This is a genomic window from Alkalibacterium iburiense (assembly GCF_039521845.1).
Lineage (GTDB): Bacteria > Bacillota > Bacilli > Lactobacillales > Carnobacteriaceae_A > Alkalibacterium > Alkalibacterium iburiense.
In genome coordinates, this window is sequence record NZ_BAAACW010000094.1 from 1 (window position 1) to 55557 (window position 55557).

The 55557-nt window shown below is 39.2% G+C and carries 65 protein-coding genes, 1 rRNA gene, 1 pseudogene and 1 riboswitch (1 of these 68 only partly in view); of the genes and pseudogenes, 21 read left to right on the top strand and 46 right to left on the bottom strand.

Annotation, left to right across the window (positions count from 1 at the left end; all coding sequences use genetic code 11):
- Together ABDZ53_RS07605 and ABDZ53_RS07610 are read right to left on the bottom strand one after the other, a co-directional pair.
- A 16S ribosomal RNA gene (locus ABDZ53_RS07605) occupies positions 1 to 68 on the bottom strand; the annotation flags it as partial.
- A 391-nt stretch (positions 69 to 459) separates the two neighbouring features.
- Positions 460 to 1158: an O-methyltransferase gene (locus tag ABDZ53_RS07610; RefSeq protein WP_425541688.1), complete on the bottom strand. Its 699-nt coding sequence runs from the start codon at positions 1156 to 1158 to the stop codon at positions 460 to 462.
- 139 nt (positions 1159 to 1297) lie between these two features.
- On the opposite strand from ABDZ53_RS07610, the gene cbpA reads away from it, so the two are divergent.
- Entirely contained in the window at positions 1298 to 1936 is a 639-nt protein-coding gene (gene cbpA / locus ABDZ53_RS07615; RefSeq protein ID WP_343755188.1) for a cyclic di-AMP binding protein CbpA, read from the top strand.
- A 59-nt stretch (positions 1937 to 1995) separates the two neighbouring features.
- Here the strand turns inward: cbpA and ABDZ53_RS07620 are convergent, their stop codons facing one another.
- From ABDZ53_RS07620 to ABDZ53_RS07685, 14 genes are all read right to left on the bottom strand, one after another.
- Positions 1996 to 2490 (bottom strand): QueT transporter family protein, encoded by a 495-nt coding sequence (locus ABDZ53_RS07620; protein WP_343755190.1) that lies wholly within the window; start codon positions 2488 to 2490, stop codon positions 1996 to 1998.
- A gap of 155 nt (positions 2491 to 2645) precedes the next feature.
- A complete protein-coding gene (locus ABDZ53_RS07625; RefSeq protein WP_343755192.1) occupies positions 2646 to 3002 on the bottom strand; it encodes a type II toxin-antitoxin system PemK/MazF family toxin in 357 nt (118 codons plus the stop codon).
- Positions 3003 to 3080: 78 nt separating this feature from the next.
- A complete protein-coding gene (locus tag ABDZ53_RS07630; protein WP_343755194.1) occupies positions 3081 to 3332 on the bottom strand; it encodes a hypothetical protein in 252 nt (83 codons plus the stop codon).
- 214 nt (positions 3333 to 3546) lie between these two features.
- On the bottom strand, positions 3547 to 3900 hold the full coding sequence (acpS, locus tag ABDZ53_RS07635) for a holo-ACP synthase (RefSeq protein ID WP_343755196.1): 354 nt from the start codon (positions 3898 to 3900) through the stop codon (positions 3547 to 3549).
- Between the two features lie 180 nt (positions 3901 to 4080).
- Entirely contained in the window at positions 4081 to 5553 is a 1473-nt protein-coding gene (gene cshA / locus ABDZ53_RS07640) for a degradosome RNA helicase CshA (protein ID WP_343755198.1), read from the bottom strand.
- Positions 5554 to 5861: 308 nt separating this feature from the next.
- Positions 5862 to 7256, bottom strand: coding sequence for a UDP-N-acetylmuramoyl-tripeptide--D-alanyl-D-alanine ligase (locus tag ABDZ53_RS07645; protein WP_343755200.1), 1395 nt, complete (start codon positions 7254 to 7256; stop codon positions 5862 to 5864).
- A gap of 1 nt (position 7257) precedes the next feature.
- Entirely contained in the window at positions 7258 to 8349 is a 1092-nt protein-coding gene (locus ABDZ53_RS07650) for a D-alanine--D-alanine ligase family protein (protein ID WP_343755202.1), read from the bottom strand.
- Positions 8350 to 8496: 147 nt separating this feature from the next.
- Positions 8497 to 8751 (bottom strand): type B 50S ribosomal protein L31, encoded by a 255-nt coding sequence (locus tag ABDZ53_RS07655; protein WP_343755204.1) that lies wholly within the window; start codon positions 8749 to 8751, stop codon positions 8497 to 8499.
- A 189-nt stretch (positions 8752 to 8940) separates the two neighbouring features.
- Positions 8941 to 10197 (bottom strand): transcription termination factor Rho, encoded by a 1257-nt coding sequence (rho, locus tag ABDZ53_RS07660; RefSeq protein WP_343755206.1) that lies wholly within the window; start codon positions 10195 to 10197, stop codon positions 8941 to 8943.
- A gap of 20 nt (positions 10198 to 10217) precedes the next feature.
- Positions 10218 to 11483 (bottom strand): UDP-N-acetylglucosamine 1-carboxyvinyltransferase, encoded by a 1266-nt coding sequence (locus ABDZ53_RS07665; protein ID WP_343755209.1) that lies wholly within the window; start codon positions 11481 to 11483, stop codon positions 10218 to 10220.
- 431 nt (positions 11484 to 11914) lie between these two features.
- Entirely contained in the window at positions 11915 to 12481 is a 567-nt protein-coding gene (locus ABDZ53_RS07670; protein ID WP_343755211.1) for an NADPH-dependent FMN reductase, read from the bottom strand.
- Positions 12478 to 13557: an LLM class flavin-dependent oxidoreductase gene (locus tag ABDZ53_RS07675; RefSeq protein WP_343755213.1), complete on the bottom strand. Its 1080-nt coding sequence runs from the start codon at positions 13555 to 13557 to the stop codon at positions 12478 to 12480. The genes ABDZ53_RS07670 and ABDZ53_RS07675 overlap by 4 nt, the downstream gene beginning before the upstream one ends.
- A gap of 278 nt (positions 13558 to 13835) precedes the next feature.
- A complete protein-coding gene (locus tag ABDZ53_RS07680) occupies positions 13836 to 14750 on the bottom strand; it encodes a nuclease-related domain-containing protein (RefSeq protein WP_343755215.1) in 915 nt (304 codons plus the stop codon).
- 102 nt (positions 14751 to 14852) lie between these two features.
- Entirely contained in the window at positions 14853 to 15272 is a 420-nt protein-coding gene (locus tag ABDZ53_RS07685) for a pyridoxamine 5'-phosphate oxidase family protein (RefSeq protein WP_343755217.1), read from the bottom strand.
- A gap of 87 nt (positions 15273 to 15359) precedes the next feature.
- Here ABDZ53_RS07685 and ABDZ53_RS07690 point away from each other — a divergent pair.
- Positions 15360 to 15580: pseudogene (locus ABDZ53_RS07690) on the top strand (DUF378 domain-containing protein).
- A 105-nt stretch (positions 15581 to 15685) separates the two neighbouring features.
- Here the strand turns inward: ABDZ53_RS07690 and fba are convergent.
- Complete coding sequence (gene fba / locus ABDZ53_RS07695) at positions 15686 to 16543, bottom strand: class II fructose-1,6-bisphosphate aldolase (RefSeq protein ID WP_343755219.1); 858 nt, start codon at positions 16541 to 16543, stop codon at positions 15686 to 15688.
- 416 nt (positions 16544 to 16959) lie between these two features.
- Here fba and ABDZ53_RS07700 point away from each other — a divergent pair, with 416 nt between their 5' ends.
- Both ABDZ53_RS07700 and ABDZ53_RS07705 read left to right on the top strand, forming a co-directional pair.
- The gene (locus ABDZ53_RS07700; RefSeq protein WP_343755221.1) at positions 16960 to 17199 is read left to right on the top strand and encodes a DUF1275 family protein; all 240 of its coding nucleotides are present in this window, start codon (positions 16960 to 16962) and stop codon (positions 17197 to 17199) included.
- Positions 17200 to 17203: 4 nt separating this feature from the next.
- The gene (locus ABDZ53_RS07705) at positions 17204 to 17602 is read left to right on the top strand and encodes a DUF1275 family protein (protein ID WP_343755223.1); all 399 of its coding nucleotides are present in this window, start codon (positions 17204 to 17206) and stop codon (positions 17600 to 17602) included.
- A gap of 354 nt (positions 17603 to 17956) precedes the next feature.
- Here the strand turns inward: ABDZ53_RS07705 and ABDZ53_RS07710 are convergent, their stop codons facing one another.
- The 4 genes from ABDZ53_RS07710 to ABDZ53_RS07725 all read right to left on the bottom strand — a co-directional run bounded on the left by ABDZ53_RS07710 (position 17957) and on the right by ABDZ53_RS07725 (position 19886).
- Positions 17957 to 18166: a hypothetical protein gene (locus tag ABDZ53_RS07710; protein WP_343755227.1), complete on the bottom strand. Its 210-nt coding sequence runs from the start codon at positions 18164 to 18166 to the stop codon at positions 17957 to 17959.
- 105 nt (positions 18167 to 18271) lie between these two features.
- Entirely contained in the window at positions 18272 to 18736 is a 465-nt protein-coding gene (locus ABDZ53_RS07715) for a hypothetical protein (protein ID WP_343755230.1), read from the bottom strand.
- Between the two features lie 18 nt (positions 18737 to 18754).
- Positions 18755 to 19360, bottom strand: a complete 606-nt coding sequence (locus ABDZ53_RS07720) for a hypothetical protein (protein WP_343755232.1) — start codon at positions 19358 to 19360, stop codon at positions 18755 to 18757.
- Between the two features lie 16 nt (positions 19361 to 19376).
- Complete coding sequence (locus tag ABDZ53_RS07725) at positions 19377 to 19886, bottom strand: matrixin family metalloprotease (protein WP_343755234.1); 510 nt, start codon at positions 19884 to 19886, stop codon at positions 19377 to 19379.
- Between the two features lie 69 nt (positions 19887 to 19955).
- Here ABDZ53_RS07725 and ABDZ53_RS07730 point away from each other — a divergent pair, with 69 nt between their 5' ends.
- Positions 19956 to 20534 (top strand): helix-turn-helix domain-containing protein, encoded by a 579-nt coding sequence (locus ABDZ53_RS07730; protein WP_343755236.1) that lies wholly within the window; start codon positions 19956 to 19958, stop codon positions 20532 to 20534.
- Positions 20535 to 20554: 20 nt separating this feature from the next.
- On the top strand, positions 20555 to 20830 hold the full coding sequence (locus ABDZ53_RS07735; protein ID WP_343755238.1) for a hypothetical protein: 276 nt from the start codon (positions 20555 to 20557) through the stop codon (positions 20828 to 20830).
- An 83-nt stretch (positions 20831 to 20913) separates the two neighbouring features.
- Here ABDZ53_RS07735 and ABDZ53_RS07740 read toward each other — a convergent pair whose 3' ends face one another.
- From ABDZ53_RS07740 to ABDZ53_RS07760, 5 genes are all read right to left on the bottom strand, one after another.
- The gene (locus tag ABDZ53_RS07740) at positions 20914 to 21576 is read right to left on the bottom strand and encodes a hypothetical protein (RefSeq protein ID WP_343755240.1); all 663 of its coding nucleotides are present in this window, start codon (positions 21574 to 21576) and stop codon (positions 20914 to 20916) included.
- Positions 21577 to 21642: 66 nt separating this feature from the next.
- Entirely contained in the window at positions 21643 to 21954 is a 312-nt protein-coding gene (locus ABDZ53_RS07745) for a zinc metalloprotease (RefSeq protein ID WP_343755242.1), read from the bottom strand.
- Positions 21955 to 22689: 735 nt separating this feature from the next.
- Positions 22690 to 22974: a hypothetical protein gene (locus tag ABDZ53_RS07750; protein ID WP_343755244.1), complete on the bottom strand. Its 285-nt coding sequence runs from the start codon at positions 22972 to 22974 to the stop codon at positions 22690 to 22692.
- A 521-nt stretch (positions 22975 to 23495) separates the two neighbouring features.
- Positions 23496 to 24101, bottom strand: a complete 606-nt coding sequence (gene rpoE, locus ABDZ53_RS07755; RefSeq protein WP_343755246.1) for a DNA-directed RNA polymerase subunit delta — start codon at positions 24099 to 24101, stop codon at positions 23496 to 23498.
- A 51-nt stretch (positions 24102 to 24152) separates the two neighbouring features.
- Positions 24153 to 24620, bottom strand: a complete 468-nt coding sequence (locus ABDZ53_RS07760) for a YwiB family protein (protein WP_343755248.1) — start codon at positions 24618 to 24620, stop codon at positions 24153 to 24155.
- A 122-nt stretch (positions 24621 to 24742) separates the two neighbouring features.
- Here ABDZ53_RS07760 and ABDZ53_RS07765 point away from each other — a divergent pair, with 122 nt between their 5' ends.
- The 6 genes from ABDZ53_RS07765 to ABDZ53_RS07790 all read left to right on the top strand — a co-directional run bounded on the left by ABDZ53_RS07765 (position 24743) and on the right by ABDZ53_RS07790 (position 30259).
- Positions 24743 to 25597, top strand: a complete 855-nt coding sequence (locus tag ABDZ53_RS07765) for a lipoate--protein ligase family protein (protein ID WP_343755250.1) — start codon at positions 24743 to 24745, stop codon at positions 25595 to 25597.
- 70 nt (positions 25598 to 25667) lie between these two features.
- Entirely contained in the window at positions 25668 to 27026 is a 1359-nt protein-coding gene (locus ABDZ53_RS07770) for an HD domain-containing protein (protein ID WP_425541689.1), read from the top strand.
- Entirely contained in the window at positions 27016 to 27831 is an 816-nt protein-coding gene (yidA, locus tag ABDZ53_RS07775) for a sugar-phosphatase (RefSeq protein WP_343755255.1), read from the top strand. Before ABDZ53_RS07770 ends, yidA begins: the two co-directional genes overlap by 11 nt.
- A gap of 69 nt (positions 27832 to 27900) precedes the next feature.
- Entirely contained in the window at positions 27901 to 28338 is a 438-nt protein-coding gene (locus ABDZ53_RS07780) for an organic hydroperoxide resistance protein (RefSeq protein WP_343755257.1), read from the top strand.
- A 145-nt stretch (positions 28339 to 28483) separates the two neighbouring features.
- The gene (locus tag ABDZ53_RS07785) at positions 28484 to 29782 is read left to right on the top strand and encodes a Y-family DNA polymerase (RefSeq protein ID WP_343755259.1); all 1299 of its coding nucleotides are present in this window, start codon (positions 28484 to 28486) and stop codon (positions 29780 to 29782) included.
- Between the two features lie 51 nt (positions 29783 to 29833).
- On the top strand, positions 29834 to 30259 hold the full coding sequence (locus tag ABDZ53_RS07790; RefSeq protein WP_343755261.1) for a YolD-like family protein: 426 nt from the start codon (positions 29834 to 29836) through the stop codon (positions 30257 to 30259).
- 40 nt (positions 30260 to 30299) lie between these two features.
- On the opposite strand, the gene ABDZ53_RS07795 is transcribed toward ABDZ53_RS07790, so the two are convergent.
- From ABDZ53_RS07795 to ABDZ53_RS07820, 6 genes are all read right to left on the bottom strand, one after another.
- Positions 30300 to 31220, bottom strand: coding sequence for a nuclease-related domain-containing protein (locus tag ABDZ53_RS07795; protein ID WP_343755263.1), 921 nt, complete (start codon positions 31218 to 31220; stop codon positions 30300 to 30302).
- 313 nt (positions 31221 to 31533) lie between these two features.
- The gene (locus ABDZ53_RS07800) at positions 31534 to 32481 is read right to left on the bottom strand and encodes a folate family ECF transporter S component (protein WP_343755265.1); all 948 of its coding nucleotides are present in this window, start codon (positions 32479 to 32481) and stop codon (positions 31534 to 31536) included.
- Between the two features lie 117 nt (positions 32482 to 32598).
- A riboswitch (THF riboswitch) is annotated at positions 32599 to 32697 on the bottom strand.
- A gap of 49 nt (positions 32698 to 32746) precedes the next feature.
- On the bottom strand, positions 32747 to 33319 hold the full coding sequence (locus ABDZ53_RS07805) for a 5-formyltetrahydrofolate cyclo-ligase (RefSeq protein ID WP_343755267.1): 573 nt from the start codon (positions 33317 to 33319) through the stop codon (positions 32747 to 32749).
- 16 nt (positions 33320 to 33335) lie between these two features.
- The gene (locus ABDZ53_RS07810) at positions 33336 to 34184 is read right to left on the bottom strand and encodes a bifunctional 5,10-methylenetetrahydrofolate dehydrogenase/5,10-methenyltetrahydrofolate cyclohydrolase (protein WP_343755269.1); all 849 of its coding nucleotides are present in this window, start codon (positions 34182 to 34184) and stop codon (positions 33336 to 33338) included.
- A gap of 1 nt (position 34185) precedes the next feature.
- Complete coding sequence (locus tag ABDZ53_RS07815) at positions 34186 to 34851, bottom strand: cyclodeaminase/cyclohydrolase family protein (RefSeq protein ID WP_343755271.1); 666 nt, start codon at positions 34849 to 34851, stop codon at positions 34186 to 34188.
- Positions 34852 to 34863: 12 nt separating this feature from the next.
- On the bottom strand, positions 34864 to 36531 hold the full coding sequence (locus tag ABDZ53_RS07820) for a formate--tetrahydrofolate ligase (RefSeq protein WP_343755273.1): 1668 nt from the start codon (positions 36529 to 36531) through the stop codon (positions 34864 to 34866).
- Between the two features lie 190 nt (positions 36532 to 36721).
- On the opposite strand from ABDZ53_RS07820, the gene ABDZ53_RS07825 reads away from it, so the two are divergent.
- Complete coding sequence (locus ABDZ53_RS07825; protein WP_343755275.1) at positions 36722 to 36943, top strand: DUF378 domain-containing protein; 222 nt, start codon at positions 36722 to 36724, stop codon at positions 36941 to 36943.
- A gap of 58 nt (positions 36944 to 37001) precedes the next feature.
- On the opposite strand, the gene ald is transcribed toward ABDZ53_RS07825, so the two are convergent.
- The 3 genes from ald to mgsA are packed head-to-tail and all read right to left on the bottom strand — an operon-like array spanning position 37002 to position 38774.
- Positions 37002 to 38117 carry an alanine dehydrogenase gene (gene ald / locus ABDZ53_RS07830; protein ID WP_343755277.1) on the bottom strand — a complete coding sequence of 372 codons (1116 nt, stop codon included), beginning with the start codon at positions 38115 to 38117 and terminating at the stop codon, positions 37002 to 37004.
- Positions 38118 to 38138: 21 nt separating this feature from the next.
- Positions 38139 to 38327, bottom strand: a complete 189-nt coding sequence (locus ABDZ53_RS07835; protein WP_343755279.1) for a hypothetical protein — start codon at positions 38325 to 38327, stop codon at positions 38139 to 38141.
- Positions 38328 to 38351: 24 nt separating this feature from the next.
- Positions 38352 to 38774 carry a methylglyoxal synthase gene (gene mgsA / locus ABDZ53_RS07840; RefSeq protein ID WP_343755281.1) on the bottom strand — a complete coding sequence of 141 codons (423 nt, stop codon included), beginning with the start codon at positions 38772 to 38774 and terminating at the stop codon, positions 38352 to 38354.
- Between the two features lie 165 nt (positions 38775 to 38939).
- Between mgsA and ABDZ53_RS07845 the strand changes: the two genes are divergently transcribed.
- A complete protein-coding gene (locus ABDZ53_RS07845; protein ID WP_343755283.1) occupies positions 38940 to 39458 on the top strand; it encodes a type 1 glutamine amidotransferase domain-containing protein in 519 nt (172 codons plus the stop codon).
- A 758-nt stretch (positions 39459 to 40216) separates the two neighbouring features.
- Here the strand turns inward: ABDZ53_RS07845 and ABDZ53_RS07850 are convergent.
- Positions 40217 to 41446, bottom strand: a complete 1230-nt coding sequence (locus tag ABDZ53_RS07850; protein ID WP_343755285.1) for a DUF438 domain-containing protein — start codon at positions 41444 to 41446, stop codon at positions 40217 to 40219.
- Between the two features lie 7 nt (positions 41447 to 41453).
- Positions 41454 to 41678, bottom strand: a complete 225-nt coding sequence (locus ABDZ53_RS07855) for a DUF1858 domain-containing protein (protein WP_343755287.1) — start codon at positions 41676 to 41678, stop codon at positions 41454 to 41456.
- A 421-nt stretch (positions 41679 to 42099) separates the two neighbouring features.
- Here ABDZ53_RS07855 and ABDZ53_RS07860 point away from each other — a divergent pair, with 421 nt between their 5' ends.
- From ABDZ53_RS07860 to ABDZ53_RS07870, 3 genes are read left to right on the top strand one after another with little or no spacing between them, the layout of a single operon-like run.
- The gene (locus ABDZ53_RS07860; RefSeq protein WP_343755289.1) at positions 42100 to 42834 is read left to right on the top strand and encodes a methionine ABC transporter ATP-binding protein; all 735 of its coding nucleotides are present in this window, start codon (positions 42100 to 42102) and stop codon (positions 42832 to 42834) included.
- Positions 42831 to 43529, top strand: a complete 699-nt coding sequence (locus ABDZ53_RS07865) for a methionine ABC transporter permease (RefSeq protein WP_343755291.1) — start codon at positions 42831 to 42833, stop codon at positions 43527 to 43529. Before ABDZ53_RS07860 ends, ABDZ53_RS07865 begins: the two co-directional genes overlap by 4 nt.
- A gap of 18 nt (positions 43530 to 43547) precedes the next feature.
- Positions 43548 to 44444 carry a MetQ/NlpA family ABC transporter substrate-binding protein gene (locus tag ABDZ53_RS07870; RefSeq protein WP_343755293.1) on the top strand — a complete coding sequence of 299 codons (897 nt, stop codon included), beginning with the start codon at positions 43548 to 43550 and terminating at the stop codon, positions 44442 to 44444.
- Between the two features lie 79 nt (positions 44445 to 44523).
- Here the strand turns inward: ABDZ53_RS07870 and ABDZ53_RS07875 are convergent, their stop codons facing one another.
- From ABDZ53_RS07875 to trpX, 4 genes are all read right to left on the bottom strand, one after another.
- On the bottom strand, positions 44524 to 45609 hold the full coding sequence (locus ABDZ53_RS07875; RefSeq protein WP_343755295.1) for a M42 family metallopeptidase: 1086 nt from the start codon (positions 45607 to 45609) through the stop codon (positions 44524 to 44526).
- 79 nt (positions 45610 to 45688) lie between these two features.
- Complete coding sequence (locus ABDZ53_RS07880) at positions 45689 to 46468, bottom strand: ABC transporter ATP-binding protein (protein ID WP_343755297.1); 780 nt, start codon at positions 46466 to 46468, stop codon at positions 45689 to 45691.
- Entirely contained in the window at positions 46465 to 47346 is an 882-nt protein-coding gene (locus ABDZ53_RS07885) for an ABC transporter permease (RefSeq protein ID WP_343755298.1), read from the bottom strand. Before ABDZ53_RS07885 ends, ABDZ53_RS07880 begins: the two co-directional genes overlap by 4 nt.
- A gap of 15 nt (positions 47347 to 47361) precedes the next feature.
- On the bottom strand, positions 47362 to 48375 hold the full coding sequence (gene trpX / locus ABDZ53_RS07890) for a tryptophan ABC transporter substrate-binding protein (protein WP_343755299.1): 1014 nt from the start codon (positions 48373 to 48375) through the stop codon (positions 47362 to 47364).
- Between the two features lie 507 nt (positions 48376 to 48882).
- Here trpX and ABDZ53_RS07895 point away from each other — a divergent pair.
- Positions 48883 to 50013, top strand: coding sequence for an NAD(P)/FAD-dependent oxidoreductase (locus ABDZ53_RS07895; RefSeq protein ID WP_343755300.1), 1131 nt, complete (start codon positions 48883 to 48885; stop codon positions 50011 to 50013).
- 72 nt (positions 50014 to 50085) lie between these two features.
- Positions 50086 to 50286 carry a C4-dicarboxylate ABC transporter gene (locus ABDZ53_RS07900; protein ID WP_343755301.1) on the top strand — a complete coding sequence of 67 codons (201 nt, stop codon included), beginning with the start codon at positions 50086 to 50088 and terminating at the stop codon, positions 50284 to 50286.
- 176 nt (positions 50287 to 50462) lie between these two features.
- Here the strand turns inward: ABDZ53_RS07900 and ABDZ53_RS07905 are convergent, their stop codons facing one another.
- Positions 50463 to 51158, bottom strand: coding sequence for a phosphatase PAP2 family protein (locus tag ABDZ53_RS07905; protein ID WP_343755302.1), 696 nt, complete (start codon positions 51156 to 51158; stop codon positions 50463 to 50465).
- A 219-nt stretch (positions 51159 to 51377) separates the two neighbouring features.
- Between ABDZ53_RS07905 and guaC the strand changes: the two genes are divergently transcribed.
- The gene (gene guaC, locus ABDZ53_RS07910; protein WP_343755304.1) at positions 51378 to 52409 is read left to right on the top strand and encodes a GMP reductase; all 1032 of its coding nucleotides are present in this window, start codon (positions 51378 to 51380) and stop codon (positions 52407 to 52409) included.
- Between the two features lie 35 nt (positions 52410 to 52444).
- Here guaC and ABDZ53_RS07915 read toward each other — a convergent pair whose 3' ends face one another.
- The 3 genes from ABDZ53_RS07915 to ABDZ53_RS07925 form a co-directional block, all read right to left on the bottom strand.
- The gene (locus tag ABDZ53_RS07915; protein ID WP_343755306.1) at positions 52445 to 52609 is read right to left on the bottom strand and encodes a hypothetical protein; all 165 of its coding nucleotides are present in this window, start codon (positions 52607 to 52609) and stop codon (positions 52445 to 52447) included.
- 10 nt (positions 52610 to 52619) lie between these two features.
- Positions 52620 to 53177, bottom strand: a complete 558-nt coding sequence (locus tag ABDZ53_RS07920) for a guanylate kinase (RefSeq protein WP_343755308.1) — start codon at positions 53175 to 53177, stop codon at positions 52620 to 52622.
- Positions 53178 to 53331: 154 nt separating this feature from the next.
- A complete protein-coding gene (locus ABDZ53_RS07925) occupies positions 53332 to 54228 on the bottom strand; it encodes a helix-turn-helix domain-containing protein (RefSeq protein ID WP_343755310.1) in 897 nt (298 codons plus the stop codon).
- Positions 54229 to 54368: 140 nt separating this feature from the next.
- Here ABDZ53_RS07925 and ABDZ53_RS07930 point away from each other — a divergent pair, with 140 nt between their 5' ends.
- Entirely contained in the window at positions 54369 to 54644 is a 276-nt protein-coding gene (locus ABDZ53_RS07930) for a hypothetical protein (RefSeq protein WP_343755312.1), read from the top strand.
- Between the two features lie 84 nt (positions 54645 to 54728).
- Here the strand turns inward: ABDZ53_RS07930 and dsdA are convergent, their stop codons facing one another.
- Positions 54729 to 55557: the 3' portion of a D-serine ammonia-lyase gene (dsdA, locus tag ABDZ53_RS07935; protein ID WP_343755314.1), read on the bottom strand. 506 nt of this gene lie beyond the right edge of the window; 829 of the gene's 1335 nt are visible here — the last part of the coding sequence; the start codon falls outside the window, past its right edge; its stop codon occupies positions 54729 to 54731.

Sequence of the window (55557 nt, forward strand, 5' to 3'; positions counted from 1 at the left end):
CGTTCGACTTGCATGTATTAGGCATGCCGCCAGCGTTCGTCCTGAGCCAGGATCAAACTCTCAATTTAATGTTTAAGTTTGAATAGCTCATTTAAAAATTGCGAGTTAACCTTGTTAACTCTATAGTTGTCTCGATCCAATAATTGAACCGAAGACCCCTGCACATTTGGTTGTTTTACTTTGTTCAGTTTTCAAAGATCTATCTCTTAAATCAACTCAACTCTTCTTGAAGAAGAAATGTTGCTGACTTATAATATATTACATTGTTTTCAATTCTGTGTCAACACTTTTTCAAAAAAAGTTTTGAAAACATTTTTGACTCGAAAGAAAAGCTTTGGTTGCTGTTAATCAACAACGAGTATTACTTTACCAAGCTTTTCTATTTTCGTCAACAGTTATTTTACATTTTTAAAAAAGAATTTTACAAAAGCTATAACATCAATGTTTTTGCATCGCTTTTTATTCTGATTTTTCCGGTCTCATAAAATCAAAGTCCGCTTCTTCTTTTTTAGTGATCATCAACAGACCATCTCCCAGAGGTAATATTGTAGAATCCAAAGCAGGATGATCTAATACAACTTCTAAAAAATCATTCAATTTGCGATGTATTTTTCTGCGTCTTCTTGGAATATCTTTGTCATCCTCTAAAATTGTGCCACCCTGTAAAACATCATCAACTGCTAACACACCACCCTTTTTCAAAATTCGAATGCAGTCTGGAAAAAAGTCATAATATTTCGCTTTAGCACTATCCATAAAAATAAAATCAATGGACTCATCATCAAAAGTTTTTAACTTATCCTCTGCTTGACCTTCAAGTAAAGTGATTTTATCTTCTAATCCTAAGTCTTTGAAGTTCTTTTTAGCTTTCTCAATCATATCTGGATTTCTCTCTATAGTAGATACATGACCCTCTGGATGTATTTTTTCTGATAATAATGCTGCTGAAAACCCAATAGCAGTTCCTACCTCAACGACGTTTTTAGGTTGAAGCAATGGCAGTAGCCAATTAAAAAACGCAACGGTTTCGTGAGGGATAACAGGGACCCTCTTTTCATTTGCTTCTTTTTGAATGGTACCTAAGCGTCCACTTAGTTGTTTTTGTTCTGTTCTTAAATAATCTCTTACATCTGAGTTTATAACGGGTCTATCCATCATTTCGTTTAACTTCCTCATTTTTATATCCTTTCTTAGTTAATTTTTCTTTATTTTACTTGGAATACTCTACTTTACCAAGTGTAAATCTGGTATAATAAATTATGATATAATGAAATTTTGATGAGAAGGAGTATCAATTATGTTAATAAAACAACTATCTTTGCCTAAAAGCACCGTAACAACTATTTCAGAAGTAGCTACTTTACAAGAAGCCATTACTTTATTAGAAGAAACAGGGTACCGTTGTGTGCCAGTTCTGGACAAAAGCGGGAAAATTTTCCGTGGTAACATTTACAAAATGCACATCTATCGCCATAAAGCCGGTGGTGGTGACATGGATCTTCCTGTTACTCACCTATTAAAGAATGCCACTAAGTATGTGCACATTACCTCTTCATTCTTTAAAATCTTTTTCATGATTAAAGACTTACCTTACATTACAGTCCTTGATGAGAACAATAATTTCTATGGTATTTTAACACATAGTTCTTTAATTGATCTATTGCAACAATCTTGGAGTATTGATCAAGGGAGTTACGTGTTGACTATTGCATCGCCTGGACAAAAAGGAGATTTAGCAAATATCTCTCGAGGAATCAACCGTTATTGTTCTATAATGAGTTGTATTACATTAGATATTCAACGTGAAAATAATGTTCGACGAACAATCATGACTTTAGAACCTGGTGTTTCTGCCAAAACTGTAGATGAAATATCCAAATACTTAGATCGTAGAGGATTTAAAGTTGTCCAAGTCGAAGACTTACAAAACGGATAAAATCTAAGAAAAGCACTGCTCCAGTAAAAATGAGCAGTGCTTTTTTGCGCCGTGTTTTATTATTTTTCCATTTGCTTGTTGAAATTTAATTTTTTATCTAAATAAAGCATGAGGGGTATTCCCAGCCCCATTGTAATAAATTGACCTAAAAAGACGGTCAGGTAAGTAATCCAGAACACTTCTTCCGCACCGATGAGTATTAACATGATGGCTATCATGAAGCTCAGAACAGAGAAGACTATAGTATTGATAATCATTTTCTTAACTGGCGACTTAACGTATTTAGTTAAGATGAAAAAGACAAGGAAAGACAGCAACGTGTGGCCTACTCCTAGTACCCAGTCATATATACCAAAGGGTGACAAAATCAGATTAGTCAATACAACTCCAACGCTCACACCAATAGCATATTTTTTATTAAAAACAGCCAGATGGTTTAAAACTTCTGATAAGCGAAATTGTACAGCTCCAAATCCCATTGGAGCAATAAGTAGAGTGATCCCTGTATAAAGGGCTCCTATTATGGCATTAAGTATCCATTGTTTGGTTTTCATTTTTTCCTCCTAGTTTTTATATCGTGGGTTGGCGCTTTCGAACCACGGTCATTTTCAACAACTTGTCTAGTTTATCATGTTTATCCTTTAACTTCAAACCACAAAAAAAGAGCAGTCTTCGGCATAAGCCAAAGCTACTCTGTTTATTTAAAAAATTATATATGTCTATACTTACTGGACAGACCCACACTAATGGCGAGTGCTTCATCCACTAACTCCATTGTCCCGTTGTCAAGACGTGTGACTTGATCTTTTAATCGCTGCTTATCAATAGTGCGTATTTGTTCGAGTAAAATGACAGAATTCTTTTCTAATCCTTTTTCTGAACCCACCTCAACATGCGTAGGCATTTTACCTTTTTCAATTTTAGTCGTAATAGCTGCCACAATAACGGTCGGACTGTATTTATTTCCTACATTATTCTGGATAATCAGGACCGGGCGCATCCCGCCTTGTTCTGACCCTACTACCGGTGATAAATCAGCGTAAAATATATCTCCACGTTTAACCATAGGCTTTCCTCCTCGAAGGCGCCTTTTGGATCAGTTCAGTTTGATTTGACTTATCACGTTCAAACCAAATAAACCTTTTTAGACATGAGAATGTACTTCACTTTCGCAGCCATCAAATTCAGAACAAATTTCCAAATTAATATGACCCATTTCTTCATATCCTTTCCTCATGGCATCCATTTTATTCATCATATCTTTCATAAAGCACTGAACAACCTCAGACATAAATTCTGACTGCTCAATATCTACATCTGTACAGTACTCTTTAAATTCTTCGTAAACTGATTGATCTAATTCAATAATCATTTTCTTACCGTGCTGCTGTTTCATGATTATGCCCTCCAAAAAATATTGCTTCTTTTAAGCTACAGGTATCATAGCTTTATTGACCAATTAATTCAGAAGCGTTGCTAATGAATAAACTACACCATAAGAAAAGGTGTACTACCTGTCCTTATCTGTCAGTTTATCATGAAAGGCATATGTTTTAAACTCGACTTTGTGACAAATCTTTGACTGAACAAACTTTCCGCTCTCTATTACGCTAGTTTCTTTCTAAAATAACCTGCGTAATCGCCAGTGAATCGGTGTGAGAAATAGATACCCAAACGTTTCCTTCAAAAGGTGACTTCGTACAAATGGGTTTCCCCAAGTTATCAGGCAATACTTCGATATCCAAAAAGGTCACTTTCCCAATACCCGTTCCTAGCGCTTTAGAAAAAGCTTCTTTAACCGAAAAACGTCCAGCCAGAAATTCTATTTGTCTCTTCCCTGTTAAGCTGGTAAATAGCTCTAGTTCATTTTCAGTTAAAACACGTTCAGCAAACGTATTCCGTCTTATGTACGCTTTTTCTATTCTCCCTATTTCTACAACATCTAACCCTATACCTACTATCATCGTTATTCCTCAATTCTCAACACGGAAAGTACAGATCAATAATCAGCTACTTGTTTAATATTAACAGATTCAAAAAATAATGTCATTTAATTACTATATAAAAAAACAAACGGTATCCAACCATCTTGTATGAAATTCTCATATAAGACAGATGAATACCGATTTTTGATTTAAAACGAGTTAGCTTTTGTTTGAACGTCGATTCGAGCGGCGTCCGCCTTTATCACCGGAACGTTTTTTTCCGCTGTAGTTTCTGTTACCACCGCGATTTGAATTTCTCTTGTTAGAGTAGTTCCCTTTTCCTTTACCTCGGCCTTTGCGTCCTCTATCTTTGTTAGGAAGTGGACGTTGCGGTGAGATTTGTACAGGTACTTCTGTCGGATCTTTTACCATGGATTTAACCAAGGCTGCGGCTAAATCTTCAGCTGAGTAAGAGCTCAACAATTTTTCTGCTGCGTTTTGATATTTAGCCAGGCCATTTTCTTCAATGGACTTTTCAATATCAGTCATAGCTGTTTGCAATTGACTTTCTAGAGCTTCGTCATTGGTTGGTGGACGAAGAGGAGTCATTGGTTGCTTGGTTAAGTTCTCGATGGTACGCAAATAACCCATTTCGCTTGGTGTTACAAAGGTCACGGATACTCCTTCTTCTCCAGCACGGCCCGTTCTTCCGATACGGTGAACATAGCTTTCTGGATCTTGAGGAATGTCATAGTTATACACGTGCGTTAATCCACTTACGTCTAACCCTCTGGCTGCCACGTCTGTTGCGACTAGGATATCAATCGCACCTTTTTTAAAGTCACGTAAGACACTCATTCTCTTACCTTGGGTCAAATCGCCGTGAATGCCTTCCGCAACGTATCCTCTCATCTCTAATCCTTTAGACAGTTCATCTACACGTTTTTTCGTACGAGCAAACATGATAGCTGAAGTAGGATTTTGAACATCAATTAAGCGCGTCATGATATCGAATTTTTCATTATCTCTGGCTTTTGTAAAGTACTGGTCAATGGTTGCAGCTGATAATGTTTTAGTTTTAATGCGAACCGTTTCTGGTTGTTTCATGAATCGTTCAGCAATGCGTTTGATTGGGTCAGGCATGGTTGCTGAGAATAGTAATGTTTGACGTTGTTCTGGCACTTCACTGATAATCGATTCAATATCTTCAATGAATCCCATGTTAAGCATTTCATCTGCTTCGTCTAATACAAGTGTTTCAACTTGGTTTAGTTTCAATGCTTTACGTCTAATTAAATCAAGCATACGTCCTGGTGTTCCAACAACAATTTGAGCACCATTTTTAATTTGTTTAATTTGTCTGCCAATATCAGCTCCACCATATACACAGGTGACACGCGCTCTTTTTTCTCTACTTAAGCGGAATATCTCTTCTTGTGTTTGGATGGCTAACTCACGTGTAGGCGCAATAACTAACCCTTGCACGACACGGTTTGACAAGTCAATTTTTTGAAGCATAGGTAAACCGAATGCGGCTGTTTTACCTGTACCTGTCTGTGCTTGTCCGATAACGTCTTTTCCTTCTAAAGCTAACGGGATTGTCTGTGCCTGGATAGGCGTTGTTTCTTCAAACCCCATGTTCTTAACTGCTGTTAGTAATTCTGGTATTAAATCTAGTTCATTAAATTTCAAAAAATGTTTCCTCCTATTATTTTCCTTAGCTAATATTCGTTTATGAGCCAAGGGTGATTTCACTCTAATAATAGAGAGAACATTTTTCTTAACGAACAGTGCCCAACTTATCTTTAAAGAAAGACCCTCGCGTACAACGTATCTGAAGCTTTCGATGCGGTACACCAGGGTGGGACAGTTAACTTGACTCAGTATTTAATTTTAAGTTTTATCATATACAAACGAATATTTCGTATTCCAAGTGATAGCATAACACGGGCGTGTCACGTTTTCAACTTATTTTCATTACAGCGAAAAATGAATACGTTTTATTCTTTTTCGCCCTGACTTAACTTCGACACAACTTCTAATAAGCCTGTACTAAAGCTGGATTTAAGCAAAACAGTATCTTTTGGCTGTAAGAAGTCTTTAAGAAAAGCAATCAATGGCTCTTTCTCACCCTTAAAATGACGTAAGCTTTTTTCAGTCATAGCTGGTTTTAACTCATCATATAATACAGTCATTTCTTCTCCATATAACACCAGCTGATCTAGCTTTTCTGGATCGATGGCTTCCCGAATGCTTCGATGCATGTCTTTAGATTGGTCTCCCAGTTCTAAAACATCTCCCAATACAACTACTTTACGTTTAGGGACAGTAATGTCTTGGAAATAACGCAAAACAGCTTTCATCGACGAGGGGCTGGCGTTATACGCATCGTTTAATAGAGTCGAACCATTCCAACCCGGTTTCCATTCCAATCTATTTTTAGTCAGTTCAAAATGAGAGAGTTGCTCATAAGCTTCTGGCACTTCAATGCCTAGTTCTTCACCTACTAATAAGGCAGCTAATGCATTTTGAACATTGTAAATGCCGGGAATCGGCAATATACAAGTGAGTTCTGGTGTGCGATTGGTTGTAAAATGGGTTTCTTTTAGTTTCGCTTCTACTTTAATCGGGTAAAGTTCTGATTCGGCACTTCTTCCAAAGGTTCGTTTTTTTGACAGAAAGCGGTTTGTTTCCGGCTTTTCAACTCTTTCTTTTAGTAGAGGCTCTTCGCCGGAATAGACTAAAGTCCCTTCCTGCATGCCTTCAATGATTTCGAGTTTAGCTTCTGCAATGGCTTCTCGTGACCCTAGGAATTCTATGTGCGATTCGCCAATCATAGTAATAACGGCTATATCCGGTTGGGCGATGTGAGACAACTCTTGGATTTCTCCTTTTCCACTCATTCCCATTTCAAGGACGATGGCTTCAGTTGCTTCATCCATTTCTAAAATGGTGAGCGGCAAGCCGATTTCGTTGTTAAAGTTACCGACTGTTTTATGTGTCTTATATTTGGCGGAAACGATCGCTGCGACCATATCTTTGGTTGTCGTTTTTCCGTTACTGCCCGTTACTCCAATGACTTTCGGGTTTATTTTATTCAAATAATAGTTTGCAAAGGCTTGAAAGGCAATGAGGGTGTCTTTTACTTGTATAATTGCTATATTTTTAGGCGCCTCTTCTAACGGTTCGCTCCAGAAGGCTGCAACGGCTCCTTTTTCAATGGCCGATTGTATAAATTCATGGCCATTTCTTTCGGCTATAAGGGGGACAAATAGATTCCCCCCTTTAATTTTTCTTGTGTCAAAAGAGACTCCGCCGACCGTTTCTTGTCCTTTAGCATGGTGTACTGTTCCTGATGTCGCTTTAGCTATTTCTTCTACTGTCCACTTCGGCATTTTATTGCTCCTTTTCTTCTTCTAAATCAATATCGTCTATATCTTTTCTTTGTGTCGTCATTTGTTTTTTATCTTTGTAGCGTCTAATCCCTAATTGTATCACTTCTTCAATCAAGTCAGCATAAGGCAGGCCCGTTTTAGCCCATACTCTTGGGTACATACTGTTTTGAGTAAAGCCGGGGAAAGTATTGATTTCATTAATATAGACACGGTTATCTTCGGTTAAGAAAAAGTCGACGCGGGAGACGCCACTTCCATTGATTGCATGAAAGGCTTTGACGGCTAGCTGTCTGAGCTCCTTGGTTAATTCGTCAGATATATCAGCTGGCACTTGACGAATGACTTTATCGTTCAGGTATTTATCTTCGTAATCATAAAAGGATTTGTGTTTCACTAATTCTCCAGGAACAGATGTATGAATGTCTTCGTTACCTAAGAGTGCCACTTCAATCTCTCTCACTTCTTCTCCTTTTTCTATCATGATTCGAGAATCATACTCAAATGCCAGAGTAATAGCCAATTCGAGTTCTTCTCTGTTGTCAGCTTTAGTTACTCCTACACTTGAACCCATATTAACGGGTTTCACATAGAGTGGGTAGTTCATGTCTGCCTCCACTCGAGTCATAACTTCTTGAGGATCGAGTGTCCATTCTTTTAGTCTGACTTCTTCAAACGGTAACACAGGTAAACCGGCATCTTTAAAGATTCGTTTGCTCATTATTTTATCCATCCCCACAGCGCTTGTTAGCAATTCTGCGCCTACATAAGAAATGTCCAACACTTCAAATAAGCCTTGAACCGTCCCGTCTTCACCATTTGGTCCGTGTAAGACTGGGAATGCCACACTTTCTTCTTCCATCATTTCATTGAAAATAAAGGTTTCTTTTTGATCTATTTGATGTAACTCTTCTTTTGTTGGAACTTGCTCTTTTGTTTCAATCGTTTTTCCTTTTAGCCACTGCCCGTCTCTGGTTATGTAAACGGGGATGACACTGTAATAATCATAATAAATAATTTGTAAAATAGAATAGGCTGATTTGAGAGAAACGTCGTGCTCAGCACTTTTCCCTCCGTATATTAAGTATAAGTTCATGTCTGCCTCCTACGGTTCTATAGTTTAAATGCAAAATGATAAAAAGATACTCTTATTTTAGCATACTTTCTACATCTCACAACTAAAACCATTTTAATTATAGGCAAATAAAAAAACTCTGGAATAAATCCAGAGTTTTTAATCGTCTTATTCTTCGTCTGCCAAACCGTATTTTTTGTTGAAACGGTCGATACGTCCGTCTGCTTGAGCAAACTTTTGACGTCCAGTGTAAAACGGGTGAGAATCTGATGAAATCTCAACACGAATTAATGGGTACTCGTTTCCGTCTTCCCATTCTACTGTTTCGCTTGATGTTTTAGTTGAACCTGAAATAAATTTATATCCTGTCGTTGTATCCATAAATACAACTTGACGATATTCTGGATGAATTCCTTGTTTCATTCTCTTTTCACTCCTTAATTGCCATGAAATCTCTGCGATTCCATAGTTATCTTTACGCTTCTTTAAAGATAGAATGAACGAGTGGAATACTACTATCCGAGTCGTCTTTTCTATCTTGTTTCTTATATGTGCAACATTCTATATATTAGCATGATTTTTTTATCTATGCAATCATTTATCCGATATTTTTTATTGTTTTAAAACTTTTTTTACAAAAGCTTCGTTTTTACCATAGCGTTTCAGTGTTTTGATAAACTGATCGGTATACTCTAATGAATCGTTTCGCATGCCTCTTCGCAGTTTAAAGACGGCTTCGTACTCTTCTTTCGTGAGTAACATTTCTTCTTTACGAGTACTTGAGCGTTTAATATCAATAGCAGGGAAGATACGACGTTCAGCTAATTCACGGGACAAGTGCACTTCCATGTTTCCTGTTCCTTTGAACTCCTCGTAAATGACATCGTCCATTCGACTTCCTGTATCCACTAATGCTGTCGCAACAATCGTTAAGCTTCCGCCTTCTTCAACGTTACGCGCTGAACCGAAAAATCGTTTCGGTCTATATAACGCAGCCGGATCAATTCCTCCACTTAATGTACGGCCACTTGGTTGCTCTACTAAGTTATAAGCCCGAGCTAATCGTGTGATACTGTCCATTAAAATAACGACATCTCGTTTGTCTTCGACTAATCGACGCGCTCTTTCAAGAACCAGTTCACTGATTTTCACATGATTTTGAGGTTGTTGGTCAAATGTTGAATGAACCACTTCTCCATCAATGCTTCTTTCCAAATCCGTTACTTCTTCTGGACGTTCGTCTATTAATAGTACAATCAATTCGACATCTGGATGATTTGTTTTAATTCCATTTGCAATTTCTTTAAGCAAAGTCGTCTTTCCTACTTTAGGAGGAGACACAATCAGTCCACGCTGGCCAAAACCAATCGGAGAGATCAAGTCAAGAATGCGCGCGGATAGCTCTTCCTTAGATGACTCCAAATTAATCCGTTTGTCCGGATAAAGAGGGGTTAAAGCTGGGAAGTGAGGGCGCTCTCTCGCTTCTTCCGGGTCTTTTCCATTAACTAACCTTACACTCATGAGTCCGTAATATCTTTCACCTGACTTAGGTGGTCTGGCCGTTCCGGTAATTTTATCTCCGTTTCTCAAACCAAATCGGGTCATTTGCGAAGCAGATATATATATATCTTCATTACTGTGAGAATAGTTAATTGGGCGCAAGAATCCAAAGTCTTGGGTACCCAGCTTATCCAGCACACCACTCACTTGAAAATATCCTTGCTTTTCTTCTTGCGCACGAATAACAGCCAATGACAACTCTTTTTTGTTCATTTGGCTGTAATAAGGTATGCTCAATCGTTTAGCGTGTTCATAAATTTCTTTTAACGTTTTTTCTTGTAACTCTTCATAGGTTAATATGTTAGCCACTGCAATCTAATCCCCTATCCTTATCTGTCCTCCATATAAATATCGGCACCCAGATCTGTTAATTTGTCGATAATGTTATCGTAGCCTCTTAATATGTTATCTACCCCACCAATCACTGTTTCGCCTTCAGCGATTAATCCAGCTATGACAAGGCAGGCACCGGCTCGTAAATCACTGGCTTCTACTTCTGCCCCTTCTAGTTTATGACGGCCTTCAATCAAAATAACATCGCTTTCCACCTGGGCTTTTGCGCCCATACGTATAAGCTCTGGAATGTGTTTCACGCGCTTAGGATAAATCGTATCCACTATCATCGATTCTCCCTGTGCACTTATGAGTAAAGGCGTAAAGGGCTGCTGCAAATCAGTTGCAAATCCAGGATATGGCAGGGTTTTAATAGAAACGCCTTTTAATGGACGGCTTGGCTTAGTCACACGAACGTAATCTTCACCAATTTCCATTGGCACACCCATTTCTTCCATCTTCGCTACTAATCCTTCCAGGTGTTCAACAATGACGTTGTTCACGACGACATCTTTCCCTTTTGCCGCAGCTATAATTAGATAAGTCCCAGCTTCAATACGGTCCGGAATCACTGTATGACGGCAGCCGTGCATTTCATCCACTCCATCGATACGAATCACATCTGTACCGGCTCCCCGGACTTTCGCTCCCATATTATTGAGGAGTGTAGCCACATCAATAATTTCAGGTTCACGGGCAGCATTTTCAATAATTGTTCGGCCTTTAGCTTTAACAGCTGCGAGCATAACATTAATCGTGGCTCCGACAGAGACGACGTCAAAGTAGATGCGAGCGGCCTGTAAGCCGTCTTCATCAGTTTTTAAATACATCGCTCCCATTTCGTTTTCAACTGTTGCTCCAAGTGCTCTAAAGCCTTTTAGATGCTGGTCAATCGGGCGCGGCCCTAGGAAACATCCACCAGGTAAACCAACAACGCCTTGTCCAAATTTCGTCAATAAAGCACCCATGAAATAATAAGACGCACGCAGGCTTTTAATTTTTCCACTTGGCATCGGTACGGAAACCATTTCAGTTGGATCAATCGTTAACGTGGTTCCTTCGAAAGTTGTTTTTACATTCATCGTATTTAGTATTTCAATCAACGAGTGTACGTCAGAGATATCTGGTACACCTTCTAAAGTAACTGGGGAGTCAGCGATAATAGAAGCGGGTATCAAAGCGACGGTACTGTTTTTTGCACCTGAAATAGTCACTTCTCCAGATAACTCACGCCCGCCATTTACAATTAATTTTTTAGTCATTTATATAGTCCTCACTTTTTATACGTTCCTTGTCAACTTGTAAGTGTCATCAGTCGGCTAATTTTCTGCTTATCCAAACATAATACATCTGTTATTTAATTGTCCGCCTTTTTGGGTCACGTTTTTTCATATAGGAGCTTTTAAACATAAGATTCAGGGTTTTTTGTCAAGGCGAATGGGGGCTTACTTGCCCTTAGCTGAAGAATACAGATGTAGATGAATAGTTATAGATGAGTATGAACACTTTTTTATAAAAATTAAGCGTTTATACAGTTAGTTCAATAATACTACCAATAGTATAAACAATAGCCAGTATAAATACAATGAATAAATAGTGAATGATAAGGGATTGTCACTTTCTATTCATTAATTTTTAACAGACGATAGTAAAGCAGGTTATCCTTTTGTTGAATAACCTGCTTTAGCTTTATTTAAAAGTCATACTCTGCTTCTTTGGCTTCCCTTATTTCTTTATACGTCTGAGTAAGGACGATAGTATCTTCAACCAGCCTTTCAATTCTAAAGAAGGCATCATCATTGACTATTTCTTTTCGGAAAAAGTCCCTTTCATCTAAAAAGGTATAGCTTTGGACTATTTGTGCTTTCATATAAGCTAAAATAGGTTTTAGTTGAGTTTCGGCTATCAAATAGTGACGCGTAGATCCTGCCGTTACCAGTATGGAAGCTACTTTATCTCTCAATCCATCTTGGGGTAAGAGGTCAAACACATTTTTCAACGCCCCTGGTATAGAAGCCTGAAATATAGGAGTCCCCACGATAAGCGCATCGGCATCCATAATAGTTTCAGCTACGTATTGTGTGTCTCCTTTGTATTCTCTATAATCTCTTCCGTCACTGAAAACCAGGTCATAGTCGGCTAAATCTATGAGGGTCGCTTCTGCTTCTGGGTTTTCTTCTTCAATAGTTTTCATGACTTGATTCATAGCCGTTCTAGTTTTACTTCCAATAGTCGATCCGGATAGGACAACGATTTTCATACAGACTCTCCTTCATCTTTTCTGGTGTGTTTTCTAATGGCAGGTAAAATATCATTTCCGATGATTTCGATATTTTTCATTATCTTATCGAAAGGGACTCCACCGAATTCCATTTGAGCAATATAACGCTGGTGGTTAAATTCTTCATGCTGGTAAAGTATTTTTTCAATGATTTCCTGCGGACTTCCTACATTCATAACGTTGTGAGGGTGAGCGCCTTGAGCGAAGGCTTGTTTTGGAAAGCCTCTGCCATTGGTACGCTTCATCCCCTCATTAATGTGAGGATAGAATTCTCTTTGAGCTTGCTGAGTCGTTTCAGCAGCATAGAAAAATCCAGCTGTGGCAACAGGGTAGTCTGCTGGGTTGAAACCTGAGTCCTTCAACGTTTCCCGATACGCATCAATGGATCGTTTAAATAAAGTCACGGGCCCACCAAGCATAGCTTGATACATTGGAACCCCTTGGTATCCGGCTTTCATCGCACTGGCTACGGTTCCTCCAACAGCTCGCCAAATCGGCAAGGTTCCATTTAACGGGCGAGGCAATACTTTAGCCTCTCTAAGTGGGGCTCGGAATTCTCCTTCCCAATTAACGACTTCCTCTTTGTTTATTTTCAGTAATAACTCAAATTTTTCCTCAAATAATTCTTCATAATCTCTAAGGTCATAACCGAGCAGTTCAAACAAACCGACTCGTGAGGCACGACCAGCCACAATTTCTGCACGGCCGTTGGACAGCAGATCAATGGTCGCAAAGTCTTCGAAAACTCTTACCGGATCGGAGGTACTAATAATCGTAGATGAGCTGCTCACCTTTATTTTCTCAGTCGCTTGAGCAATCGCAGATAACACCACACTGTGCGCTTGTGTAGTGAAGTACTCCTGATGGCTTTCCCCTACACTTATCAAGTCAATTCCTGCTTCTTCAGCTAATTTAGCCATCTCGATAATTTCTTGAAGACGTTGTTGAGCTGAAATACGTTTATTTGTGTGCGGGTTCGTTAAATGGTCCCCTAAAGTATATAACCCAAACTCTAATCCATTCTTTTCATTTATGCGGTACTCTTCCATTCCCATATAAGCATCCTTCTCTCATCATATTCAGTAGTCTATCTATACAGTATACATAATCAGCTAACTAAAAGTAAGTGTTGTGCTGGATTATAGTGGGTTTTTAACTTTAAATGCTTTTTTATAGTGAGCCATTTCAGCTATAGGGACCACTCAATATTATTTCTATACTGAGTAGGCCTTATATTCACTTATAACGACCACTCGCTATGAGAGCATTGAGTGAGTGTGCCTTATATAGCTAAATAGTGACTAGTCAATGGATTATTTTCAGCGAGTGGACCTTATTCATAATATGTTCCAAGCGTATTTCCCCTTTTTGTGTAATTTCGGCTCAAGATTTGTTGAATTTTCTTGGGAGGCATCACTCCGCCGCACCAATTGTGAATACTGTTTCGGGTAACTCGTTTATCTGGAAAGAGTAACCTGAAATCTTCCACTTGCTGAAGCACGAGCTCTTCTATCGTTCCTTTGTAATGACAGGCTGAACATGTAAAGGACCTCTGAGTTAAGCGAACATCCCACGAAAGACACTTGACGCATCCTACTTTCTTATCTAATTCTTCATATGTATAGGAGGGTGTCTTTTTTTGATAAGACCCTTCTTCTATTATGGACGCAATGAGTTTGTTAGCTAGTTGTCGGTGCCACTTTAATAATGGCAAACCATTTGAATTTATTTTATCTAAATGCTTATTTATTTGTGCGTGCAGCACAATCGGATGTTTAGGGTTTGCGTTATAAAGAACAAACTGCGGATGCACAAAAATAATACTCGCTTCTATTTTTATGTTCACACGCCACTGTTGAAACAATTGGCGTAGGCGGGACTGGGTGCGTTCCAACTGGTTTATTGGATTGTCAACTTCGAAGCCAGACAGTGTATACAATATTCCGTCTTCCATTTTATATTCTCCACTGTAGTTTTTGATTTCATATAAATAGACGGTGTCGGGCGCAATGACTAAAGAGTCTATTTGTATGGGGCTCCCTCTCACTTCCAGCATTACATTATTTAAAACCAATCCGTCAGTAGAGTGTCTTTTTTCTAAAAAAGTTTGAAAGGTTTGTTCGCCTTCGTATCCTTTTTGGAGGTTTGACCGATCTTGCTTGATTGTGTTCTCCAAAGACATTCTTGCTTCCAGTACATCTAAACTTTTATGAAGGTTTGTTTTTTCAAGTGGTCGCACGGTTTCCATTTCATCACTCCTTACTATATATATTACCCAAATAATCTGAAAATCATTTTTTCAGAAAACAAAAAACACTTCCTTGTGATAAGGAAGTGCTCGTCAGACTGATTAAGTTAAATCGATGGATTCTACTTCGGTATTTTTGGTGCCTCTTAAGCTCACTTTTTCTGGAGTTAATTTCAAAATTAAAATATTCGGGTCGTCTTTGCCATCAAATATGGCATTCATATAGGAGCTCCATAAATGATCAATCAGGGACTGGTCATCCGTCATGGACACTTTTGCTTCGATTTCAACGAAATTCTTATTCAGCAGCCCTTCTTCATACCCCAGCAATACAAAAGCATTCGGATTCGCTTCGATATCTTCCACTTTTGATGTGCGCTTGTCGGTTATCGTATAGAGAATGAAACCTTCATTATAAAACGTCATATATCGCGCTACCGGCTTGGTAGCCGACACCGTTGCCATGACACCAATGTTATCTTTTTCGATTATTTTTAACGCTTTACCACGTGCATCTGCCATTTGTCTCTTCCTTTCGCTTAATGAATTCCTATCACAATAAATATGTCACACCTGTTTTAAGAAAACAAACAAAAAGGAGGTGACAAGATGAAAACAGTTGATATAGTCGCACTTGTTCTCTTAATCGTTGGTGGTTTAAATTGGTTACTTGTCGGACTTTTTGATTTGATTTGGTTGCTACCTTATTTGGAGACATGACACTATTATCTAGAATAGTCTATGTTTTAGTCGGACTCAGCGCATTATGGTGTCTGCGGTTCTTCAGTTTCTTTACGTCAAATGATAGAGACACCCGTACGACAAGATAGACCATTTTTCCAAAAAAAGAGCACTTCCTGATGACATAACCTGTCATGTTAAGGAAGTGCTCTTTATGTCTCAAGGCTGTTTAACTGTGCCTTTATATTTTTTAATTAAGCTTTGTTTGAAGAACCGAATTCTCTCATTTTGGCTTTTGTTGTTTCAGTAATGTTTTCTTTACCAGGACCGATAATTTTACGTGGATCGTAAACTTTTTCGTCGTTGGCAATCACTTCACGTGTACGTCTAGTCCAAACTTGCTGTAACTCAGTGTTCACGTTGATTTTTGTATGACCATATTCAATGGCTTTTTTAATTTGGTGAGTAGGAATACCAGAACCACCATGTAAAACTAATGGTGCACCTGTCAATTCAGAGATTTCTTTCATTTCGTCGAAGCCTAATTTTGGTTCTCCATCGTAATCACCGTGTACAGAACCTAAAGCGGCTGCTAGAGCATCGATTTTAGCTTCTTGTACCATACGTAAACATTCTTGAGCGTCCGCATAGATAACGCCACCTGTTACGCCGTCTTCTTCTCCTCCAACACTTCCTACTTCCGCTTCTACTGAAGCACCTTTTGAATGAGCATACTCAACAACTTGACGTGTTGCCGCAATATTCTCTTCAATTGGGAATTTAGAGTTGTCAATCATAACGGATGAGAATCCCGCATTGATTGCAGCTGTTGTTGTTTCTAAAGAAGAACCGTGATCTAAGTGTAAGGCTACAGGAACAGTGATGTCCATTGTTTCAAGTAATGCATTAACCATAGCAGAAACGACTTTAAATCCGCCCATGTACTTAGCTGCACCTTCAGAAACACCTAAAATAACTGGAGATTTTTCTTCCTGTGCTGCTTGTAGAATAGCTTGTGTCCATTCTAAGTTATTGATATTGAACTGACCTACAGCGTATTTTTCTTCTAACGCTTTGTTCAACATATCTGTCATACTTACTAAACGACTCATTTGTATTGCCTCCTCATATTTATAACGCACTTTTAACCAGAAAGTCACCTTTCCGGCATCGTCTTTATTATATACAAAACTTCACAATAAAACTAGTGAAAAAACCTCACTACAGCTATAGTTTCCAATGAAAACGCTTTAAATAAGGATTAATTTAGATGTTTATCATTTTTTTCTCACTCTATGAATCATTCTTTCCTAAAGTTCTATTCATTTTAATGTAATCATGTCGAGGCTCTCGGTTCTTTTTCGTTTCTCTCTGAATATTGTTCTTTTACTTTTGATTAATTTTAAGTCGGTAAACTGATATTGTGGCAATGATTTATAGACTATGGTTCAATTAAAAGGAAAAGAAATGAAGAATAAATAAGACCTAATTAATTTTAATCATTTCTTAGCGCAGAAGGAGACATATCATGACGAACAACAAATGGAATTGGTGGATATACATGGCTAGGTTCCTCAGCGGTTTTTTGAATGCAGGTATGCTCGTCTCAGTCGGATCGATGCTCACTTTGCATACGGGAAACTTAACACGCGCCAGTATGCACGCAGCCAATCAGGAATGGAGCTTAATCCTTTTACCCGCTGTGGCTATTATTAGTTATTTTCTAGGCTGTTTAGTGACAGGGGGCTTATTATGGAAAACTGACTGAAAAAATGTCTTATAAATATTGGCAGGGTTATCTGGCTGTTGCCGGTTTAATTGCTTTGCTATGGATCCCAGCTGTACTGGAATCGGCAATCGTGCCTATCTTGTCTTTTGCAATGGGGATTATTTGTTCCATGACTCTAGATAATCATGGATATATTGGAACCATCACTATGATGACAGGTTTGATGACTAGCTTAGCAAACGAACTGAGTTACTGGCTATTCAGAAAAAAATCATCTAGTAAAAAACAAGCGATTTATCTGACGAAGAATTTAGTTTCATATATTTTAGGTGTCCTTATCCAGATGTTTATTTATCTTTTATATGGACGAATTATTACATTGACCTTTATCTTCCTCATCCTCTTCTTAAGTTTATGGGCCTACCGGTTTGGCGAGAGATAGGTTTATTATAAGTGTAGCCGGACCTTTACTTTTTATTGAAACATGCCGATTCAATGGAACAGGCAGTGTCCCTACTCTATTCTTCCTCCTTCCTAATAGACAGATACAAAAACTCTAGTCTGAAAACTGAATAAACAGCCTGGAGATTTCATTACTGTTCTAAAGATATGAATAGAACCTTCACGGATAAGTTGCGGCTATCCATGAAGGTTCATTTAATTATTGGGCTAATAATCTTCAAGCATCTCTGCATATCTTTCAAAGACTTCTTTTTTAAATCTTTCGTGTTCTTCCTTATCATTATCATGGTTGTGTTCATAATAAGTTCCCTTTCCCACTTATTCAAAATCTATATCAAAAAAAATTAAACCCAAGACCATGATTAGCTATACCTACTCCATTTAAGTCTTTTTTAAATAAAGTTTTATTCCCAATAATAAAGTTTTTTTGTTGGTCGTCTATTAAGGCCATTAAGAGATCGTGCATATCCTTATAGTCAACTGTGAAAACTTCGATATAGTTATCTTTATATACCACATCTATTTCGACTTTATTATGATTCAATCTCTTTTTATCTCCTCTCCAAACAATTAACAATACTTCCGTGTGAGGAATATAGCCTATTATTTAATATAATACAAAGTAATATCTATCTTTTAACCCAAAACATTATAAATCCCATGCAGTAAGATGAGATAAATAGTGAAACAAATAGTCACTTTTATATTGAATGTCTTCTTTTGTTACTCCCTTGTGTATAATACAGTCTCTGTGTAATAAATTGCTGTTTGTTTGTTGTATTCCTTTTTTATCATCAAAAATAACCACGACTGTTAATTCATCAAAATACAGTTTGTATAGCTTATCATTATTTTTTTCAGCCTCCTCATAATACATTTCACTCTTTTTATTTCTAATGATTTTATAAAAATGTAAATTCTTATCAGTATCTCCTTCACCTTTCGAGAGTCCCATACTATTTTCTATTACATTACGGTGTTTTGCTAGTAAACATTCATAATCTACTTCTTCAACATCTACAAGGTCTTTAAGTACTTCCGATAATGCCTTTTCCTTATACTTCACTATAATTCTATCCTTATACTTCTCAAGTAAATCTTCAATTGTGTACATTTAAAACCCTCATTTATTTTACTGTAGGTACTTATCTAAAACTTCATTTCTAATTGTTGTATAGCGTGTCCCTATTTCATCTTCACCTGATACAAAACCAAATTCCTGTATCTCAGCATACGTATCAAACGATTCTAGTGGATCAGAACTCACACTCTTATCTAATGAGTACTTTCCGAATCCCATAAAGTCAATCATCCATGTTTCTCCATCAAAGTTAGACAGAAAGACTATGTACTCTTCTTCTCGTTCCATTGGTAAATAATTCCCTATTATTGTTAAAGAGCCTAAATTGAAATGATAAGGTTCACTGACCTTAATTTTATTGCCTTTAGACAATGTCCCTGAAAGAACATCTTGTACTCCCAACTCAGTTATAGTAGCTGTTAATGTACCGTCTTCGCTAAGCTCTCCATATTCTTCTACATTTAACATTTTAACCCTTAAAACTTGTTCTGATTGATTTTCTATTTCAGTAAGAGTTTCCGGTACAGGATAGGCTGCACTGAAGGTGTTTTCGGATAGCGGTGTATCTTCATGCAATAATTCATCACCCGATTCAGTGGAACAGGCAGTGAATATCATTCCTGTGACTAGTATTAGCAATAATTTTATTATACGCATAAGTATATTCTCCTCTCTAATAAGCCCAATTTAAATTGTCACGATCAAGTTGTGGAAAATTACTATAAGAATAGGGCCCATCCGATTCCTTCATCACACTATCTACATTATTTTTTTGATGAACAAGTCCAAGCGCATGTCCTATTTCATGAAGTGCAACCCAACGATATTGATTAGTACTAAAACCTCTCGTCTGAGGCTCAGAAATATAGACATAGTGAGCATCTGATTGTCTTTCCCAGTAACCAAACCAATCGTAATTGATATAGGACGTATTAGCAATAATTGTTGCTGACGACCGATTCGTTGTTCGATGTATAGTTAGACCATTTATATTATTAGAACGACTTATTGCATGAGTAAACGCACTGCTGTGAGTTCCCACTACTGTATTGTCATACCAAAAAGAACTATTTGGATAAACTAACAAGTGTCTGAAAGCATCAGCTTCCCTTCTGGCGCCAGATACCTCTTTTGGGTTTACAGATAGGACAGTGAGAATAGCTAAGACAATTTTTTTCTTCACTTATAATATAGCATGTGAATGCTAAAATGATTTATAATAGTTATATATGAATAAAAGGAAGCTATCTTCATGCAAAATATCGGAAATTCATTGCGTGATATCCGTAAAGCGCTTGCTTTATCCCAGAAGCAAATGGCAGATGGTATTATGTCACAGTCGAATTATTCCAAAGTAGAAAATGGCACGATTGAAATTTCATTTACAAAAATGCTTGAAATTCTCGATCGTTTAGATATGTCCTTAGAAGAGTTTGTTTATATTAATAATCAGTACTCCAATAAACCTGTAAAGAAACGAAACTATTTAAATAAGCTAAAATATAACGACAAACAGCTGCTTTCAAAATACATAGCTGAATTAAATAGTATACAAAAACCTACTACGAAGGAAAAAGAGCTCCTATCTGTATTTGAAGCATTGCTTTTCATTGCGGAAGACAGTGATTACGAGAAAGCGAAAGAAAAAGTTGCGCCGATTTGGAAGCGCTTGGAGAAATATGATAATTGGTATTTATATGATATCCAGCTCATTAATAATATCTTATTTATATTCCCTCCAGCTACTGCCCTTTCCATATCTGAGTTGGCATTAAGTAAATTAGACAAATATTCTGGTTTAGGGGTGTTGCGAATTTATCCATTAATATAAAATTAAACTTAAGTCTTCATTTGATTAATGAATATTATTATAAGGCTGCTCTTGATACAATTGATGAACTAATCTACACCTGTTTAGAGAAAAATTATCTTATGTATCTTGCTGTCTGTTATGTTCGTAAAGGGTTGCTGCATGAGCTGTTGGATAAAACTGATTATTCTAAATGGTATGATGAAGGATATAACTTGCTCGAAGCAACTCAAAATGAGAACTTAAGAAAAGAATTAGAAAAAGAAGTAAAGCATATTACCTCAAAAAAGTTAAAAGGTAATTATATGGATTTTTAGAACAATAATTGATGAATCTTTTAGACTGTAGATTCAATAAACAGGCTAGAAGATTCATCATTCTTTTAATCTTTCTAAAAACGTTAATTCGCATATTCACTTATTACCTCGTTGCGAAGTTCATTATAATGTATAGCCTCTTCATCATTTTCAGCTATAAATCCGAATTCCATAATTTCATTGACCGTGTTAAATGTTTGTATTGGTTTTTCACTTATAGATGATATGTTTAAATTGTATTTACCATATCCTAACGAAGAAATAGTATAGGTTCCTGAATTATTTTTATATAAAAATAAAATATAGTCACTTTTCATATCCATTGGCACGTAATTCTCAATAGTTTCCACCTCATTATTATATAAATAATAGGGCTCAGAAACAGTAACGGTTTGCCCCTCTTTAAGTCCTCCAGAATAGGTTTCTAGTATCTCAACTTCTGTTAGCGTGCTGTCATAAAATTCTTTTGAATTTATATATTTACCTAATTCTATAATTTCAATTGGGGAAACTTTAACGATCTCTTCTGCATTTTCTTCAAGTTCGCGCAAATCCTCAGGTAGATTGAAATCAGCATGCATGTCAAATTCTTGAGAAATTTTCATATGTTTTGGTAATCCATCCGATAAGTCTACTTCTTCTGAGCTATTTATCTCATTTTCTACTGGTGTATCACTATCATTTTCAAGATTATCATCGCAGGCGACTAAGAGCAGTACTCCAAACACCAATAATAAGGTTTTCACTGTCCGCATCCTCCTAATTACCATAGTAAAATCTTAAATTTCTTTTATCTAAATCACTATAGTCATTCATTGCTCTTCTCCTTGTGGCATGACACTAATTGCTACAAGGGTTTGGTGCTTCAGTCCAAGACCGTGTCCAACCTCATGCAAGGCAACTTTAGTTTTTTCTGCTGTTGTAAAGTTAAAATTATTCATATTTCGTAAGTGAAGATATAGGTCGCCTCCATTCAAATTGCCTCTCCAAAAGCCTACCCAATCGTCTGTTGAAGTTGATTCATGAACTAAAAAGACTGTACTAGCTAAAGCAGAGTATGTTCGCGTAAACCCAATCCCATTAGAGACGTTATTCGCTTTTTTGTGATGTATCTCAGTTGTCAAAAGTATCAACCTGTAAGAAACCATTATTAATCGCTGAAGAACATATACAGCTCTATCATGAAAATTCAATCTTTAAATTTTGAATACTTTTTATATTTTTAATATCCTACTATGATAGTACAATCAAGTTCATTCTTCCTTTATCAAGAAATAAGCATGAATAATCAAAGATACAGAACCTAGTATAAAAAATCCTCTTCCCCCTGTAGTAATATTAAACTCACTAATGCCTATTTGACGTTGACGGTATCCAAAATAAATAATAATTATCGCAGTAATTATTCCTACTACATTAAAAAATTTTCTTCTCTTTATTTGAATTCCTCCTCGTATTATAAATTACGGTTCCATTACCTCTTCAGTTGTTACTCTTCAAAAAAGTTATGTCTAAGCTCATTAACCGTTTTAGTTTGTTGAATATCAATGCATTTTCTTTAACAGTATTAGATTTATCTCCTCCTTTAGATTGCTACGACTACTCTACAGATCCAACAACTCCTTTAAAAACACTCCATTTAATGGAGATAAAATAAATTAAAAAAACCATGGTGGTTACCCTCTATTAGTATATAGGTTCCTTCATCTCCATTATCACACAGCTATCCTTAATGTGCTAAAATGGTAGTGTAAACCGACAGTTATTTCTTACTATCGATATACTATAAACAAGTCTACTGAATACAGTATTTATTCAGTAGACTTGTTTTGTAATACTCTGTTTATTGAAAAATGTCATTATTCATCTGCAAAGATATCATACTGATTAATCCGATTAAAAGATTGCGTTTCAGCATCGTATTCCAATACGAATAATTCTCCGTAACTGCTGGAGGATATCTCAGTATCTATGACGGCTATGATTCCTTCCCCTATCTGAACTGGTTCAAAAGTGGTTCCAGGATTGTACTCAGTCGACTGTGACTCAACATATACAGGTTCTTTGTTGACTAACACAAACAAAACAGCCAGGAGAATGAGTGCATTGATTAAAAGCAAATACGTATGTATCTTTTTTTCCATTTTTTTGCTCCTTTAATTAATATAATGGATTTTAAAAACGCTCTATTGATATCGTTTACATTATATTCTTTAATACAGTTTGAAAGCAATACTTTTTAAACACTCTTCATGTTTGGAAGAATACCTACTCTTAAGCCAAAATCGGTATAAGGTCTCCTTTTTAACTTTAATTATGTTGTGGCTTGAATGGATTAGTAATATGCACAAATTAGAATTAATCACGACACTTATTATCCATCTCAATTAACTCGATTGTTTTTATCTCATGAGTTAAGTGAGATAGGCTTAGCTCCATTAACTCGGCTGACTTTATCTCATGAGTTGAGTGAGATAGGCTTAGCTCCATTAACTCGGTTGACTTTACCTCATGAGTTGAGTGAGATAGGCTTAGCTCAATTAACTCAATCATATTATTTCAGTGAGCTGATTGAGAGAGAGTCTCAGCTAAATAGCAAAGAGACCTCCTCTAGAAGTTATCTCCAGAAAAGGTCTCTTATTTATTTGATTGAGTTAAGTGAAGTCTATTCTTCTTCCTCTTCGTCTATCAGGACTTCTTCGTCATCCACGATAGTCAGACCTTCCAGATCCTCGTCTTCTTCGTCGTCACCGAGTTCTTCCAGATCTTCTTTGTATTCGTCGATATCTTTAGCGTCGTCATCATCCACCATAACGCCGTGTTCATCGACATCCACGCGCTGACCGTATACGATTTCGTCGTCTTCCTCTTCGTCCTCGTCCTCATCTTCGTCGTCCAGATCTTCTTCACCGAGTTCTTTTTCGTACTCGTCATCCAACTCTTTGCGACGTCGTTTTCTGCGGCGCGGTCTTTCATCTTCTTCATCATTATCATGAGTGATTTCTTCGTCAATTGAATCAATCGGGTACCAGCTGCGCAGTCCCCAGCGATTGGATCCTAATGAAATATAGCGCCCATCTACATTTAAATCTGTGTAAAATTGAGGCATTTCTGCTTCTAATGCATCATCTTCCATTTCTAAATAATCAGCGACTTCTGCCAATAGATCATTAAAATCCATGACTTCGCCAGTCGTTTCTAAAATAGCATGCGCTACATCAACCATAGCCAATTCGTTTTTTGCTTGTCCTTCAAATTGCTTTAATTCCACGACTTATACGTCCTCTCTTTTTAACTTTCATAGCCTATTTATCCTACACGATTATGTGGTAAAACGCAATCGCAATTGGTAATCTCCCAGCTTTTGCTGGTTCATATATAAGGAATAATCCGCCCAGACTCGTCCAGCAAATGGTCGGTCGTAGTAGCTCACTCGTAAATCCTCTGTCACGACTTGAATAGGCATGATTCCAGCAGGGGTTCTGTAATTTGTTTCTGTATCCTGCTCACTACTAAAGGTTAATCGCATCGTCTTTTCTGCACGACGAATCAGGTTAACCACTCCATCTGGATTGATTTTAACCGTGACCGGAACCATTTCTCCATCATGGTTCTCCTCAAAGCGAATATAATAGCTGTTATTCATATAAACCACTTTTCCATTTTCTTCAAAGGAATGGTGGTGCGTTTCGCCATTTTGAACATAAGATGTTTCCATTTTGACAATAGCCGGCATTCCATTCGTTAATTCTTTTGAAGGCATAGTTGCTGCTCCTTCCCTTACTTTCATTTTAAACGTCCTACTTTTACTAGTTTATCATAAAATCCACCTAACGTCTCATTCTATATTTCCCTTTTACCTGTTCATGGTATACTGAAACTACACTAGACTATAACGAAGGACGGAACACAATGACTGATTTTTTACACGAGGCGACTTCTCCCTTTTTACTCTTTGACGAGCTGCCCTCTTCCTATACAGAGCATCCTTTTTCTCCTTTTGCACTAACCGACGCGTTCATTCAGGAAGCGGGAGAAAAAAAGCAACCGATTATGCATTTCTGGACAACATCCAAGCAGATTATATTAGGCATGCTTGATACGAAATTACCTTATTTAAATGATGCCTTACGTGTCTTTTCTTCATACGACTACGCTTATATGGTTCGAAATTCAGGCGGACTAGCGGTCGTCAGTGATGAGGGTGTTCTTAATTTTTCTATCTTTTTTCCAGAAGGTGAGGCCCGTTTGTCGATTAATGAAGGATACGAGCGCATGCATCACATTTTACAAGAAGCCTTTGCTTCGTATGGAAAAACGATTCACGCCTATGAAATCAGCGATTCCTACTGTCCAGGTGACTTTGACTTAAGTATCGACGGAAAGAAAATTGCCGGAATCGCTCAGCGCCGACTAAGAGGCGGCATTGCCATTATGATTTACTTGAGCGTTCACGGGGACCAGAAAAAACGGGCTGATATGATTCGGGCGTTTTATGACGTAGGATTGAAGCAAAAAGAAACCAAGTGGGACTTTCCTCCGGTTCGTCCAGAAGTGATGACGACTCTGGAAGAAGCGCTTGGCGTACCGCTCACTATTGAACAGACCAAAGAAAACATCCAGCACGTCTTTACAAAGGCTGGGATAGAACTCATTCAAGGAGACTTGACTCCGACTATTCAGAAAGCCTATGAAGAAGGCTTTGAAAAAATGGTGAAACGGAACAACAAAATGCTGCCCTCATCTCCCCATAGTGCCAATGGGTAAGGAAAGGAGACCTTTTTACTTTAGACTGCACCTTCTCTAAGAAGATAAAGTAGAAAGACAAGACATGGAAATGAAAACATTTGAAGAACTGGATCGTCTGCCAATGGAAAAAGTGTTTAAAGATCCGGTGCATGACTACGTTCATGTGCGACATAAACTGATTCTGGACTTAATTGATACAAAAGAATTCCAGCGTTTAAGGCGCATCAAGCAATTAGGGACTTCTCAATATACGTTTCACGGGGCAGAACACTCTCGCTTCTCCCATTCTCTAGGGGTGTATGAGCTGACCCGTCGGATTGTCGATATGTTCGAGCGCAATTATCCCAATGAATGGGATTCTGAAATGAAGCTGGTTACTCTTTGTGCGGCTTTGCTTCATGATGTGGGACATGGTCCTTTTTCGCATACTTTTGAAAAGATATTTGATACAGATCATGAAAAAATTACAACAGATATCATATTATCTGAAGAAACAGAAATTAATGCCGTTTTAAAAAGAGTGTCACTGGATTTTCCAAACCAAGTAGCCAGCGTGATTACGAAGGAGCATGCCAATCCGCAGGTGGTTCAATTGATTTCCAGCCAAATCGATGCGGACAGAATGGATTACTTGCAACGCGATGCTTTCTTTACCGGAGCTACTTATGGCGCTTTTGACTTGTCTCGTATTTTGCGCGTGATTCGTCCTTATAAAGACGGCATTGCCTTTCAATACCAAGGCTTGCATGCGGTAGAAGATTATATCGTCAGCCGTTTTCAAATGTATATGCAAGTATACTTCCATCCGGCTTCACGGGGTATGGAAGTTACATTGGACCGTTTATTGTATCGAGCCAAGCAATTATGCCAAGAGGATAGACTCTACCCTCGTTTTCCATTACTGGACCCTTTCTTCAATGACAATCCCACTTTAGAGGATTACTTGAAAGTGGATGACGGGGTCTTACAAGCCGCTATTATCACTTGGACTGAAAGCAAGGATGCTTATTTAAGTGAGTTGTCCCGTATGTTTATAGACCGAAAACCGCTCAAATCGGTAACCTTTGAAAAAGGAAAAGATGAACCCATTGTCGATAAACTGAGAGGGCTTGTGGACCAGTTAAACTATGACAAAGAGCTTTACACTTTAATCAACAGCAGTTCTGATTTGCCTTATGATTACAAATTGAAAAGCAAGGTCCCGATTCAACTCATTCAAGCGGATGGCACCTTTGTCGAGCTCAGCCAAGCGAGTCCGATTGTCAAAACCTTAAGTGGCAATCTGCAAGGCGATCACCGCTTGTATGTGCCAAAAGAATTATTAGATGATAATCCAAAAAACATTAATATGTTTCAAGAAACCTATGATGAATTTAAACGTTACATTCGAAATCAGGCTGTCATCTGGCCTGAAGATGATGTGAAGGAGACACAAAATGACCATTAAATTAATCGCTATCGATATGGATGGCACCCTTTTAAACAACGAAAAACGAGTAACACGGGAAAATAAAGAGGCGCTTTGGGCTGCACATGAAGCGGGTATTCAAATTGTTTTATGTACCGGCCGACCGACTCCGGGCGTTATCGATTATTTAGAAGAGTTGGGCTTAGACAAAGCCGATGACTATATCATTACTTACAACGGCGCGCTTGTTCAGAATATTCATACGCGTTCTGTGCTGGTTGATTATACGATGACTTATGAGGATTATATGGAGATTGAACAGGCTGTTTCAAAGGCCGGCGCGCACTTCCATGCGATTCATGATAATAAGCTGTTCACGCCAAATAAAGACATTAGTCCCTACAGTGTGCGTGAATCCTTTTTGAGCAATGTGCCGATTTCTTATAGAACACCGGAAGAAATGGACGCGTCCGCTCACTTTAATAAAATGATGATGATTGACGACCCGGCTGTTTTGGATGCCGCTATCCCCCGTTTGCCTGAAGAGTTATGGGAGAAGTATACCATTTTACGCAGCGAGCCTTTCTTTTTAGAGTTTTTAAATAAACAAGCTAGCAAGGGAAATGCAGTTAAAGCTTTAGCTGAACAATTAGGAGTTGCAAGAGAAGAAGTCATGACGATTGGGGACGGAGCCAATGATACGGATATGATTGCTTATGCCGGTTTGGGCGTGGCGATGGAAAATGCGGTAGACGAAGTGAAGGATGCCGCTGATGTCATCACGCGTTCCAATGCAGATGACGGCGTGGCTCATGCTATTTATACTTATGCGCTCAAGGGATAGCCGTATCAGTTGAAATACTGATAGCGAGTGGTAAACTAAGGGTAGATTAGAGAAAGGAATGAGTATAATATGGCAGACAAAATTTTATACACTACTTCCGCAGTCAATACTGGAGCTCGTGCAGGAGAAAGTCACACACCCGACCGTTCGTATGAAGTCAACATTGATGTACCGAAAGAAATGGGCGGAAAAGGAGAAGGGACTGACCCTGAGCAACTTTTTGCTTTAGGATACAGTGCGTGCTTCCACTCAGCCTTAGATCATTTCAAAAAAGAAGACAAGGTTAAAAACAAATCTCAAGTGACCTTAACTGTTCACTTGGTAGAAGATCCGACAGATGGCGGCTTCAAATTAAAAACAGAAATTGAAGTGGGAATAGAGAATATGAGTGAAGATGAAGTGCTTTCTTTAGCAGAAAGAGCTCATGAATTCTGCCCGTATTCAAAAGCGACAAAAGGAAACATTGAGTCTACTGTGACCGTTGTCCCTTACGAAGAAGGAAAATAAATAATAAGGTTTAAATCCCTTATGGCTACTGCTTATTTCAGCGGTAGCCATTTTTTATTGTCTTTTTCCAGATTGTTCGCCTTGACTAATCGAACAAACGTTCCTATAATTAAAACAAACACCTATTCCCTTAAGGAGCATTCGCATGTTACAAGTAATGGATTACTCAAATGAACCGTACCGAGATATTTTATGTATTGATGTGAAGTCCTTTTTTGCTTCTGTCGAGGCTGTCGAGCGCCGTCAGCATCCACTGAAAGCACGCATCGCGGTTGTCAGTAAACCGGATAATAACGGCGGATTGGTTTTGGCCTCCTCACCTTTAGTCAAACAGTTATACGGTATTAAAACAGGCACCCGCGTGTACGAAATCCCTCGTGACGCTGCCATTGAAATCGTCGAACCGCGCATGGCTTTATACTTGGAAAAGAACTTGGAAATTATTTCTATCTTCAAGCAATTCGTAGCTGAAGAGGATTTGCATGTGTACAGTATTGATGAATCTTTTTTAGACGTCACCCATTCTCATAGCCTCTTTGGCTCCACTCAAGCGATTGCCAGCCAGATTCAAGCACTCATCTGGGATCAGCTGCAACTCGTCGTGACAATCGGCATAGGAGACAACCCGTTATTAGCCAAACTGGCCCTGGATCACGACGCCAAGCATAAACAGGAAAGTAACTTCATTGCGGACTGGCATTACAAGGATGTGCAGGAAACGGTTTGGAAGATTTCTCCCATGAAGGACTTCTGGGGCATTGGTCCAAAGACAGAAAAACATTTGCAGCGGATGGGTATCCGTTCTATTTTCGAACTGTCCCAGCACGATGTGAGACTGCTCAAGAAAAAATTCGGTGTGATCGGTGAACAGCTATTTTTCCATTCGCACGGCATTGACCGCACCTTATTATCTGAAAGTTTCACACCTAAGGAGACATCCTTTAGTAAAAATCAAATCTTAAATAGAGACTACACGGATAAGCACGAAGTGGAAATCGTCATACGTGAAATGGCTGAAGAAAATGCCATGCGGTTAAGAAAGCATCATTATACAACCTCTCTCGTGAAGTTGAGTATCGGCTACTCAAGAGAGGTGATTGACGGCGGCTTCAGTCATCAGCTTAGGATTGAAAAGACCGACTCTTCCAAAAAGATTATCGAAGGCTTGCTGATTTTATTTAATCGTCACTATAAGCCAGTCCCTGTCCGAGTGGTGAATGTCACCTTTGGGAAAATAGAACCTAAGTCTGCCCTCCAGCTGTCTTTATTTGAATCTGCTGAATCGCTTATTTTACAAGAAGACTTGGATCAGACGATTGACTTAATCCGGAGAAAATACGGCTACACGTCTCTTCTCCATGCGAGCAGTTTAGCAAACGGAGGGATGGCTAGGCAACGCGCCAAATTACTCGGTGGCCACCGCTCAGGAAAAGACGAGCGCTAAGCACCTTAAGCATTTATTTTTATCATACATATTATAAGGAGGGTAACTCAAATGACTCGAGAAATAGTCGTCCTATCTCCCGATGCTCTGGGGTATAAAGATAGAGGGAAGATGAAGTGGATGGGTATGATGCTTTCTGATCACGCGGAAGCCCTTAAAAGACAAAAGAAAGAAACGATCTCCAAAGAGATTTTACCCAAGGAAAAACAGCCCATCGAACAAATCAGCACCCTCTTATTTCAAAGCTATGCCCACAAAAAGCCCTTAGCTATTCAGTTGGATACGATTCAAGATGGGAAGTATTTACCTGATATACAGGGATTTATCATCGGCTTCAACGACAAAACACTTTATATTAAACAGCGAGACCATTCGATTCAGTCTGTCAGCCTCGATGCCATCCGCCACGTCGAATGGATTAACTCTGCCGTCTGGTATGAGAAATACGATGCTCAGAGAAAGAAACGGGATAAATAATTAATGTAAGCAGTGCTTTCTTTTACAGGACAGCACTGCTTTATTCATACGTATGTATGTCGTAGTATCTCCAACGGTAACTTCCTTGCTTCTTTAGATATCTATCTAAGACAGTTCGCACTTTTTTTCTAGAAGGTAATACACACCACTCCTGAATAGCTGTTGTTGTTATTTTTTGATTAGGAAATAACTGATGATACTCTACTATATGTCTCAGTATACTCTTTGAACTCTCTTCCTTAAGCCCACACCCCTGACAATAATAGACTCTCTTGGTTAATTCCTCTATAGTCCCTTGGCAGTTCCCACAAACCATTCCTCTTTTTAACTTGTCATATGAATACACAGGCAAATCAACCGTATACCTATCAAGTGTGTGCATGGCTTTTAATCTCTCAGATAAAAGGCTATGCTGTTCAGTTAAACTTTTACATTGACTATTCAATTGCTTTATATGTGCCGTTATCTGATTTGGAAATACATACGGTTGATTGTGAGGTGTTTGATAAAGAGTGAATTGTGGGTTAATGTAAACGACAAAATATTCTAAAGATAGATGGATACCGCTTTGCTTTAATAACTGACGAAACAAGACTTGCGTCCGACTTAATTGAATAATGGGATTGAGTATCTCATTTCCGGTAGAGCAATTGATAAATCGCTCATCCTCGTGTATGTAACTCCCTACGTAATTTTTAATTTCATATAAATAAATTCTATCGGCTGTAATAACCAAGGTATCTATTTGAATGGTTGTCCGATTCACTTTAAGCTGTAAATCTTTCATGATAATATGTTCGCAAGTTAGCTTTTCAAGCATCCTATCGTATTGACACTCCCCTTCCCATCCCTTATGTAAAGCGTAATAGTAACTGAGATAGTTACCGGTTAAATCCATTCTACTTTTTAACGATTCCATTATTTGTAAAATGACGGGTTTTTCTCTTTGTGTATTAGTCATTTAACATCCTCCAATCAATATCTCTCACTATATATACTGTCTAATCATTTTCAAAACCACGAAAAAAAGTAAATTTATCTTCGTATGTGACCTTCGCAGGTTCTTTAAACTATGTAAGGGCACATAGACAGCTCTTATGTGCCCTATCGATTGGCTTATTTAGTCGATAAGTCACATAGGACGGTTCTATGTGACTTATCTCGGATTTATCAGAAAAGTTAGGGCAGATAGACTCTGTTTCGAGGCGAATATAACTCCTATGTACAGAAAAACACCGTACAGACTTGAGTCTGTACGGTGTTTTCCAACTTTATTATGATTTCGCTGTGGAATATTTCATGTAAACGCGTTTCAGCTGCTTGTTTTTTGAAATGAACCACACACTCATGACACGCACGACTATCGTGACGGCGTTTTGTATCAAGCGTGGAGGTAAAATGACAGCTAATGGATTTTGGGTCAAGATGTATATCCAAATAGTATTGAGTCCGATATGAATAAACACAGCAATGATGACCTCTGCCAAAATGATTCGTTTTAACGTCAGTGTCTTTTTATGAATAATTAAGCCGTAAATAAAGCCCGTTAGAAAAGCCGAAACCGTGAACCCCGGGAAGAACGCTCCAGATCCTCCTGCTATTAAAAAGCTTAAGAGATCACTAAAGGCTGCAGCTATCCCACCGACCCATGGGCCGAACAACATCGCAATTAAAGCAGTCGGCAAGAAGGCAAAGGTGACGCGCACAACCGGTGTGCTGATGCCTATTCTTCCGAGCGCTATATTCATCGCAATGAGCAAGCCAACCACAGCGATTTCTTTTGTATCTAATTCAAATCTCGTTGTTTGTATAAACCGGTAAAGCAATAAACAGCTATAAAAAAGGAAAGCGATACTGTACAGTACCCGGTTGCCTTCATATACCACACTAAACTGCAAGATCTCCCTTTGGATATAAAGCACGAAAGCTGTTCCCGTTATAAGGACGCCAAGAAGCAGGGTGAGTAAAACATTCTCATCTAGGATTCTTTTGATCAAGTGCAAGGTAGAAACAAAAAGGACGCCAGTAAATAAAAACAGATAAAAGAAGTCCGTTAAAATCATTTGCCAGCTTTCTTGAGCTACAGCATCTGTCACGCCATCATTTAATCCATTTTGTGACCGCCAGTAAGGGATAATAAAGGATATAAGAGCAGGGACAAGAACCCCTATAACTAACGTTTCTATCCATGTTTTTCTGTTGTTCGTTGGTGATTGTGTCATATTCGAAGATCTCCTTTAATTTCATTCTTCTCAGGCGTCTAAACACTGAAAAGTCATTATTCTGAGAAGACATTTCCCAGAAAATTAAAGAGTCCTCGCTAAAAAACCTCATAGTTTTCAAGCGGATGCAGAGAAAAATCGCAAAACAGGATCTGTTTTTCGTCTAGAGGCAACATCCCATCCATCTAGCACTTAACGCTTTCCTCTTACTCTTTTGTTTCTCTATTATAAGACAGAGTTCCCCTCGTCTCAATAGCCCCTTCCCTTATTTCAGCAATTTCGTCTCAAACAGCTCTTCTTCTGTCACAATGTAATCAACCGGCACATCGTGTGGTTCAATGGGGAAAGAGTCAACCAGCTGGTTCGTGTGAACGAGCGAGACCGTGGGTTGACTGAAATCAGCTAAAAAGCGATCAAAGAAGCCACCTCCGAACCCAATACGGTAACCGGACTTTGTAAACAACAAGCCGGGCACAATCAATAAATCCATACTCTCTTTGTCTACACGGCTGGTCTGTTCGACAATGGGTTCCATTAAGTTGAAATAGCCTTTTTCGACTTGATCAAAAGAAGTGATGTCATAGAATTGAAGCTCTCTGGAGTCATGAATAGATTTCGGCACGCAGACAGCCTTGCCTTCATCCCAGGCTTGTTCAATGATGGCTTCGGTATCCCATTCTTTTTCTGTTGAAAGAGTCACTCCAATACGTTCGGCTTGCTTCCATAATGGGGAATCAAATAAGTGAGTGTGCATCGCTTTCTGCACTCTTCTTCGTTCCATTCCTCCTATTTTCTCTAAGGAAAGGAGCATCCCTTTTCTCAATTCTTCTTTACCCATTTTCATCCCTCTTTCTTCAATTCGAATTCAGAATCCACGCTGCCCGGCTGACTTGTTCAGCCAATACCGCTGTCGTAATGGACCCTATCCCACCAGGAACAGGGGTAATCGCTGAAGCCACTTTTGAAACCTCGTCAAACTTTACATCTCCGACTGGCTTCCCATCTTTATAGCCAAAACCAACATCCACTACAACAGCCCCCTCACGAATATAATCCGCCGTGACCAGTTCAATAGAACCCGTGGCTGAAATGACAATGTCCGCTTCTTTTGTATATTTTTTTACATCTTTTGATTTAATATGCAAATTCGTGACCGTTGCCTCTGCATTCAGTAACATAATCGACAAGGGTTTCCCCACAACGGGGCTGCTCCCTATCACACAAACATCTTTCCCCTCTACTTCGATGCCATAGTAATCAAGCAGCTCCATCACCGCTCTAGGCGTACTGGGGTAAAGGGCATTGGTATCATTTTCAACAACTTTCCCTAAATTCTCTGGAGTCAGCCCATCAATATCTTTAGCCGGATCAATGCAACGGGCTATGTCGTTTCTAGACAGCGAATCAGGTAGTGGCTGCATAACAAGGATGCCGTGGATGGAGGGGTCTTGATTTAAGCTTTCAATAGCTGTCATCACGTCTTCAGACTCAATGTCCTCATCAAATAAATGGGATTCTACCGTAATACCTACTTTCTGCATTGTTTTTATAGCCGCATTTTCATAGGATATAGAAGAGGTGTCTTCTCCCACTCTTACAATAGCTAAAGTCGGCAGACAATTAATATTCTTTAAATCATCCACTGTCTGAGCTGTTTGAGTCATTAACTCTTCGGCTACCATTTTTCCTTTTAACTCTTTCACTCTATCGCTCCTTTGCCATTAAATCATCTGGCCATGTGTCATGCTTCAAAAAGTAGTGAGTCACATCTGATAAATGATGGACTCTTTCTTTTCCTTTTGAAACCAGTTGATCTGCTTTTTCTTCTATCTCGTCTCGTTTCGACTGATCTTTAAAAAGCTTTGTATTGATGTACACGTTTAACAGGGCTGTTTCTAAAACCGTTCCAATGAAAATCGTCGCAACCAGTAAATCATTGACAATCGTTCCTTGCATACGCATATACACTAACTGTTCAAGTATAGCCAGCAGTTCCAAACTCACTTCAAGCATACGTAATGGAGGCTGGGCTGCTCCTAGAAGGGCTGCTTCAATCGTCTGGTTTCTGATTTCTTTTTCTTCTGATGTTTCTTTAGGTAATTGATAGGCTTCTAAAACCGGCTCAAAAGCTTCAGAGTCCGCTTGAGCTAAATGCTCAAATTCTCGGCTGGCTTCTTGTGCTTCATCGAGTAAATCATAGAGGTCATCTGAAAAGTCGCGGTAGGCTTTTTTGTCTTTTTGAACATCACTCGTGAGTCGAGCTAAAGAAGCGCTCATCGCTCCAATATAGGCGGCTGCACTTCCTCCACCGGGTTTGCCCTCTTTTTTTCCTAACTCCGTTAAATATGCCGCTATCGTTTGTTCGTTCATCTTCCCACCTCTTTAAAATAAACCAGAAATTCTGCCATCTTCTTGCACATCCACTTGTACTGCTGACGGGACTTTAGGCAGACCAGGCATCCGCATAATATTGCCTGTTAAAACAACAATAAAACCAGCACCAGCCGAGATGGATAAATCTCGAATATTCACAGTGAAATCAGTCGGACGTCCTAATGCCGTCGCCGAATCCGATAAAGAGTACTGCGTTTTCGCCATACAGACAGGCAAGTCTCCATATCCTAGTTTTTCTAATCTCTTCGCTTTATTTCGGGCTGTCTTACTCCATTCCGATCCTTTTCCGCCGTAAACCGATTGAATGATTTTGTCCACTTTCATTTCAATAGGGTCACTCTGGTCGTAAGCATAGGTTAATGACGACTCTTTTTCACATAACGCCACCACTTCTTCCGCTAACTCCACTCCACCAGCGCCGCCTTCAGCCCAAACATTCGACTGAACCACTTTGTTTCCTGTAGCTTCAATGGCTTTCTTCAAAACAGTCAGCTCTTCTTCCGTATCGCCCGGGAAGGCGTTAATCGCTACCACAGCCGGAAGGGAGAACGTATGGTTAATATTTTCAATATGCTTGAGTAAGTTAGGCAGGCCTTTTTTAAGAGCGGCCGTATTTTCTGTATCCAACTCCGTTTTCTTCACGCCTCCATGCATCTTCAGTGCTCGGATGGTCGCAACAATCACAACGGCATCCGGCTTGAGCCCACCCATTCGGCACTTAATGTCAATAAATTTCTCTGCTCCTAAATCTGCTCCAAATCCTGCCTCTGTCACGACATAATCCGCATGAGCTAACGCCATTTTAGTCGCTAGCAGACTGTTACAGCCATGCGCAATATTGGCAAATGGCCCTCCGTGAATAAAAACAGGCGTGTGTTCAAGGGTCTGCACTAAATTGGGTTTCAACGCATCTTTTAATAGAGCCGATACGGCGCCTTCAGCCTGTAACTGCCCTAAAGTGACCGGTTCATTATCAAATGTGTACCCCACTAAGCACTCTCTTAACTTCTCTTTCATTTCCGTCAAGGAATTGGATAAGCATAGAACAGCCATAATTTCAGAGGCTACTGTAATATCAAAGCCATCTTCTCTCGGCATCCCATTGGTACGAGCACCAATCCCACTCACAATGGAACGCAATTGACGGTCATTCATATCCATGGCTCGTCTCCACGTCACTCGTCTCGGATCAATATTTAAATCATTGCCTTGGTAAATATGGTTATCAATCATGGCCGCTACTAGATTGTTCGCTGCCCCAATCGCATGGATATCTCCAGTAAAATGCAGATTAATATCTTCCATCGGAATAACTTGCGCGTAGCCTCCACCCGCAGCTCCTCCTTTTATCCCAAATACTGGACCTAAAGAGGGTTCGCGTAAAGCAATCGCTGTCTGTTTCCCTATCTTTTGTAACGCATCGCCTAGACCCACAGATGTGGTCGTTTTTCCTTCACCTGCTGGAGTCGGGTTGATGGCTGTCACAAGAATCAGTTTCCCCTTTGATTCTTTTTTATGTAAAGCGGTGTAATCGACTTTCGCTTTAAACTTTCCGTAGTGTTCCAAGTCCTCTACCTGAATGTCTATCTTCTGGGCAATCTCATCTATCGGAAGCATTTCTGTCGACTGAGCTATTTCAATATCACTTTTTACCATGGTGTACCCCTCCTGAATAGTCGTTTATATGTGTATGACGTCCTTACTTTCTTCTTATTAAGTATAACACAGCTCTTTCAAATCAATAGCCTATTCTCCTTTTACGTGAGTTATTTTTAATCAGTTTCAATCGACTTTTATGAAGAAATTTCGTATGATAAGGATAGAAGAAAATAAAGGAGGTCCTCTTTTGAAAATAATTGACCGGGCAGCATTAACTTTACTTATCATTGGCGGTATTCATTTGTTGTTGATTGGGTTATTTGGCGTGAATGTAGTTGAAATGCTCTTTGGCGACGCAGAGCAATGGGCAACCCGCATTGTTTATATTTTAATAGGAGTCAGTGCATTGTGGTGCTTCAAGTATTTTTCCTTTACTCCAAAAGGCGGAAGCCGATTAAGAGACCGTTAAATGAAAACAGGCCGACAGATCCTAATGAAAGGGTCTGTCGGCCTCTATTTTTGCTTATTTAACTTAATAATGAACTTAATTCAGTGTAGTCGTAACCCAAATCTTCAGCAACCGCTCGATTGGTTACTTTTCCTTTGTAGACATTCATTCCTTCTGCTAAGCTGTCATTATGCTTCATGGCATTATTCACACCTTGACCAGCTAGTTCTAATGCATAAAGAATCGTGTCATTTGTTAAGGCAATCGTTGCCGTTTTAGGAACAGACCCAGGAATATTAGCCACTCCATAATGCAAAATCCCATGTTTTTCAACAATCGGATTAGCATGGGTGGTAGGATTGTCCATTGTTTCGAAGTTTCCGCCCTGGTCAATGGCAATGTCCACAATAACGGATCCTTTTTCCATAGACTGGACCATTTCTTCGGTTACTAATTTACGTGCTTTTCTACCAGGTATCAGAACAGAACCAATCACTAAGTCTGACTCTGCCACTGCTTTGGCAATGTTAGACGGCGTAGACGCCAATGTCTGGACTTCTCCACCAAACATATGAATCAATTCACGCATTCTATCTGGATTCAGCTCCAAAATATTAACATTTGCCCGTAAGCCAATCGCCATGCGAGCCGCGTTCTCTCCTACGACACCGCCCCCGAGAATCGTAACGGTTCCTTTTTCTACACCTGGAACGCCACCTAATAAGACACCTTTTCCGCCTTCGTGTTTTTCTAGATAGTGAGCACCAATCTGTACAGCCATTCGGCCCGCTACTTCACTCATAGGTGTCAGTAAAGGCAATTTGCCGTCTTTCGTCACTGTTTCGTACCCAATAGCGGTGACGCCACTTTCAACTAAGGCTTGTGTGAGTTCTGGTGCCGCTGAGAGATGCAGGTAAGTGAAAATAATTAAATCTTCTCTAAAGTATTTAAATTCTTCCGGTAAAGGTTCTTTAACTTTCATAATCATCTCAGATGCTTCCCATACTTCTTCAGCACTTCCTACTATTTCAGCGCCGTGTTCCACGTATAGTTCATCTTCAAATCCGCTACCGATGCCTGCTCCTGATTCTACCAGCACACGATGGTCAGCGTTAACTAAACGCCCCACGTTAAACGGTGTCAGAGCGACACGGTATTCACTTTCTTTAACTTCTTTCGGTAATCCAATTATCATATTTATCTCCCCTTCAATTATTTATTGTAACATAAGACTGGTTAAAATTAATAATCCTCCTGCAATCATCAGTAAAACACCGCTTACTTTTTGTAAAGTCGGCAGCCAGTCCGGCATGGTTGCATTGGATTGATTTCTGTATTTCATGAATGGATACTTGTAAGATATGAACCCGTAAATCAATAGAACGAGGCCGATGAGTATAATCATATCTCTTCGCTCCTTTTGTCTATTTTAAAAATGAAGCGAGTCACGGTCTTGCCCTCTAGACAGGTCGCGCCAATCGTAAAAACCGGCATCCAATCCTCTTAATAACACTTCTGCCGATCCAACATTGGTGGCCAGAGGAATTTCATAGACATCGCACAAACGAAGCAAGGCTGTGATATCCGGTTCGTGTGCTTGAGCGGTTAATGGGTCTCTTATGAAAATAACGAGGTCCATTTTGTTATCCGAAATGTAGGCCCCGATTTGCTGGTCTCCTCCGAGTGGTCCCGATTTAAACCGGTGAATAGGCAAGCCTGTTTCTTCAGCGATACGCTTACCCGTCGTTCCTGTGGCAAATAACGTATGCTTGCTCAAAATCAGTTTATACGCTTCAGCTATGTTGACGATATCGTCTTTCTTTTTATCATGCGCTATTAAAGCTATGTTCATCTCCGTCTCTCCTTATTGTATAGACTCTATGGGTTTATCATACCATAAAGAACAGCAAAAAAAGATAATTATCCCCCTTCCTGCTTCAATCTCAATCATATTATTTGCCTGAATTAAGATTAAACGATAGACTAAAAATAGATTACAGAAGGAGGCATTCTAGTAATGAGTAAGAAAATTGCTGTTGTTTTAACAGATTTATTTGAAGATGTCGAGTATACTTCTCCTAAAGAGGTATTAGAAAAAGCAGGACATGAATTAGTCACTATCGGATTTGAAGCCGGTGAAACGGTAGAGGGTAAAAAAGGGGAAGCATCTGTGACCATCGATAAAGGCATTGATGAAGTGAGTCCAGAAGACTTTGATGTGTTATTAATCCCCGGTGGTTTTTCACCAGATAAGTTGCGTAAAGACGATCGTTTCTTAGAATTCACGCGTTATTTCGGTGACAGTCAAAAACCCATCTTTACGATTTGCCATGGCCCACAATTAATGATTAATGCTGAAATTGTGAAAGGCAAAAAGATGACTGCTGTCAAACAAGTATTAGTAGACTTGAGAAATGCCGGAGCGGACGTGAGCGATGAAGAAGTCGTGATAGACGAGAGCGGCATTATCTCAAGCCGTACGCCTGATGATCTGCCCGCATTCAATGAAGCGATTGTAAATGCGTTAAGTGAGTAAATTATAATCTTAACTCATAAATCCTTAGGCAATTTTAAGGATTTTAGTTAGATGATTTGTTACACTATTGGTGTGGAATAAAGTACACCTTTCTTTTCTCCCCAAAAAATTAAAAATAAATGAATCCCCCGAAACGTTTATTTTTATTATAGGAAAGAAAAAATAGAGACATTATCTTTCTCCCCGGATTGAAAATGTTACTCTTAAATTGAACATTAGACTTTTAGTCTTGTCCCCAAACCACCTTTTCTGAGTGAAAAGGTGGTTTTTTTATATGCCTAAGATTGCTTTGCCTATTCTTAAAACAAGATAGTGTTTGATTTCTATTTTGCATCTCATTATTTTGTATGCTCACTATTTATTGAGACGCTAATCCGTTTTGCGTCTCATTAATTTGTATGCCCACCATTTATTGAAACGCTAATTCATTTCGCGTCTCATTATTTTGCTTGCGCGCATTTTATTGAGACGCAAAGTGAATGTGTACTATATATACTACTAAATAATCCTATCAATAAAAACAACCTTATTTATTCATGACATCATCATACTTTTTTCAAATTTAGATACTATACTTTAATCATACCCACAACAACCAACTTATTTTTTTGGTAACCGTCACTCCTCCAAGTGACGATACCACTCCTTTTTGCCACTTGCTGGAACCCAGCAAGTGGTTTTTTCTTTTATTCAGTATTCCTCTTATACAAAAAACCTAGCTCCAAAAGAACATTCCTCTGGATACTAGGCTGATTGATTTATTGTGCTGGTTCGATTACTTTCTTCTCATCCTCTAAGTCTACAATGGGTCCGATATCCTGCACGTATTCCAACGTTCCTAGATAAGACCCGTCTTCGTCACGTACGGCAGCATAAGTCACCATAATAAATTTGCCTTTTACTTTGAACCACAATGATTCCGACTCTTTCTTGCCTTCTCTGAAATCACTGATTAATTGCTTCACCACTGGCTGACTTTTTGGAGGGTGACAATTGAGGACTTGTCTTCCAATAGCATTTTTAGTTCGTGGGAATACTTTTCTTTCCTCATTCGTATTGAAGTATTTTACTGTGTCATTTTTATCGACAAAAGTAATTTCTAATGGCAGCAGGTTCAACATTTTTTCTAACTCTTTTAAAGTCAAATGCCCTGTTTCAAAAGGTAAGTTTCCATTTTCAGATATAGAGGTGTCCTCAAATGTTTCTCTATCAGGCTCCCATTTGGCTTCTGGTTTAACGATGCAGTAGCCAATGTCTTCTGTTTCCTCTGCAATCTTAATCCAGTCGTCTTCATTAAAGACATCTATCACCATGGGAATCATAATTTCTTCTTCTTTAACGACCATTTCTTCCAGTTCATATTTCAAGGCCGCAAAAGCATCGAGCAATAGATCTCTTTCATCTTTGTCTAAAAGCAGTTTAAAGGATTTAAACATATCACGGATGTCATCATCCACTCCCCACATCACTTTGGGTGGCGCGACAATATCATATTTTTCCATAAGAGGAAAAATGGAATTCTCTTTTCGTAAGTAGTGGGTATCGAACTCTGATAGGATAGTCAGCTGTTTGTGTAAGCCATCCAGCAAAAAATCTTCTGGTTCAGTGACATAGAGTTCTAGTAAGCGTTCAATGCGCTCTAAAGTACTTTCAATCGCCAAGTTTTCCATTTTTAACACTTGAACCGGATGCCCTTGTTTCTCCATTTCAGGGGAAATATTCTCTGGTGCAGCCACATTTCCGATAAACATTGAGGCATGGATATTACATAAACGCATAATGTCTTCTGCTTCAATGCCTTCTTTAGCCATCAACCGTCTTTCCATAACAGATATCTCAAAGGCACTGACATTTGAAAAAAATTTTTGAAACTCTCCTTTTATTGCTTCCGGATCTTCTCCTTCGTGCAGACGTAAAATTAAGTCTTTTAATTTTTCTTGTCTTCTCTCTGTCTGTAAAGTCCGGTTACTTCTTTGTCTTGTGGACATAAACCCTTCACTCCTTCACTTCAAATCCTTCTTGATGCAGCGCGTCTACTAATCTCTCTGGACTGATTCCTACTTGTTTTGCTCCTTTATTAAGGGGCATCATACGTCCAACTGTATTCAACATCTTATTATCTTCCAAGGGAGTAAAACCAAGGTTGACAAGTATCCCTTTTAGTTCCGGATTTTCTTGAATCAATTGAAACACTGTTTTATTCATGTCGATTTGTTTCATTGTCGCGCTCCTTATTTTCTTCACTTAAGTTTTTATACTCCTCTATCATAAATGACACTTGTTCTCTTTTCAACAATCATATAAATGTGTCTCTTTCGTTTTAGGAAAACATTAGGATAAACGTTGATTTAATAACAATAACTACAAATTAAACCTTTGAATATTTTTTAACAATTGAAAAGAGCTCAATTAAGATATAAACATTATTGTATTTATACTGCCTTATTACTAGCTTTCATAAAACACGTCCAATGATTGTCTTAATAGGCTTTCTGGTATTTAAAAGGATAGTTTTAAACTCCAGGCTTTTTCTCTCCTTACATTTAGAAACCGTTTACTTGTTGCTCTTATCCAAATGGGTTTTTATAATAAGTATGCGTTAGGCGTTTAAATTTATTTCTGATGGGAAAGGAGGAGCACAATGATTGAATTAAGTCATATTAAGAAGACGTTTCAGAGTAAAGGTGGACCGGTCCATGCTTTGAAAGATATTCATTTAAAGATTGAAGATGGAGAAGCCTTTGGGGTGATTGGGGAAAGTGGAGCAGGGAAATCTACTTTGTTGCGATTAATCAATGCTTTAGAACGTCCCGATGAAGGAGACGTAAAAGTTGGCGATACTCTTGTTAACTCTTTAAATAAATCTCATCTGCGTGCTCACCGAAAAGAAATAGGAATGATCTTTCAGCAATTTAACTTGCTCAGTAATAAAACGGTAGAAGATAATGTACGCTTACCTCTTAGCTTGCACTCGTATGAGAATCCTTTGTCCGTGGATGAGGTCTTGAGTTTTGTTGGTTTAGAGGATAAAAAGAAAAGCTACCCTTCTCAGCTTAGCGGAGGACAAAAACAGCGAGTAGGTATCGCTCGGGCTCTTATTACCCGGCCGAAAATTTTGCTGTGTGATGAACCAACCTCTGCTTTGGATGGGAATACGACAGAAGGCATTGTGGAGGTTTTAAAAAGAGCGCATCAGGAATTTGACATGACCATTATAGTAGTCACTCACGAACTACCCGTTGTTAAAGCCTTGTGTAACCGCAGCGCTATTATGGAAAAGGGTGAAATAGTGGACATTGTTTCTGTTAAGTCCTCTCAGAAATTAAAGGAAACTATCCCTTACCACAAACGGGCTGCTGAGGTGTTGACCTCATGATGGAAAGGGTGAATAAGTTTTTACCTGTTTATATCGAGCGTGTGATTGACTACTGGCCTAGACTGGCTGAAAGTTTATGGGAAACAGGGATTATGCTATTCTTTGCAATGATCGCTGCCATTCTTATCGGACTCCCTGTCGGAACCCTTCTTTTTTTAAGTGCAGATGGACGGCCGAATGAAAATAAGGTGCTGAATCGCATCCTTAACGCCGTAGTCAATATTATTCGCTCTTTTCCATTCTTACTATTGGTGGTTGCTATGCAGCCTCTGATTCGGGAATTTTACGGACGGGCAACGGGAGATCCGATTGCGGCCTCTTTCCCGATGGTGGTCATTGCTATTGCTTTATATTCCCGCTTTGTGGAACAGTCTCTGATGGATGTGCCTCAAGGAATCATTGAAGGGGCTCAAGCGATGGGAGCGACCACTTTCCAGTTGGTTTGGAAATTCATGTATGTGGAAGCAAGAAGCAGCTTGGTCATTGGCTTTACGACGGCTGTGATTAGTTTTGTGTCGTATTCGACCATTATGGGGGTCGTCGGCGGTGGAGGTATCGGTGATTTTGCGATACGGTACGGTTATCAGCGATATGAAACGGATATTATGTATACCGCGATAGTGATTATTATTATATTAGTGGAGCTATTCCAATGGCTGGGCTTGCGTTTAGCCAGAAAAATAGATAAAAGATAAAGTATGAGGAGATTTATTATGTTAAAGAAGAGTTTATTATTAGGAAGTACGGTTTTATTGTTAGCGGCTTGTGGGACGACGGAAGACAATCCGGTTGAAGACACAGCAGATGATGCTTCAGAAGAAGTAGTGGATGAAACAAATGATACAGCTGAAGAGGAAACGGATGATTCCGAAGACACCGTTATTCGAGTGGCTTCTCACTTGCCTCCAATGACTGACGTGGTAGTAATTGCGGATGAAGTGATTGCTGAAGGGTATTCAGTCGAATTAGTCGAAGTCTCAGACAATATTCAGTATAACGAAGCATTATTGAATGAAGAAGTGGATGCGAACTTTGCTCAGCACGAACCTTTTATGCAAATGTTCAACGAAGAACGCGATGGAAACCTAGTGAATGTCCAGCCTATCTATAATGCCTTAGTAGGATTCTATTCACCGGTTTACGACTCCATCGATGACATTGAAGAGGGAGCAGAAGTCGCTATTCCAAGTGACCCTTCAAATGAAGCCCGTGCCTTGGCAGCTATGCAGGCCGTTGATTTGATTACTTTGGATCCTGAAGTCAATGTCTTTGAAGTAACGATTGATGATGTGGTCGAAAACCCTTATGACTTCACGTTCACATCAATTGATTTGCTGAACTTGAATGCCGCTTATGAAGACGGTGTGGAACTTGTTTTCCATTACCCGACTTATATCGCTAATGTTGGTTTAACGACTGAAGATGCTGTCTTTTTAGAAGAAGACGAAGACAATATCTTTGCCCAAACCCTCATTGCTCGTGAAGACAACCAGGATTCTGAAGAAATCCAGGCTCTTGTCGACGCGATGACCAGCCAGGAAGTTTATGATTTCTTACAAGATTTTGCTGATCAAGGACACTTGAAACAAATGTTTGAACCGGGTGAATAATTCCTTTTAACTAAAAGACCATTTCCTATTCTGCTCTGCAGTGGAAATGGTCTTTTTTGTATTTAAGAGGTCTACTACATTACAGCTTAGTCAATTCAAATCTCTTAAAGTCTTCTTCTTTCAATCCTCTTAAAAAGCTGACTAAAAGCTGGACTGTGTGTTCAAAGTCATGATAAGAACAGAAGGAAGCATTGGTATGCACGTAGCGACTCGGTACACCAATCGTTGCTACAGGTACCCCTAAGTTAGATAAATGAATCGCTCCTGCGTTTGTCCCTCCACCTTCTCTGACGGCATGTTGGACCGGTATGCTTTCTTTTTCTGCTACTTGGGAAAACAAGGCAATGAGGTCTTCATTTGCAATATAGCTGCTGTCTCGGTGTCTGATTTGTGGCCCTTTACCTAATTGGGCCTGAAGCGTCGAGAGAGGACCAGTGAAATCATCGCTCGGTGTTCCTTCTAAAACAATGGCCAAGTCAGGCTGGATTCTTTTAGCTGCTACTGTTGCTCCACGTAAGCCAACTTCTTCTTGAGCAGCAAAGTCAGCAACCAAATGAAACGGCAAACTCTCTAGCTCCTCTTCCAGCTCTTTCATCACGGCCAAAGCGACAGCCGCACCGATTCGGTTGTCAAAGGCTTTAGCCAGCATGACCCCATTTTTCTCGTTATAAGAAAATTGTGTTGACGGAACAATTGGCTGACCGACTTCAATATTAAAGACTTGAATCACTTCCTCACGAGAAGTAGCACCAATATCAATTTTCAAGTCTTTTATTTCTATATTTTTCTGACGTTCTTCCTGGGTCATAAAATGAATGGGCTTTGTGATGCAGATTCCTTTGAGATACTCTCCCTCTCTGTTTCTAACTAAAAACTGCTGGGCTGAAATAGTAGAAGGGACCCATCCCCCGAGTGTCTGAATCGCCAGTAACCCATTATCGTCAATGGCTCTCACCATGAGGGCCACTTCATCCAAGTGAGAATCAATCATGACAGTCGGCAACTCAAAGTTCTTTTGATCTAAATTTAAATACGCATTTTTTAAATTATCCTTCTGTAAAGTATAACTCCCTTTATACTCTTTCAGAACGTCAATAACCTCATCTTCAAAACCAGGTGCGCCTTTCGCATTCGTTAAGGCTTCAATCAGTGTGATATATTTCATTCTCAGAATCTCCTTTTCACTTGTCTAGTAATTAAACCATAGCAGTTCTGGATAAGAAAGAAAAGATGGGAGTCCTATTTTAAGCGTAAACTGTTTCTTCTCTTTCAAATAAGTGAAGTAAATCTTCAACTGACAGCTTAGATTTATCCGATTCATTGAGGTCATATTTTATACTGCCTTCTTCAAGCACAATCAACCGATTCCCATAGTCGAGCGCATCTTCCATTCGATGAGTAATCATAAGACACGTTAATTCCCTTTCCCTAATAACTTCATCGGTCAGCTGCATCAGACGTTTAGAGGTCTGCGGATCTAACGCTGCCGTGTGTTCATCCAGTAAAAGAAGCGATGGGTCTTTCAGCGTCGCCATTAATAAACTGAGCGACTGCCTTTGTCCTCCTGATAAAAACTCTGTCGGTGTATCCAGATGATTCTCTAACCCATTCCCGGCTTGCTTGCACAGTTCAGCAAAAGAGGGCTTGTGAGTTTTCATACTTCTAGGAAGAAGGGTGCGTTTTTCTCCCCGTTTTAACGCTAAAAGCAAGTTTTCTCCTACCGTCATTCGCGGTGCCGTTCCCATTTTAGGATCCTGAAACACACGAGATACATACTTCGCTCTTTTTTCTTCTTCCCACTTTGTGATGTTCTGGCCGTTTATACTCACTCGGCCCTGTGATAGAGAGGTTGAGCCGGCAATACTGTTGAACAGAGTGGACTTCCCTGCCCCATTTCCACCCAACACGGTGACAAAATCGCCTTTTTTAACAGACAAATGGATAGCGTTTAAAAGCACCCGTTCTGTTTCTCCTTGAGTAGAGACCCGTTTAGATACCTGTTCCATTTCAAGAATAGTCGTCATTGATTTCCCTCCTTGCTCATCTGTACGTGTAATCTGACAGATTTTCTAAACTGCGGCAGCATTAAACAAATGGCTAAAATGGCTGAACTGAACAACCTTATATAGGTCGTGTCTAATCCGAGTTGAATCACACCTAAAAGTAAAAACTGGTACAATATACTTCCTATAACGACTGTTACTAGTCGCTCACCTAGGGTGACTTCTTTAAAAATGACTTCTCCTATGATGATGGAAGCCAGTCCGATAACAATAATGCCACTCCCTCCGTTGACATCTGCATAGCCATTGTTTTGAGCGACCAAAGCGCCACCTAAGGCAATAATACCATTGGAAAAAACAAGGCCCAGCACTTTCATATTATCTGTATTTATGCCTAAAGACCGAGCCATCTTCTCATTGTCCCCTGTTGCAATATAGGCTTGTCCCAATTGGGTGTAAAAAAAGAACAGTAAAAGACTCATTCCTATAAGCAAGACCACTGTCCCCACTATAACCACATCAAAATAATTGGGCAGCTCGCTAAAGGCATCGTAAATCCGTGGAGACTGAAGCAAGCTAACGTTCGGCCGTCCCATAATATAAAGCATGACTGAGTGTAACCCACTCATGACCAAAATACCCGATAAAATGACGGGAACTCTTCCTTTTGTATACAACAGTCCCGTCACTAAGCCGGCTCCCATTCCAGCTAGAAAGGCCAAGGCAGAAGCAATGAGGGGGTGAACGCCAGAAACAATAGCGGTGACCCCGACAGCCGCTCCTAATGGAAAAGAGCCTTCAGCTGTTAAGTCTGGAAAGTTCAGTATGCGGTAGGTGGTAAAAATACCTAGTCCTAAAACGGCCCACAACAGACCTTGAGCAATCGCTGATATTATCATTCTTTCTCTCCTTTTCTATTCACCCGGCTGGACGACAGTCGCTTCCTCTACTGCCGCTTCAGGAAGAGTGAGACCCAATCGCTCAGCTTGTTCCAGATTAACAAGCGCTTCTCCCTCGTTTAATACGAAAACAGGAAACGTACTAATCTCTCGTCCATCCAATACTTCAGCGCCCATCCGTCCGGATTCAAACCCTAGCTGCTTTTGATTAATCCCTACAGTTGCCAGTCCTCCTTGAGCCACCATTGTGTCGACTGTCGGAATAAGAGGTGTTTCATAACGGGTCGCTTCTGAAACCACCGTATCAAAGGCACTCGCAATCGTGTTGTCCGTTGGCATGTAGATAGCGTCCACCTCCTGAGCCATCTTAGCTACTAGCTGTTGAATTTCATTCGTTCCAGAAGCCGTATAAGTAACCGTCGTTAAACCTAATTCTTTAGCCGCTTGTTCAGCCCGTTCACCTTCCGCTCGTGCGTTGTCCTCTCCAGAACTATAAAATAAAGCAATGTCTTTTGTTTCAGGCAAGAGCTCCATCATTAATTCCAACTGGGCTTTAACGGGGGACTGATCTTTTACACCTGTGACATTGCCACCGGGTGCTTCTTCTGATTCAACCAGACCCGCTCCTACAGGATCAGAAACAGCCGCCAGAATAATCGGAATGTCACTCGTTGCATTCGCTAAAGCCTGACTTGCGGGTGTGCCAATCCCCACCAATAAATCAGCCCCTTCATCTACCAACGTTTGAGCCATGGTATTCATCAAATTCTGATCGCCTTGGCCATTCTGGAAGTTGACTGTCGCATTTTCCCCTTCACTGTACCCATTTTCTTTTAAACCCTCAATCGTACCAGCTGTGATGTCATCCAGAGCGGGATGGCTCGTCGTCTGCAAAATCCCTATTTTAAACGCCTCACCTGTATTTGGCGACTGGCTATCTGAATCGGCTTCAGTCTCTGAAAAAATAAAAGCTCCCCCTAATATCACCACTAAAATCCCTAACACCATAATCATTCGTTTGTTTTTCATTTTTATTTATCCTCTCTTTTATAAAGTATATGTTCCTCTTTTTCCCATTCCAGTGCCAATCAGATTCCATCTGCATCATCCTCTCTCATACTGACTCTTGTTTTCCTTTTGAAAATAAAAAAAAGCAATTTCCACGGATATAAAAATACCCTTCTGCGGAAATTGCCTTAGATATGCAAAAACCACACAGATGTTATGTCATCTATGTGGCGTAAAATACAAAAGTACGTCAAATTGAGCCAGCATAGATACAAATTTAGATTGCTCTAAACGTTGTATCTATGAAGAATCACTCGTTCATATCTACAACGGTCTGTGCCAGCTTTGCCAAGTATTATTCAATTGTTTGACTGAAACCGATCCGTTAATCACGATGATTCTCTCCTTTTTTCTAATGTGATTCTCATCTTACGCATCTATTCATCCGTTGTCAAGACTTTTTTTATTTAAATAGCGCATCCCCTCTCAAACATGATAAACTAAACCAATAGAAGGAAAGGTGTTTTTATGAGAAAACAAAAAGTCGCTATTATAGGAGCAGGAGTTGTTGGAGCATCTGCAGCTTACTTTTTAAGCAAAGAAAAAGAAATTGATTTAACCGTTTATGATGAAAGCACCGGACAAGGCACGTCTGCCGCTGCCGGTATTATTAGTCCATGGCTTTCTAGAAGGCGAAATAAAAAATGGTATCGCATGGTCAAAGAAGGAGCCGCTTTTTATCCGAACTTTTTAAAAGAGGTCATGAATGATCAGCCTATTCCTCCGTCTATCTATAAAAAAGTTGGAACCTTGCTGTTCAAGAAAAAAGAAAAACATCTATATGAATTACAAGAAATCGGTGAAAAAAGACGTGAGGATGCTCCAGAAATGGGGGAGTTGACTGTATTAAGTCCCAAAGAGATTAAAGAAAAAATACCTATCTACACAAAAGAAGAAAAAGCATTGTGGGCTGAAGGCGGTGCGCGAGTTGATGGCGGAAAGTTGGTAGACCTTTTATTGAATAAGGCTGCCATAAATGGGGCATCTTTTGTTCCAGAACGTGTCACCCTTTCTCAAGATGGAAAAGACTATATTATCCACTCTTCTAAAGGAGAAGAACGGTTCGATTCTGTTATTCTGGCTGTCTCCGCCTGGCTTCCTGATTTGTTAGAGCCTTTAGATTATGAAGTTGACATTCGGCCTCAAAAAGGGCAACTCGTTGAGGTAAAATTAGAGAACACAGACACCGCTGACTGGCCAGTCATTATGCCTCAAGGGGAAGAGGATATCATTCCCTTTGACAATGGCCATGTGATGATTGGCGCTACGCATGAGGATGAAGCTGGGTATGATTTAACTTTTGACGAAGTGATATTAAAGGAAATGATTCATAAGGCTTCACAAACTTTTTCAACCCATTTTGATGAAGCTTCTATTTACGCCTACCGTTCCGGTACGCGAGCTTACACCTCGGATTATGCCCCGTTTTTCGGACAAGTCCCCGGAGCTGACCGTTTATTCACGGCAAGTGGTCTAGGCTCAACAGGATTGACAGCCGGACCAATTGTAGGCAAATGCCTGGCTCAGTTGGTGTTAAATCAAGAGGCCGACTTGCCTTTACATGATTATCCAATAGAGCAGTATGTACAGAAAAAATAAGATGATTGTAGCTGTTATAAAAGTGCGTTATAATTTTAAGTGATTGAGTAACTATTTTGAGGAGTGTATAAATTGAATTCAGATAACATGGGTAAGATTATAGGATGGCTAGCTATGGCATTGGCTTTAATCGGATTCTTCATTTGGAATATTCCATTAGGTCTAATCGCTATGATATTAGGAGTCATAGGTGTGGTAGCAACTTCTGAAAAAGGATTAAACTGGACAGCAATCGCCTTTGGTGCCATCGCTATGATTATAGGTATCATCTAATTATATCGACTAAATGACTTATCTTCGGATAGGTCATTTTTTTTATCTCTCTTCACGTCTTTCTTTTTAATCTGAAGGGCGATTAAAATGGGTTTATCGCCTTTAACGTCATTATTTTTTAATCGGAGGGGGATAAAACGAGCGGAAAGAAATAAAAAACATAGAGTGATAGCACCCTATGTTTTCTCGCCTTCTTTAATTTCTTTCTCCGTTAAAAATAGACTGTAAATACCTAAACTAAAGGACAAGACAGCCAATCCCATTGAAAACCCACCAATAACATCTGACGGGTAGTGTACACCTACGTAAATCCGGCTTATCCCTATTAATGCTATTAAGGGAACCAGGACCAGTGCGGATATCAGAGGCACTTTCCATGTCGAATAGGTTCGGATTATAATGAACAACAAGGCCCCATATGTGATAACCGATCCCATCGCGTGGCCACTAGGAAACGAGTAGCCGTGCTGAACTACGAGGTGCTCAATATTGCTTGGTCTAGGTCTTTGAAATATAAATTTAAACAGCTGATTAATCACACCGGCTCCCAGCGCCACTGTTAGGGCATACCATAAGCCTAGTTTGACATTCTTCACATAAAAAGTTAAAAAGAAGAATATAAAAGCCGTCAGAAGGGCCACAAACCATGTGTCACCCATTCGTGTGATGACAATGAAAAAAACATTTAAAACAGGGTGTCTTTCTTCATAGAATTCATTTCCAATAACCTCATCAAGTGTTCCGATGAACCCCCAGTCCCTAAAACTCATCCACACCAAAAATAAAAACGGCAGGGACATAAGCAGACCTAATATAAACAAGCGTTTCGGCGTTCCTAATTTTTTTACTATAAACTCTTTCACTGTATCCATGATACTCTCCTTTAAACGTCTCAGTTATGTTATATTCTCTCTCTTTTCCAACTAATTATCAACACTTTTTTTACAATTTGTCCTTTCTCTCTCTAAAGAGTCTTTCTCGCTTTGACATCCACTCTTTATTTCGGTAAAGTAGGTAAGGGAAACAATATTTTGAATACCAATGAAAACTCCCCCGAATATGTCTTAAGGACAGTAAAAGAGGAGCATGAAATGAAAGTTTTTGATTACGAAGATATTCAGTTGATTCCTGCTAAATCCATTGTGGGCAGTCGTTCGGAATGTGACACGAGTGTTGAATTAGGTGGACGTCGTTTCGTCTTACCCGTCGTTCCTGCCAATATGCAGACAGTCGTTGATGAAACCCTGGCCGCTTGGTTAGCTGAAAATGATTATTTTTATGTTATGCACCGTTTTGAAGAGCATAAACGTAAAGATTTCATAAGAGACATGCAAGAAAAACAGCTGTATGCTTCTATCAGTTTGGGTATTAAAGAAGACGAATACAGCTTTGTTGAAGAGCTGGCTTCTGAAAATCTGATTCCAGAATACACCACTATTGACGTGGCACACGGTCACTCAGATTCTGTCATCAATATGATTAAACACGTGAAAGCTCACTGGCCAGATACTTTCTTAATTGCAGGAAATGTAGGAACCCCAGAAGCAGTTCGTGAACTTGAAAATGCTGGAGCGGATGCCACAAAAGTGGGAATCGGACCAGGTAAAGTATGTACAACTAAATTAAAAACAGGTTTTGGTACAGGCGGATGGCAATTAGCTGCCCTATCTCATTGTTCAAAAGCTGCACGTAAGCCTCTTATTGCGGACGGTGGAATCCGTACGCATGGTGATATTGCTAAATCCATTCGCTTTGGAGCCACCATGGTTATGATTGGTTCTTTATTTGCTGGTCACGATCAGTCACCTGGCAAGATGGTCGAAATAAACGGACGTCCATATAAAGAGTATTTCGGTAGTGCCTCAGCTCACCAAAAAGGAGAGCGCAGAAACGTCGAAGGCAAGAAGATGTTACTCGAATACAAAGGGGACATCGCAGATACTTTATTAGAAATGAAACAGGACTTGCAGTCATCCATTTCATATGCCGGTGGAAATGATGTGGAAGCTTTAAGAAAAGTGGATTACGTCATTGTTAAAAATTCTATTATGAATGGTGAAAACTACAACGCAAGCGGCATTGATATTCCAGACAGCTTTGCCTCAAGCAACTTTACAAATTAAAAAACATAGGCCTCTATTACACCTCGTAATAGGGCCTATTTATTTAGTTCAATAATGATAATGACAATATAATAAAGAAATACAATCCCTAAAGCGATGAACAGACTCCAAATGGGCCATTCAAAAATGAGAGAGAGTAACACATAGGTGACAAATGTAAAGAAAGGATACCAGACAATGGTTTTAGGTTCTATTTCCATAGTTTCCACCTCATTCAGTAGGTGCCGATGCTCTCTGTTTTAAAAAGTACAGAATAGTGTCTACCGTTTCCTCAATCGATCTATTCTCAATGATCAGATCCGCTTCTTCAATCGGCTTGAGTTCATTGGTTTCCTGGCTGAAATCAATACGCTCTGAAATTTTCTGCTCACTGTCTCCCCGCTCTGTCATGCGTTTGACCATCTCACTTAACGGAACATACATAAAGATAATGAGTGTTTCTTCCGGATACGCTTGTTTCATTGCCTTTGCCCCATTTTTATCCAAGGACACATGAACCTTATCGTATTTTTCCAGCGCATGCTTTACTTCATTTTTAGTTAATCCGTAAATGCGCTGATTATAGACAGTCTGTTCAATAAAATCATCTGGATTCAACTCGTCGGGTTCTCTGAAATAGTAATCTACACCATCTCGTTCCCCTTCACGCGGTTTTCTCGTTGTCGTTGTAACCAGCTTAGGTATGCCTTTCTCCGACAAGGCATACCCTACTGTTGTTTTCCCGCTTCCACTGGGTCCAACCAACACAATAATGCACTTCTTATTCATTCTGACCCCACACCTTCTCCTTCTGTATCGAAAACCTGTGAAAGTAAATACTGTTTGTCTGTCTGATTGTTCCTTACTATTTTAATTGACTAACAGGTGTTTTATCGATTTATTTTATTACTACCATCATAACAAATAACTTTCAAGAGTTATACTAGTGTATCTCAACTTGAATAAAGGGATTAAACAAGGCATAAGGCGCTTTATTTATCTCATCAATTAAGTCTATCCGATTTATGGTTTGAAAGAGTTGGCTAGCAGAGTCATAACATTTCTGGGCCTCTGTTGGATTGTTTAAACGCTCCATGCAAACCGCTTGATACACATAAACAGAGCCTAAAGTTAAGACATCGAGCTTTTCCTTTCTATCTTGAAGAAGTTTTCCGGTATAGGATAAAGCCTTTTCATACTCTTTATGGGTTATCAATACAGCAGATAGATTGATGATTAATTGAGAAAGCAGCTGTCCAGCTTCATACAGAGGAGCATATTTCTCAAGCTCTTCTATAGCCTTATCTACCAACGATACAGTCGTTTCTAATTCGAAATAAAAAAGAATACGATTCAGTAAAAAGTATTCTGAAAGGTAAAACTTATCCAGTTCTTTCAATCTGTTCCATATTTTCTCTGCATAGATACGGGCTTTTTTAACATCATGATCTTTGAGTAACGCATACCAGCTACAACAGCTATAATAAATATCACTAATCAAGTGATCTTCTTGTTCAGATAGAAACTCCTTAGATAAAGTGATGAGTGTTTCTAAGTAGTCAAAAGTAGGGATTTGTTCCATCGTTTTAAATAGATGAATAATGGTATCTTTCTTATCCAGTTTATACCCGTTTAAAATAAAGGCAAATTCATCATGGTTCATATCTAAGTAATTTAAAATAGAAAAATATTTTTCTACGTTGGGATTCACCACATCTTTTTCCATCTTACTATAATTTGACCGAGACATGGTGTGATTGGAAATTTCCTGCTGTGTGTATTGTTTATTCTCTCTAATTTCTTTTAATACTTTACCAAAAAGAAGATTATCTGTGTCCATTTTGTGACCTCCTCCTGTATTTCTCTGGTTATTATATGAACATTTAGTTAGATGGCATATGATGAGTGGTAAGGTAAAAACAAGTTAAACGTACTAAGTAGATTCAGTTGACTGCTTTGTTACGTAGTAGCGGCTAAGGAGTGATTAGAATAGATAATACTCAATATATTACCAACGTAGCCTATCAGTATGTTCTAAAAGGACGAGACGGTGATATCTTGTTAGATATAGATGAAAGAGATATCATTCAAAATGCAGACGGTGAGTTAGACTGTCCTTTAGATACCGTATTACGCAAAAACAATCACAGTTTTTCTGATTTAGCGGAGTGGAATATCCAATCTATCCACTTTATAGAAAGAGTCAATGAAGAGGAAAATGTGCTCCGATCCATCGAACTAAATTTTAATATGTAGGTAATATAAGAATACCACATTTTAAATTATACGCGCATCTAAATACAAAAAGAGCAGATTTTTTCTGCTCTTTTTTGCTCTTGTTTATTTTAAGTCGTATTCTTTTGCCTCTTTTAGGAAATCGTCTTTATCATGGTCTGGCACCATCGATCCACCTGTTGCCCAGGCAATATGTGTCGCTTGGTCCCATTTATCCTCTAATCCTTTTTCTTTGAGATAAGACTGACCTTCTGTTGATTCCATTAATCTGTAAGGACCAATCATTCCACCAACGGCAGCTGGTTCAAGAAAGATAGATTCTTGTTCATATAAACCGTGTAACAGACCTTTAAACCATTCATCTTTCAGAGAATATCCCCCACTAAATAGATTTTTCATCAGTCTGGATACCAGCCCAGACGTACGCGGAACGGCTAAACCATCTGCGACAGTCAGTCCTCCTAAATTATAATCAAAGACACTGACTTCATCAAATTTTTCAGTAGTCAATCCGACTAACATACTCGGCATCTTTGTCGGTTCAACAAAGAAACAATGAACATTCTCGCCAAACGCTTGTTTTAAACCAAAAGTAATTCCACCAGGAGATCCCCCGATACCACATGGAAGATACATAAACAAGGGATGCTCGTCATCCACTACTATCCCTTCCTCTTGCAATTGTTTCTTCATACGGTAGCCACCAACCGTGTAGCCTAAAAACAATTCAATCGAATGTTCATCATCCACAAAATAACTTTTCGGGTTAGCATCAGATTCTGCTCGTCCGTTTTCAACAGCTTTAGTGAAGTCCGTATCATGTTCAATGACGTCTACCCCTTTGTTTCTAAGGTAGTCTTTTTTCCATTGTTTAGCTTCAACAGACATATGAACAGTCACATCAAAACCAAGCATTCTTCCCATTGCTCCGACA

Excerpts from the sequence above, each read along its gene's own strand:
- ABDZ53_RS07760 (WP_343755248.1), bottom strand. The coding sequence starts at position 24,620 with ATGAAAGTAAGGGAAGGAGCAGCAACTATGCCTTCAAAAGAATTAACG.
- ABDZ53_RS07795 (WP_343755263.1), bottom strand. The coding sequence starts at position 31,220 with ATGACTAATACACAAAGAGAAAAACCCGTCATTTTACAAATAATGGAA.
- ABDZ53_RS07765 (WP_343755250.1), top strand. The coding sequence starts at position 24,743 with ATGACTGATTTTTTACACGAGGCGACTTCTCCCTTTTTACTCTTTGAC.
- ABDZ53_RS07815 (WP_343755271.1), bottom strand. The coding sequence starts at position 34,851 with ATGAACGAACAAACGATAGCGGCATATTTAACGGAGTTAGGAAAAAAA.
- ABDZ53_RS07845 (WP_343755283.1), top strand. The coding sequence starts at position 38,940 with ATGAGTAAGAAAATTGCTGTTGTTTTAACAGATTTATTTGAAGATGTC.
- ABDZ53_RS07865 (WP_343755291.1), top strand. The coding sequence starts at position 42,831 with ATGATGGAAAGGGTGAATAAGTTTTTACCTGTTTATATCGAGCGTGTG.
- ABDZ53_RS07620 (WP_343755190.1), bottom strand. The coding sequence starts at position 2,490 with ATGAAAACCAAACAATGGATACTTAATGCCATAATAGGAGCCCTTTAT.
- ABDZ53_RS07870 (WP_343755293.1), top strand. The coding sequence starts at position 43,548 with ATGTTAAAGAAGAGTTTATTATTAGGAAGTACGGTTTTATTGTTAGCG.
- cbpA (WP_343755188.1), top strand. The coding sequence starts at position 1,298 with ATGTTAATAAAACAACTATCTTTGCCTAAAAGCACCGTAACAACTATT.
- ABDZ53_RS07770 (WP_425541689.1), top strand. The coding sequence starts at position 25,668 with ATGAAAACATTTGAAGAACTGGATCGTCTGCCAATGGAAAAAGTGTTT.
- ABDZ53_RS07925 (WP_343755310.1), bottom strand. The coding sequence starts at position 54,228 with ATGGACACAGATAATCTTCTTTTTGGTAAAGTATTAAAAGAAATTAGA.
- ABDZ53_RS07800 (WP_343755265.1), bottom strand. The coding sequence starts at position 32,481 with ATGACACAATCACCAACGAACAACAGAAAAACATGGATAGAAACGTTA.
- ABDZ53_RS07820 (WP_343755273.1), bottom strand. The coding sequence starts at position 36,531 with ATGGTAAAAAGTGATATTGAAATAGCTCAGTCGACAGAAATGCTTCCG.
- ABDZ53_RS07705 (WP_343755223.1), top strand. The coding sequence starts at position 17,204 with ATGTCTTATAAATATTGGCAGGGTTATCTGGCTGTTGCCGGTTTAATT.
- ABDZ53_RS07785 (WP_343755259.1), top strand. The coding sequence starts at position 28,484 with ATGTTACAAGTAATGGATTACTCAAATGAACCGTACCGAGATATTTTA.
- ABDZ53_RS07855 (WP_343755287.1), bottom strand. The coding sequence starts at position 41,678 with ATGAAACAAATCGACATGAATAAAACAGTGTTTCAATTGATTCAAGAA.
- ABDZ53_RS07885 (WP_343755298.1), bottom strand. The coding sequence starts at position 47,346 with ATGATAATATCAGCGATTGCTCAAGGTCTGTTGTGGGCCGTTTTAGGA.
- ABDZ53_RS07750 (WP_343755244.1), bottom strand. The coding sequence starts at position 22,974 with ATGGAAAAAAAGATACATACGTATTTGCTTTTAATCAATGCACTCATT.
- ABDZ53_RS07895 (WP_343755300.1), top strand. The coding sequence starts at position 48,883 with ATGAGAAAACAAAAAGTCGCTATTATAGGAGCAGGAGTTGTTGGAGCA.
- yidA (WP_343755255.1), top strand. The coding sequence starts at position 27,016 with ATGACCATTAAATTAATCGCTATCGATATGGATGGCACCCTTTTAAAC.
- ABDZ53_RS07905 (WP_343755302.1), bottom strand. The coding sequence starts at position 51,158 with ATGGATACAGTGAAAGAGTTTATAGTAAAAAAATTAGGAACGCCGAAA.
- ABDZ53_RS07650 (WP_343755202.1), bottom strand. The coding sequence starts at position 8,349 with ATGAACTTATACTTAATATACGGAGGGAAAAGTGCTGAGCACGACGTT.
- ABDZ53_RS07805 (WP_343755267.1), bottom strand. The coding sequence starts at position 33,319 with ATGGGTAAAGAAGAATTGAGAAAAGGGATGCTCCTTTCCTTAGAGAAA.
- acpS (WP_343755196.1), bottom strand. The coding sequence starts at position 3,900 with ATGATAGTAGGTATAGGGTTAGATGTTGTAGAAATAGGGAGAATAGAA.
- ABDZ53_RS07880 (WP_343755297.1), bottom strand. The coding sequence starts at position 46,468 with ATGACGACTATTCTTGAAATGGAACAGGTATCTAAACGGGTCTCTACT.
- ABDZ53_RS07850 (WP_343755285.1), bottom strand. The coding sequence starts at position 41,446 with ATGTCCACAAGACAAAGAAGTAACCGGACTTTACAGACAGAGAGAAGA.
- ABDZ53_RS07610 (WP_425541688.1), bottom strand. The coding sequence starts at position 1,158 with ATGATGGATAGACCCGTTATAAACTCAGATGTAAGAGATTATTTAAGA.
- ABDZ53_RS07790 (WP_343755261.1), top strand. The coding sequence starts at position 29,834 with ATGACTCGAGAAATAGTCGTCCTATCTCCCGATGCTCTGGGGTATAAA.
- ABDZ53_RS07680 (WP_343755215.1), bottom strand. The coding sequence starts at position 14,750 with ATGGAAACCGTGCGACCACTTGAAAAAACAAACCTTCATAAAAGTTTA.
- ald (WP_343755277.1), bottom strand. The coding sequence starts at position 38,117 with ATGATAATTGGATTACCGAAAGAAGTTAAAGAAAGTGAATACCGTGTC.
- ABDZ53_RS07655 (WP_343755204.1), bottom strand. The coding sequence starts at position 8,751 with ATGAAACAAGGAATTCATCCAGAATATCGTCAAGTTGTATTTATGGAT.
- ABDZ53_RS07720 (WP_343755232.1), bottom strand. The coding sequence starts at position 19,360 with ATGCGTATAATAAAATTATTGCTAATACTAGTCACAGGAATGATATTC.
- ABDZ53_RS07685 (WP_343755217.1), bottom strand. The coding sequence starts at position 15,272 with ATGGCAGATGCACGTGGTAAAGCGTTAAAAATAATCGAAAAAGATAAC.
- ABDZ53_RS07730 (WP_343755236.1), top strand. The coding sequence starts at position 19,956 with ATGCAAAATATCGGAAATTCATTGCGTGATATCCGTAAAGCGCTTGCT.
- ABDZ53_RS07920 (WP_343755308.1), bottom strand. The coding sequence starts at position 53,177 with ATGAATAAGAAGTGCATTATTGTGTTGGTTGGACCCAGTGGAAGCGGG.
- mgsA (WP_343755281.1), bottom strand. The coding sequence starts at position 38,774 with ATGAACATAGCTTTAATAGCGCATGATAAAAAGAAAGACGATATCGTC.
- trpX (WP_343755299.1), bottom strand. The coding sequence starts at position 48,375 with ATGAAAAACAAACGAATGATTATGGTGTTAGGGATTTTAGTGGTGATA.
- guaC (WP_343755304.1), top strand. The coding sequence starts at position 51,378 with ATGAAAGTTTTTGATTACGAAGATATTCAGTTGATTCCTGCTAAATCC.
- ABDZ53_RS07625 (WP_343755192.1), bottom strand. The coding sequence starts at position 3,002 with ATGGTTAAACGTGGAGATATATTTTACGCTGATTTATCACCGGTAGTA.
- ABDZ53_RS07630 (WP_343755194.1), bottom strand. The coding sequence starts at position 3,332 with ATGAAACAGCAGCACGGTAAGAAAATGATTATTGAATTAGATCAATCA.
- ABDZ53_RS07700 (WP_343755221.1), top strand. The coding sequence starts at position 16,960 with ATGACGAACAACAAATGGAATTGGTGGATATACATGGCTAGGTTCCTC.
- fba (WP_343755219.1), bottom strand. The coding sequence starts at position 16,543 with ATGAGTCGTTTAGTAAGTATGACAGATATGTTGAACAAAGCGTTAGAA.
- ABDZ53_RS07645 (WP_343755200.1), bottom strand. The coding sequence starts at position 7,256 with ATGCCGAAGTGGACAGTAGAAGAAATAGCTAAAGCGACATCAGGAACA.
- ABDZ53_RS07670 (WP_343755211.1), bottom strand. The coding sequence starts at position 12,481 with ATGAAAATCGTTGTCCTATCCGGATCGACTATTGGAAGTAAAACTAGA.
- ABDZ53_RS07665 (WP_343755209.1), bottom strand. The coding sequence starts at position 11,483 with ATGACTAAAAAATTAATTGTAAATGGCGGGCGTGAGTTATCTGGAGAA.
- ABDZ53_RS07875 (WP_343755295.1), bottom strand. The coding sequence starts at position 45,609 with ATGAAATATATCACACTGATTGAAGCCTTAACGAATGCGAAAGGCGCA.
- ABDZ53_RS07675 (WP_343755213.1), bottom strand. The coding sequence starts at position 13,557 with ATGGGAATGGAAGAGTACCGCATAAATGAAAAGAATGGATTAGAGTTT.
- ABDZ53_RS07835 (WP_343755279.1), bottom strand. The coding sequence starts at position 38,327 with ATGATTATACTCATCGGCCTCGTTCTATTGATTTACGGGTTCATATCT.
- ABDZ53_RS07915 (WP_343755306.1), bottom strand. The coding sequence starts at position 52,609 with ATGGAAATAGAACCTAAAACCATTGTCTGGTATCCTTTCTTTACATTT.
- ABDZ53_RS07780 (WP_343755257.1), top strand. The coding sequence starts at position 27,901 with ATGGCAGACAAAATTTTATACACTACTTCCGCAGTCAATACTGGAGCT.
- ABDZ53_RS07860 (WP_343755289.1), top strand. The coding sequence starts at position 42,100 with ATGATTGAATTAAGTCATATTAAGAAGACGTTTCAGAGTAAAGGTGGA.
- ABDZ53_RS07715 (WP_343755230.1), bottom strand. The coding sequence starts at position 18,736 with ATGTACACAATTGAAGATTTACTTGAGAAGTATAAGGATAGAATTATA.